Raw genomic sequence first — 57,671 nt, forward strand, 5'->3', positions numbered from 1 at the left:
CTCATGAAAAATGAAGAGAAGTTGGATGAAATGAGAAAATCCCTCCAGAAATTAACCAGAAGCATCAATGAAAACACAGAATACATACGCCAATCGGAATACACGTTAAAGCTGGAGGAGCGAAACCGAATTTCACAAGAGATTCACGATAAAATCGGCCATTCGATGACAGGATCATTATTCCAAATGGAAGCCGCTAAACGACTGATGGAAACAGATCCGTCGAAAGCAACCAAGCTTTTACAAAATGCAATTAACATCTCAAAGGCGGGAATTGAAAACATTCGAATAACACTTAAAAATTTGAAGCCACCCATAGAACAAATAGGAATTCAGCGCATGAAGCTGCTGCTGGATCATTTTAATTCCCAGCAACAGCAGATGAAAGCTGTCTTGACTTATGATGGGAACAGTGAAATTATTTCTCCTATTCAGTGGAAAGTCATTCATGAAAATGTAGTTGAGGCTTTAACGAATGCAATGAAGTATTCAGATGCAACACTCATTTCAATCGATTTAAAGGTATTAAATAAATTGATAAGGGTCGAGGTTAAGGATAACGGCAAGGGAACAGAAAAGATTAAGAAGGGCTTAGGAATCATTGGAATGGAAGAGCGGGCAGCATCTGTAAACGGAAAAATGATTGTTGACGGCAGTAGTGGATTTTCAGTTACAACACTTCTTCCGATTCCAACATGATTTTTTCACACTCACAATATGAATTTTCTCATATGAAAGAATGAACGATTGCACTTATGCGCGTTCGTTCTTTTTTTTATACTTTATTTATACTAACTTACTAAAGGGTGATCCAATGAACATTTTAGAAATAAAGAACTTAACAAAAAAATTTGGTGATTTTATTGCTGTCGATAATATGAGCTTGTCTGTTGCGGAAGGAGAAATTTTCGGTTTTCTAGGCGCGAATGGTGCCGGAAAAAGTACAACAATAAATATGATTGCCGGGCTGCTCCGCAGCAATGAAGGAATCATTAACATTCTTGGAAAAAATAGTGCCCATCATGCTCGCTTTGCCAAAATGAATATTGGCATGGTTCCACAGGACTTAGCCATCTATGAAAATATGACAGCCTATGAAAATGTGAAATTCTTCGCAGGATTATACGGTTTACGTGGTGCCGAGCTGAAAGATTGTGTTGAAGAAGCACTCGAATTTGTTGGTCTTCAAGATAAACACAAAAGCTTTCCAAAAAGCTTTTCAGGCGGGATGAAACGACGGTTAAATATTGCATGTGCCATTGCTCATCGTCCAAAGCTGATTATCATGGACGAACCAACCGTTGGAATTGATCCGCAATCCCGCAATTATATCCTTGCCTCTGTAAAAAAATTAAATGTTATGGGCTGTACCATCATTTACACGAGCCACTATATGGAGGAAGTGGAGGAAATCTGTACAAAGATTGCGATTATTGATCATGGGAAAATTATTGCAGAAGGAACCCAGGAGCAGCTGAAATCGATTATTACCAATACGAAGGACGTATGGATTGAAGTGAAATCTACAGAAAACGTGAATTTTGAACCAATCAAAGAAATTAATGGCGTTGAAGCGGTTTCCCTGGAGGGAAATTTCATAAAAATCAACTCGGATACCGGAGTGAATAACTTAAACAAAATCATTGAGCATTTTATCGCAAGTCAGATTGAAATCCGTTCATTAGAAGAAAAAGCCCCGAATTTAGAGACCGTGTTTTTAACCTTAACAGGAAGAACGCTACGTGATCAATAAGAAAAGGAAGAGGGGATTTTTTAGTGAACATCTTAAATATTGCCTGGAAGGGCATCAAAGCGGATTTTCGGGATATTCGTACGTTAGTTTTTATGTTAGCTTTTCCAATTGTTTTAATGCTCATCCTCGGAACGGCTTTATCCAATACATTTACGACTAGTCTTCCAATAGATGACATTCAGGTGTTATATAAGGATACAACGAAAGGTCAATATTTTTCGCAGTTTATTACAGAGATGGAGAAGTCCGGGATACACTTTGAAAAAGCCGGTGAAAATATGGATGCTGAAAAGAAAGTGAAACAAAGTAAGTATCATGGCTACGTGGAAGCATCAGAAGAAGGAATTAAGCTCTTTGTAAACAGCAGAACGAGTATTGAAGGCAGTATTCTTCAAGGAATGCTTTCTTCATATGTGGATCGGTACAATATATCTTCAGAAATCATAAAGGCAGCTCCCGAGAAGCTGGAAAGTGCCTTCACTCGCGAAAAGCAAGATGATTTTATGAAGGAAACGACACTTCTTCCAGATAAAGAACCGGGAGCAATGGATTATTATGCGATTGTGATTACGACGATGATGGTTCTTTACGGAGCGATGTCAGCAAGCGGAGAAATTGTGAGTGAAAGAGTGAGAAAGACAGGCGATCGCCTGATTGCTTCTCCAGTCAGAAAAAGAGAAATTTTTATAGGGAAAGTACTGGGAAGTCTTGTGAGTAATAGCTTATGTATCGCGCTCCTCCTTCTATGCAGCAAAGTGTTTTTCAATGCATATTGGGGAGAGAATATTGGACTCGTATTCCTTGTGCTGCTAACCGAAGTTGTGTTTGCAGTAAGTCTAGGAATCGGTGTTACCTTTTTAACGAAAACAAATTCGGGTCATGCCCTCATCATTATGCTGTTTGTCCAACTGGCATCATTTTTTGGAGGAGCCTATTATAAAATTGAAAACCCAGAGGGAATCTTTAAGTTCATTACGGAACTATCACCTCTCACTTGGATGAACACAGCGATGACGAAAATCATTTACACGAATGACTTTTCTGCAGCCATTCCGGCCCTTTCGATTAATATTGCCGGTTCACTCTTATTTTTACTCTTCGCCATGATCTCAATCCAAAGAAGGGGGGCACTATAATGAAGGACATTTTTTGGTTAATTCAGAACACGCTAAGTGTGACTTTCCGAAAAAAACAGAACATTATTTTATATCTTTGCTTGCCGTTATTGGCCATAGTGGTCTCACTCCTTGTCTACAGCGGGGACCAAACAAATATCCTCCATGTTGGAATTGTAAACAATGATAAAAATGAAATCACTTCTGATACGATTACGTTTTTAAAGGAATTAGAAAACGTTGAGATTTCGATGATTGCTGAGGAGGAGGTTCAAGATACCATTACATCTGGAGAATTGGATAGTGTCATTACCTTTGATGAGGGATTTTCAGAAAGCGTGCTAAAAGGGAATCCTGATCATATCCAGCTTACATCAATTAAAGGTGCTGCGATTACAGGGTATGTTAAATCTTATTTGCATCAATATATCGATAATATTGCGACGATCAGCTTTGTAGCAGACGGAAATCAAGAGGTCTTTGAAGAGATGTATAACAATTTTCAGCAAACAGACTTCAAACTGTCCACACATTCCATAGAAGATACATCGAAGAGCAGAAATATGACGAATCAAGCAATTGGCTTTTTAATTATGATTATGTTGATGTCTGCAGCGAATTTAGCTGAAATCATTCTTTTAGATAAGCAAAACCGGACTTATTTTCGCTTGTTATCAACTCCAATTAATGCTAGAAAATATTTATTCTCAAATGTCATGGTGAACATGATTGTGATGACTATCCAAGTATTCATCACGTTAACGATCATGAAAAGCATCCTTCATGCTGGCACGAATATGTCATTTTGGGAAGCTACCATTGTTATGTTGCTTTTCTCATTGGTTTCTGTTGGGCTATCACTTGTGATTATCTCGTTTTCGAACAGCCGCGGATCAGCAAGTGCCTTGCAAAATTTAATTATCACTCCAACCGTCATGCTTTCAGGCTGCTTTTGGCCAATTGAAGTCATGCCCAAAACATTGCAAAAAATAGCTAATTTCTTTCCGCAGCGCTGGACACTCGATACATTATCGAAGCTTCAGGAGGGAAGTTCATTAGGTGATTTATCTTTAAATCTTATTATTCTATTCACCTTTGCTGCTGCGTTTTTCTTAATTGCTGTTTATCGCTTTAGCAGGAATAATACGACGCAGAATTTTGTTTAGTATTCATCAATGGAATGGAATGAAGGACAATTCCCATTGTAGCTGAAAAAACCTGTTTCTCATCAAATCGCCGGGTGCCTGAGAAAAGTGATATATTTAGCATATAAACCAGCCCATATACATGTTGATTGTTATTGTTCTTCATCATATTAGAGAACGTGGGAAAATTTATTATCAAGATAATTTTAAAGGCATAAAAATATCGTATTCCTGATTGTGTTACTTAACATAATCACAATTTTAAGAAGTAAGCAAAAAGACCAGATCCTTGTGTATAAAGGATTTGGCCTTTGTTCATTTTTTTATACATCGTTGATTTATCAACGTTATTGGCTTCTGAAGAAGCATGACAGATAAAATCGAAGTTAATTAAACTTTGACCTTTGGAACTTAATGAGCTTTTCTCCAACTAGATCTCTAAGTGGGAGGAACAAGATAATTGATAATATATATCCTAGCATAAATCCTGTAATATTAAGGATAAGGTCATCGATGTCGGCCCCTCTTGTATAAGGATATTCAGAATAAAATGCATGGGTAAAAGAAACAATAACTTGTACAATTTCTATAAATAATGTAGTGACAAACCCTATAAGCAGAGCTAATCTAATTTTCTTATATTCAGAATTAATTAATGGTAAATATATTCCTAAAGGGAATAGTAAAAAAAGATTTCCAATCGTTTGAAACAAAGTTACGTTTCCAGTAATTGTTTTGAAAGGTATTAGATTAATATAAATTACAATTTCTTCTAAATTTCTAATTACTTTTAAATTAAAATAATCAAAAAATGGGATATCAAATATCGTGTATTTAAACAAATAATAAATATATATAAAGAATGTTGAACTGATTAAAGTGTTTAATAATGTGCTTGGATTATTTTTTTTTAATAACACAAAGAACAATACTACAAAAGGTAAACAATTTAATAACCCATTGTATATACTTAAAGTATCCCCCATATTCTCAACAATTGAGTTTTTTATCATTAGGAAGATAACAGGGCCTAATACAATAATCCACTTTAGAAGAAGTTTCATTTTCTATCCTCCAATTTCCTTTCAAAGTTTTGATTAAAATCTGTTTTGATTTTTTCCACACCACTTTTTACAGTTAATTTATTCTCAATCATATCAGGAAAATATTTCCTAGCTATTAAACATACTTTTCTTCAGTAAATTCTTCTGGTTTAGTGGGGCCCTCTGTTCCAGAATAAAAATTATCAGGGTCTATTCCTATATACTTATTTAGAATATATTTCTATTATTTCATCATCTATGTAAGAAGTAAATTTACCGGAAAACGAATTACGCTCACTGTTAGCCATGAAGATAGCATAATCTTTACTCAAAGCATATTCAATAGTTTTCCAAGCAAGTTCTTTTTTAGTTGAATTTTTTGATATTGCCAAGTTCTGTAAATCAATATATGTGATTTCTTTATTATCATCAAAAACCGGGGCAGGAAGGACTGTAAAATTAAAATCTGCTAGCTTTCATTTAAATTCCCTTCCCTTCCCATTTAATGTGTAATATATGAATTACAGGGATATATTACCTTAAAAAATACCAAATACTGTTTTTCCACTTCATCATAATACGGGTTTAATAAAGGTAAACTAGGATTATAATACTCTTTCTTTTTTTGATTTATTAACTCAACAAAAAGAAGCACTGTCCTAAAGACCGTGTCTTTGTCTAAACCTTTGATGGAATTTTTCATTTATACCTCTCCCTTATTTTCAATTTTATCAAGTCTTTTATGGGCTTGTTTTGAACTTTCTTCTACTCGAACAACCCGATCTGATAAATCCCTTACTCGTTGTTCATTCGCCCTTATATCAATACGTATCGATTCTACACCTTGACTTATGTTATCAAACTTTGTTCGAATCACGGCCGATTCAGTTGCATCATTTTTCACATCTTTATCTCGATTACGGCTAAATGTAAAAATGCCAATTAAGAAACCTCCTATTGCTATTAATACTGCGATTTCAACTGTCATCTGATTACCTCCTTAATGCCAAAATAAAAAGCCATCTAATGATGACTCAAAAATAATACATTGCTATATTCATAAGTATTCATTACTGACCTGTTGCCATCCAATCTGATCCATCACAAATTAAAGTGATAGCCTGTTCATTACTCAACACCTTATTTGCAGCATCATAAAGGGAATGGAGTTATAAGTAGAGCCCGTTCTGATTGTAATAGTATTCGCTCCAGAACCACTATTACGAATTATAAGTAACTGACCACGTTTATATCCATCAGGCAATGCCCCCATTGTCCAACTTCCTGGTGTTGATCTAAGTCTTAAATAAATAATATCATTTGCATTATTAGCAATATTAGGTATCTGATTATCTGCTGTTACATTTTGATAAATGGTCATGTTCGGGATTGTTTCATCTTTAGATCTAAAGAAAAAATCTGTGATATCTTTTGAGATTGTGACGTTCTTATCTGCTTTAAAATTTGTAATTCTTGCAACATTTGCAGCTGTATCAAATCCTTCTACGATTACATTTCCTGTTGTTGTGCCACAAACAGCGCGAACATCATCGGCAATTATAGTTGTAGCATTAGATAAACCAAAAACCCTTCCAGCATAATCCTTTATATCAATCCTAAAATCCGTTTTCATGATATTAGGCACACACATGCAACTTTAATGTTAGAAGTTGGAGCAAGTTTAAAAAAAGTGCAAGAACGTTTAGGTCATTCTAGTATAAAAGTAACTGGTGACATCTACGCTCATGTTACACCAAAATTACAAGAAAAAACCGCACGAATGTTTGGGGATTTCATGAGAAAAAACGGTTAAGTGGTCAAAATGTGGTCAATTCCCACTTAACAGCATTACAAATCCCTTTATATAAGGGTTAATTTAGCAACACACTCCACATGCGCCGTATGCGGAAACATATCCACCGGCTGAATATACTCAACCTTATACTCCTTCGACAAATAATCAATATCCTTCGCAAGCGTCGAAGGATTACACGAAACATAGACAAACTTCTTCGGCTTTACCTTTTTTATCGCATCTAATAGCTTTCGGTCACAGCCAGTCCTTGGCGGATCAACAACAATCACATCTGGGCGCCAGCCTTCATTCACCCATTTTGGGAGCCAGTGTTCTGCCGTTCCTGTGACATAGGTGGCATTTTCAATGCAATGTCTCTTTGCATTTTCCTGGGCATCAACTACCGCTGCCTCAATGGTGTCCATTCCGCGAACCTCGCTTGCCCCGCTTGCAAGCCATAATCCGATTGTTCCAACACCGCAATAGGCATCAGCAATTTTTTCTTTGCCAGTAAGGCCCGCTGCTTTTTTCACCTCATCGTACAGCTTCACGGTTTGAACAGGGTTAAGCTGAAAAAAAGCCCGTGCTGAAAGTTCGAAGCTGAGGTCCCCTAGTGTTTCCTGAATTACCTCTTCGCCGCTTAGATGAAGTGTTTTTTCGCCAAATATCAACGAGGTTTTGTTACCATTGATGTTTTGGACAATCGATTTGACCTCTGGCAGTCGTTTTTGGATTTCAGCGATAATCATTTTTTTACGCGGCACTTCTTTTTGTGTTGTGATTAGCACGACTTGAACTTCACCAGAATGAAAGCCTGCTCGGGTCACAATCGTTCGAACAATTCCTTTTCGTTTACGTTCATCATAGATCGGTACCTGAAAGTCTTCAAGAATCTGTTTTACCTCTTCAGACACTTTATTTGTTAATGGATGCTGGACCATGCAGTTTTGGATCGGGATCAGCCGGTGTGAATCCATGCCATATAAACCGGCAATGATCTTGCCGTTTTTTAGCTGTCCGACCTGGAATTGGCTTTTATTCCGGTAGTTCCACGGATCCTCCATGCCGATCGTTGGACGAATATCCAGCTTGTCTAGGTTTAGCTTTGTATGACGCTCGAGCGATTGTATCACAATATCTCGTTTTTCCTTCAGCTGTTGACCATAAGCCAAATGTTGAAGCTGGCATCCTCCGCATTCTTCATAAATGGGACATGGCGGTTTTACTCGGAAAGGTGAGGCTTTGCGGATTTTTTTCACTTTTCCTTCTGCAAATTTCGGCTGTATCTTTGTTGCTTCAACTAAAACTTCCTCACCAGGAAGCGCCCCAGGAACAAAGACAACCTGCCTTTTGAAGTACCCGACTCCTTCCCCGTTAATACCTAAGCGTTTAATTGTTAACGGAAAAGTTTGTCCTTTAGATATCTTGATTGAATTACCTTGCTTTTTATCGTTCATTAAAAACGCTCCGTTTCTACTCAATGCTTCTCCATAAATATAAGGTTGCGTAACTTAGATAGGGCTCCCATCGCTTGCTGTATTGGTCCATTTCCTCAGCTGTCGGCTTTTTTTCAAGCTTGAAATGCTTTTTAATTGCATTTTGTATGCCAATATCAGCCTTTGGAAAAAGATTAGGACGGCCAAGTCCGGATAAAAGCAGGCTTTGGACTGTCCATGGACCTAACCCGCGGATTTTTATCAATTTTTTCATAATCTCTTCATCTGACAGCATATCCAGTTCTGCTATATTTAATTTGCCCTCTGCAATTAGCCTTGATGTATCAATGACATATTCCGCTTTTCGTCCGCTGAATTGCAGCGCCTTTAAATCGTCATACTGTAAAGCAGCCACTGTTTTCGGTCTTGGATAAAACCACACATCATCAACCTGATAGCCAAAGGTTTTAACAAACCGTTCGGTTAGCTTGTGAGCAAAAGCTAAATTTAACTGCTGATGAATAATACATTTCATTAAACAGCTATAAGGATCAAATTCTAACACAAGGGGTGTACCTGCGTGTTGCTGAAAAATTTCGGCTATATTTGTTTCTTGAAAATGCATGACTAGTGTATGTAATAGAAAATTAAATTGAAAGATTTTCGTTATTCTCTTTAATGCTTGTTCTTTTACCCTTTCATCAATTCCACTAATTTCAAAACACGGATTAGTAATCGATCCGACTGCTTGGACATTGATAACATAAGGCTTATCTTCTATTACCAATGGAACTTTAACGAATTTCTCATCTATATTAAGGGTGATTACAGGGTCTAAAGATAAACGACTTAAAACTCGTGCAAAATCATACGGGCCTTCGGTTACAATCGTTTCTCTCCACATATTTTTGCATCCTTTTCTTTTTTAAGCTTATTATAGCATTTTACATAACCTATCTGGGACATTACCATCATGGGCAAAAGAGGTTTGTCCAGTAGAGCCTTATCGGACAGTTCCTTCATGCACAAAAGCATTTTTGTCCAATTGAGCCTTTCTATCGGACAGTTTCTTCCTATGCAAAATGAAGTTTTTCCAATAGACCCTTTCTATCAGACTGTTCCTTCATGAAGAAGGGCCGTTCAAGGGCAATGAAAAAACCCTTATCAAAGGGAAATAAGATAAGGGTGATCGATCGCTTTATTGATCATTAAATCGTCTAAGCTTTTAAAAATATAGCCTTGCTTCTCTAAATCCGTTATGGCCTGATCAAGCGCCTCCGCATTATCTTTAGAAACAGTATGAAGCAAAAGGATCGCACCAGGATGGATTTGTCTTAAAATATTATCATAAGCATATTTCCAGCCCCTTTGCGCATCAACCTTCCAATCAATAAATGCCAAGGACCAAAAGACAGTTGTATATCCAAGTTCTTTTGATTCAGCAAGAACGCGGTCACTGAAAATCCCTCTCGGCGGTCTTAAATAGCTCATCCCTTTTTGCGTGGTAAGCTCCTCCACCTTAAGCCGTACTGACTCAAGCTCTTCTTTCAGCTCTTCATCACTCTGTGTTGTTAAATCAGGATGATGCCAAGAGTGGTTGCCGACAATATGCCCTTCCTTGACCATTCTTTTCACTATTTCAGGCTCTGTATTTAAATAATGGCCGGTAATAAAAAAGGTTGCTGGGACATTGTGCTTTTTTAATACATCAAGAACCTTGGCCGTATACCCATTTTCATAACCATTATCAAAGGTTAAATAGATTTCCTTTTTGGTCGGATCCCCCGAATAAAAGGCACCATGTTTTGCAAGAAGCTTATCTAATTTCTCCCCAGCCGAAGCAGGTTCATGATTTTGACTCCTCTTAAATCCCCAATGAATTGGATTATTAGGATATGCCGAGACTGTGCTCATCGACAGAAAAATAACACAAAATAAAATTACAGAAATGGACCATTTTTTCATCTTGCTTCTCTCCTCAATTCATATCATCTTATCTATAGTGTTTATTGAGGGCGGTTTTCCATACGGAGTAAAAAATTCCAAGTTTTAAGCAAACAAAAAGAAGACCCAGGTCCCCCCAGGTCTTCGATCAATTTTTAAACAAATGTTTATTTAAACACCGGTTCTTTAAATTGTGCCAGCTTCTCTAATGAAGATTTATCTACATCTGCATGTAAGCTGTTGCCATGAGAATCCATTGTAACAACGGCTGTGAAGCCTTCTACCTTTAGATGCCACATTGCTTCTGGAATACCAAATTGCATTAAGTCGACACCTTCTACAGATTTGATGCAATCTGCATAATATTGAGCAGCACCGCCAATAGCGTTTAAGTAAACTCCGCCGTGCTCTTTTAATGCTTGCAATGTTTTTGGTCCCATTCCGCCTTTACCGATTACAGCGCGAATACCGAAGCGTTTCATAATATCTCCTTGGTATGGCTCCTCACGAATGCTTGTTGTCGGACCAGCCGCTTTTACATGGTACTTGCCTTCCTCATCTTTCATCATAACAGGTCCGCAGTGATAAATAATTTGCCCATTTAAATCAACAGGTGAATCATTTTCAGATAAATATTTATGGATCGCGTCACGGCCTGTATACATCATGCCGTTGATTCGAACAACGTCGCCAACCTTTAATTCTCTTATTTGCTCTTCTGTAATTGGTGCTTGAAGAACAACTTCTCGAGGTGCTTCAACTTGTTCATTAGTAGCTGCTACTTCATTTTCAGCAAATACTACCTCTTCACCATCTTGATAAAGCCATTCATTAATTGAACCAGTTTCTGGGTCAATGTACACACCAAGTCGGCGATATGCCCAACAGTTGTAAGCAACAGAAACGAAGAAGCTTGCTGGGATACGATTGATGACACCGATTTTACAGCCAAGTAAGGTTGTTTCCCCTCCGAAGCCCATTGTACCGATCCCCAGCTCGTTTGCATGTTCAATCACATAGTCTTCTAACTGGCGTAAATCTTCACGTTCATTTACGTCATCTACTCTTCTAAAGAGCTGCTCCTTTGCAAGCTCATAACCGCTTGTCCGGTCTCCGCCAATTCCTACGCCAATAAAGCCGGCGCTGCAGCCTTGTCCTTGTGCCTGGTAAACTGAATGCATAATACATTTACGAATACCATCAAGATCTCGTCCAGCTTTACCTAACCCTTCAAGCTCACATGGAAGGCTATATTGAATATTTTTATTTTCACAGCCGCCGCCTTTTAAAATAAGACGTGCATCAATATAATCCTTTTCCCATTGTTCAAATTTAATAACAGGTGTTCCTTCTCCAAGGTTGTCCCCGCTGTTCGCGCCTGAAATCGAATCAACAGAGTTTGGGCGTAATTTTCCATCCTTTGTTGCTTGTTCAATGGCACGCTTGATTTCTTTTTTCATTTCCATTTGATTCGCGCCGACAGGAACCTTCAATTTAAAAGTTGGCAGACCTGTATCCTGACAAATTGGTGAAATATTATCATCAGCCATTTTAATATTATTCGTAATCGTTTCAAGTGACATTGCCGAGCGTGTACCAGCACTTTCTTTTAGTTTTGCAGCTGCAATGGCTCTTCTAACGTCTTTTGGCAGGTTGGTTGATGTTTCAACTACCAATTGATACATGCTTTCATAGAAATTCTTCATTTTGGTTCTCCCCTTTAAGCATTTGCATACATTCAACCCTCAAAATGTAAGCTTAGCCCCTCTATAATTTTATCTTACGGTCAATTTCTCTCAATTTTTATTATACTCCTTCCGATATTTATTGAAAAGATCTATTAAGAGCGCTTTCAGTTAGAAAAGCGAAAGGCGCCTTGCTCAGTGATGTATAAACTGGAACACTCCGAATGAAATAAAGGAAACACAAAGAGCGTTAGCGATTCGATGTTGACTTAGCGTATAAGGAGGGTGAATTTCATACGTCGCTAGGCGCTGAAAGCTAGACACAAAAACTAAGTAAAAAGGTTCAATAAAAAAGAGCCGACACTAATCAGTGTCAGCCCTCCTCCTCTTTATCCCAATCCTTTTTAAACTGCTCATACTTAAATTCAAGGTCATCCAGCATTTGCAATAAACGGTCAATATCATCTACATCTGTAGATTCTGGATCCATAGAATCAAGTACCTGCATAAACATATTTAAACGATTTTTTAAATAAGATAATTGTGAATCCTTATCTTGAACTGCGTTTCCCATTAAACCTCTCCTCTCAACTTTACTATCGTAGCTTATAAGCTCTTTGCTGACAACTATACCCTTTTATTTTGAATGTCCTCAATTAGTGATATCATTATATGATCATGATAAAATGGTTGTTATGCTATTAAGAAAAGCGCAAAGCGCTAAGCATTCGGCGACAAGCATAAGGCGAATAGGAATAGAAGGTGTTCTTTACCTTCAATTCCTATTTGACTAGACCCTAGAGGCAGTCAAAAACGCGACGTCCTGTTGGCATTGACTGCACTTGCACGTCCTGTGCTTCGCCAATGGCGCCTGGAGCTAGACACCAAAACTAAGTACAAATAATTTATTTGTTTGAACAAAAGTGTACGTCCTGTACTTTGTAGCTGGATGTCGAAGCACTCTATATGAATTTTATAGTTTTAAGCAAAAACAAAGGAGTATCCTCATGAATGCAATAAAGTCATTGAAACCAATTACAACCTCATATGATCCATGGGAAGCTTACTTAGATGTTGAGCAATATGGAAATATGGTGTTAACAAATATTGAATTTACCACTACTACATTATGCAATATGCGTTGTGAGCACTGTGCGGTTGGTTATACCTTACAGCCGAAGGATCCGCAGGCTCTGCCGATTGATTTGCTTTTAAAACGATTAGAAGAAGTGCCTACTCTTCGTTCGCTGAGCATTACCGGCGGCGAACCAATGCTTTCGTTAAAATCAGTTGAAGGGTATGTTGTCCCTCTTTTAAAGTATGCCCATGAACGCGGTATCCGTACACAAATAAATTCGAACCTGACGCTTGATTTAAAACGCTATGAAAAAATCATCCCTTACTTAGATGTCTTACATATTTCACATAACTGGGGAACAATTGATGAGTTTGTCGAGGTGGGCTTTGCGGTGATGGATCGTAAGCCTACATACCAGCAAAGAGCAGCGTTATTTGAAAGAATGATTGAAAATAGCCGCGCACTTGTTCAAGCAGGGGTTATTGTTTCTGCAGAAACAATGCTAAATAAACGTACACTTCCTTATATCGAAAAAATTCATCATCAGATCGTTGAAGAAATGCTTTGCCAGCGCCATGAAATTCATCCGATGTATCCAAGTGATTTTGCAAGCAGCTTAGAAACTCTCTCATTAGCAGAATTACGGAAAGCGATTCATCATTTATTAGATATTCGTGATGAAAATGTCTGGATGCTTTTTGGCACATTGCCTTTTTATGCGTGCAGTGATAATCAAGAAGATTTGACACTTATTAAACGGCTAAGAGGAAGCAAAAATGTAACGGTCCGAAATGATCCTGATGGCCGATCCCGTTTAAATGTTAATATCTTTGATGGCAATATTATTGTCACTGATTTTGGTGATGCCCCTCCGTTAGGGAATATTCAGGATAATACCTTGCAGTCAGCTTATGAAAAATGGATGGATTCTTCGTTAGCAAAGTCGCTTAATTGCCATTGTCCGTCAGTAAAATGTCTAGGACCTAATATCCTTGTAAAGAATAGTTATTATAAGGAAGTTGATTTTACGGAACGTAAATCCAAAATATAAGGTGACAAATACGACATGGAACAGTTTAACAAATTCAAGGAATTAGCCATATTTGATGTTATCGTGGTTGCAGTTGGTCTATGGCTCAGCGTCATTCTCATAAATATCATCATTCGGAAGTTCTTTCAAAAAACAAACTTTATCGAAGAACGGAAGGAAAAAACCATTGAGAGCATGATGCAATCTCTCACAAAGTATACAGCGACGATTTGTTTTCTCCTGTATGTTGTTTCTCAATTTGTGGATAATTTCGGTTCCATTTTGGCTGGTGCTGGTGTTGCTGGGATTATACTTGGCTTTGGCGCTCAAAGCCTGATAAAGGATATTCTTGCCGGATTGTTTTTAATTTATGAAAAGCAGATCCACCAAGGAGACTTCATTACGATTAATAATACATTTAATGGGACAGTGGAAGAAATTGGTCTTCGTTCCCTAAAAGTTCGAGAATGGAGCGGCAAGCTCTTAACAATTAGTAACGGAGAAATTAAACAAATTCAAAATTACAATATTGATCGCATGCGAGTGATTGAGCGCGTCGTTGTAAGATTTCGTGAAAATCCCGAAAAAGTTTGGGCTGCACTTGAAAAAGCATGTGAAAAACTCAATGAACAATATGACCATTGTTTAAAGCGTGATCTTGAAGGCAACATTATCGAGTCCTTTCAACTATTCGGGATGACCTCATTAAATGCTGGATTTCGCGGGTATGAATATACAGTAATCGGGCTTGTTGATGATCAGTATTATTGGAGTACGGCAAAAGAAGCAAGAAAAATCATTGCTCAAGCTTTATATGATGAAAAAATTGGTCTTGCTGAAGAACAAGTCTTGTTATACCAGCAAAAAGAAGATGAGATGTTGCAAGAACTGAATCGAGGATGATTCAGTTCTTTTGATGTTTAAAAGGGAGACCTCATACCCCACTTAGCTTCTTATCTTCACTTGAATCTTGATAAGGAGGTTTTACTGCCAGTTAAGGGTAAATTTCTATCACGTCTACATTTTCCAGCCATTTTTTCGCATGATCACCATTTGGTTCTGAAATCCAAACATCCCGGTTTTGGTCAATAAGTGAACGGCCTCTAAACCAAATGAGCTTTTTGGCAGAATGGATACTTTGAGGATGATAATCACCAAAACCTTTTGGGGGAGAGGTTACTCGGCTTTGTTTATTGCTTTCAATATTAATGAGATAAAGGGACGGCAATGGATGATCCTTAAAGTCATTTGACCACTCAGTTTCTTTCACCCGCGATGTGACAATTTCTTTATCATCGATCCAAGTAAAATCAAGCTCTGTATAATTTTGCGGAGTTAATGAACTACTAACTGGCATTTCTTTCAGTTTCAGCTTTTTATCTTTAAAGCCATAGACGATTCGCCCGCCGCCGGCAATGTAAGCTATGATATCCTTTGATGGCGCCCACTTCGGCTTACCCACTTCAAAAATAACCTCTCCTAACACCTCAAAATCCTTTCCATCTTCTGATATAACACATAACATATTGCTGTCCATTGCCCAGGAAGCTGTAGGTGAAACAATAAATGAAATCCATTTATTACTTGGTGAGTATGCAAAATCATCAGCAGAAACTGCAATAATTTTGTTATTGTTTACGCCAATTTCATTTGGAAGGGTAAAGAAGAGGTTAACACCGCCAAATAAAATAATGTCATTGTAAGGAGGCTTAACTTTTTTCGTAAACAGGATTGCACTTGTCCAACCATCCGGACGAAGAACCCCAGAGGATGAAAGCAGAAACCCGCTTCCATCAGGAAACCATGTATAACTGTTCACGCCTGTTGCGATGTTATAAAACTGCCTTAGATCAGAAATATTTAAAATTCCGCTGCTATTAAAGGCAATGACGTTTTTCTGTGGTGACCATGTGGCAGAATACCCATTATAAAAGATTTTTTTCCTTTCGCCTGTATCAATATGGTAAGCCCAAATAGATTCTTGCTGTTGGGAAGAATCTTCTTGTTGATATAGCAGCCACTTCCCATCGTAGGACCATTTAGGTGCCGAAACACTGCCGCTATTCGTAATTTGTTTTTCTTCCCCCTTTATAAAGATCCATAGATTTCCATCGCGAATAAATGCTGCCTCGAATGGCTGGGAGGGAATTCCCTCAGCAAACATCCAACTGGGGAATAAAATAAAGATGATCATTGCAAACAGTAAAATTCTAAACAAAATGAAAACCTCCTCCAACCTACTATTTGTTTAGGAGAAGATTGTCATACTTCTATCCAATAAAAAAGATCAACACGCACATGCGCATTGATCTTTAAAGCCATCATCTAGGTCGATCTGATGTAACAAATCCAAATGAGGCATGGTCCTGGAGCGGTATCCAAGCACCGATTCCCTGTGAGGTAACATTTTTAACAACAATGCTTTTCTTGTTGCCTCTTAAAACTAAGTAAACTTCTCCGTAAGTAACCTTTCCTTTTTCATTCACAGCAGGTGCATAAGCATATAAATACCCCAATTTTTTGGGAGGGATATTATATACTTGATCTTTCTTTGTTCCAGCACCAATAATTGTCTCAAAAGCAAGCGGTAAATTTGTTTTTTTCATCGCCTTAAGCAGCATCATTTTTTTCACATGCTCTGCTTCCGGCACCTTTGCCGTTAACCCGCCTTTGACAGATTTTTGTGCCTCCTGCTTATAATGAACCTGAACCGGTCCTAACCCGCCTCGGTTATCTTGGAAATTTGTATTGATCTTTTGATATTCCCAATTAGTCGCTGTTTCAGTTGATTCATAATTTAGCGCCCATTCTCCTAAAAAAATCGTTGCCCGATAACCAAATGCTAACGGTGCATCAGCAATCGTGGTTTCATTTAGGATTCTAATTAAATCTGGGTTTTCAATTGGTACATCTGATCCTTCAATCAAGCTTCTAGAAAACTCACTTGGTTGAAGATATGGCAAATCCTGAGTAGGATTTGGATAGGTATTTTCCTTCGATATCTCCATAACCGAGCCTGGCATTTTAGGCTTTTGTTGTTTTCCTTCTGCTAGCGCAGCACTTGAAAAACTAAATGATAAAAGCAATACTACAGAAACGAGCAACCACTTTTTCATACTTTCTACTCCTTTCATCATGCTTATCCATAGTGTTTTCAAGTGTTAATTTGTTTATCCAAGATTTTTATCTTTTGATTAACATTTCATATTTTCTTGCAATAGGGATGTTGATTAATTGAATAAAAGGTCCAATTAAAAAGGTAATTAAAATGGTTCCCGCTCCTATCGGTCCTTGCATAAGAAAGGCAAGAATCAGCGCGCATACCTCTCCAATCGTCTTCCCAACCATGAAATTTAAGTGAAACCGCTCATGCAATGAGATCATTAATTGATCGATCGGGTTTGCTGGAAAATCTGTTTGCAAATACATTGAAACTCCGATCGCTATAAAAACGATCCCTCCCAACAGGGAAAGTACCTGATGGAGAAGAAAATCAAATTCAATATTTCTCATCATGACCATTAGCCAAAAATCAACTGAAAAACCTATAAGTAAGATCGTGATAAGTGCAAGTAATTTAGGTTTTCCCTTTACAATAAATGCATTTAAAAACATCAAGAGAATTCCAATAATAATGACCCAGCTGCCTACCGTTAATCCTATGGCATTGGAAAGGCCGACATTTAAAGCATCCCATGCACCAGCTCCTAGTTCAGCCTTAATCGTGAGGGTAACGCCAAGCCCCATTAAAAAAAGCCCAATCACATAAAATAAGATCCTAATTTTCATTGTTACGTTCCTTTCTGCAAATACTATACAATATGCGGACAATTCATACTTTAAGACAAGTCTTATAAGAAAAGCGAAAGCGCCTCACTCAGCCACTAAAAAAAAGAACACTTCAATCTAGTTGCAGATCCTAGCCGCTCAGGGAAGTAAGATAAAAATGTACCTTCTCTAACCTGGTCGTCTTATTTAAGACTCATGTTATAATGCATGAGATAAAGCGAGACTTCGTACCTTTACTGAAAGCTCCCCATTAACGTGAAATAAAAAATAAGAAGATTTGGGAGATGCCCCGGACGTTGCGAATCATAAACGCGACATCCTATGACTTCACTTCCTTTTCTTCGTAGCTAGACACCAAAGGTTAAGCACAAAAATTATAATTTTCTTTAAATTAAAACGTTTACAAACAAACAAAGATATTGTATCATAAATACATACGATAGAGTGTCCCTAGAATTTTGATAATGCATTTTGCAAGCGTTACCAATTTCTCTAGTTATCTGTTTCGTCCTACACAATTTGATGGCTCTGTGCATTTGCACAGAGTTCTTTTTTTCTGAAATGAAAATGGCCCCGCACTGCGGAGCCAGACATGTTTTATTCATTAAAGCAAATAGAATCCAATCCCCATTATAATATACGCAGCTAATAAGGTTGCCCCTTCAAACCAGTTTGTGTCTCCATCATTTGTAATAGAGATTGTTAATAAAACCGCCGTGGCCATTGAGATTAACTCAGGCATTGTAAAGACAAGCGGCATCTTTTGAGTAAAAAGCAGCGATATGAGCACAAGTAATGGTGCAACAAACATCGCGATTTGTAAGGTTGAACCAACGGCGATCTCGACAGCAATATTCATTTTATTTTTATAGGCCATAATGATCGCAGAGGCATGCTCAGCAGCATTCCCAACAATTGCTACGATTATAACCCCAATGAATAGCTCTGACCAGCCGAAGCTCTCACCAACAGATTCGAAGGTATGTACGAGATTTTCTGAAACATAGGCTACAGCAACTGTTGAAAGTAATAAGATGATCAAAGCCTTTCTCTTAGTCCATTCTGGCTCCTCATGCTCTTCCACGACATCTGTTTTATGTTGGTAGACCCCGCGATGAGTGACAAGCTTAAACAGTAATGCCGCTAAATATAAAATGATTAAGATAACAGATATCCCGATACTTAATGATAGAGTTTGAGTATCATTCATTTCCATTGAAAAGACCTCAGGAATGACAAATGCTACAATAACAGCAAACATTAAAAGCCCTGAATTATGCCGCGCATCATAAATACTAAACTCCTGGCGCTTAAACTTTAAGCCCCCAACAAAAAAGCTTAATCCTGCAACTAACAGGAGGTTCCCCAGTACTGATCCCGTCAAAGAGGCTAATACAACCCCTATTAAACCTTCTTTTAATGCAAAAATAGAGATAATCAGCTCAACCGCATTCCCAAATGTTGCATTCAATAATCCGCCAATTCGAGGACCGGCTACAATGGCCAAGCTTTCCGTTGCCCTGCCCATGAAACCTGCTAATGCAATAATCGTTAAACAATAGACGCCAAACATGATCACTGATGGCCAGTGGAAAATACTCCCGATAATCGAAAGCGGTAAACCAATTAATACGATAAGAGTAAAAATTCGATTTGCCAATTGCTCTCACCTTTCCTTATATAGAATGATTTCCTCTCTACCTAAGAAATACCTCTTTTCCACAAATTAAAAACCTATACTCTAAATCGTATTACAAATAATCCTTTTTAGATTCCATAATGTGGATAAAAATGAGCATACAGGTAGTTTATGTCATAAGAAGTGAGTTTATCCATTCATTTTATTTTTGAAAGGTGTTGACGAACTTAGCCCTCTAGCACAAATGTCTCTTCAATCTCAATGCTGCCCTTTACTGATTGTGCCATCGGGCAATTTTTACTCGCTAACTCAACTGATTTTTGTATTTTCTCAGAATCTAAGTTCTCTCCTTTAATCCGGTAATGAATCTGGATTTTTTCTATTCGGTTTGCTTTCGCTTCATTGCGTTCAACTTTTGTCAAAATAGTTAAATCTTTAATCTCCATTCTTTTTTTCATTAAAATTTTCCTTAATACGCTGCCGCTGCATACAGCGATTGAAGCGGCCATAAGCTGATAAGGGCGGTGGCCATAAGCCTCTTCCCCAGCTACATGCAGCTCACCATATTCTGTTGTTGTATAAAAGCCAGTTTCCTTCATTTTAAATTCCATTTTTATTTCCTCCGTTTTTAGTTAAATTGTATAGGAAAAACAACTTTATAAAAAGATAGCAGGGTATTTTGATTCTTGAATTATTCCTTATTTCATAATAATATTCAAAGGTAACCTACATTTAGAATTAGAGGTATTATATATGACTAAGCAGTCTGTTCGATTTTGGATTCTCGTTTCAATTGTCGGTATATCGGGATTTAGCCAGGGTATGCTTCTTCCTTTAATTGCCGTTATTTTTGAAAATAACGGAGTCTCTTCAGCATTAAATGGTTTAAATGCAACGGCATTATATATTGGTATATTATTAATTTCACCGTTCATGGAATATCCGCTTAGAAAATTTGGTTTTAAGCCAATCATTATTTTTGGCGGTGCGATCGTTGCTGTGTCACTTGGATTATTTCCTCTTTGGGAGTCATTTTGGTTTTGGTTTGTTTTACGGCTATTGATTGGGATTGGCGATCATTCCTTACATTTTGGAACACAAACATGGATTACCACATTCTCACCAGAAAATAAACGAGGCAAAAACATCTCCCTATACGGGTTATTCTTTGGTGTGGGATTTTCTGTTGGTCCATTAATGACCCCGTTAATTGCCATTCATGAAGCATTGCCTTTTATTATCTCTTCTGTGCTTTGCTTTATTGGCTGGTTCTTTCTCTTTCTTTTAAAGAATGATTATCCTGAACAAACTATTGAAGTAAACACAGTGAAGGAATCATTAAAACGGTTTCGGCATGCTTTTAAATTTGGCTGGGTCGCTTTTCTGCCTCCGCTTGGTTATGGTTTTTTGGAATCATCATTGAACGGCAGCTTCCCCGTATATGGCTTGCGAATCGGTCTTGAAGTCTCAAGCATATCTGTTTTATTGTTTTCCTTTGCGATCGGTGCTATTGTCTTTCAGCTGCCCCTAGGTATGCTAAGCGATAAATTTGGCAGGAAACCAGTTCTAATAACCATATTATTCGTCGGAGTCATCAGCTTTACAGCAGCAAGTTATTTAGAGGAGTCTGTTAGCGCCTTATCTGTTTGCCTCTTTATTGCAGGGATGGCCGTAGGCTCAACCTTTTCATTAGGAATCAGTTATATGACAGACCTAATGCCCAAAGATCTGCTCCCTGCAGGTAATCTGCTTTGCGGAGTTGCCTTTAGTGTAGGAAGCCTGGTCGGTCCATATTTAGGCGGAATGTTTATCGAGTTTACCGAAAACATTAGCTATTTTCTCATTATCAGCAGTATGCTGCTTCTCATCTTGTTTGCCATTACCTCGTATAGACCTAAGAGTCTGCAATCTGAATACAAGGAGGAAAAAGTAACTTCTTTTCACTAAGAATTTGAGCTGGCAAATGTCAGCTCTTTTTTAATATGCGCAGGTATTGGTTTCTGCCAGGTAATTGGGATATGTTTTGGACCCCGCCGATATATATCGGGATTACTCGCGCAATTTTCAACCGACAGCCTCTTTTTAGCTGTCTTTTTGGCTTACTTTCTTTTTATGCGAATGACCTTTTTCAGCGATGCCGTCCATTTTTCAGCGCATGAGACTGTCTTTTCGACGCTCCAGCCCAGCTTTTCAGCGGATTAGCTCATTTTATCAGCGAGTTCGGTCATTTTTTCAGCGGCCTCTTCTTTTTTCAGCGAAACAGCTCCATTATCTGCGCTCTCTCCTATTGGCTCACTGCTGTTTTTGGCGATCTTGCCTTTTTATTAGCTCATCAGCGATATATCATGGATTCCAGATAACTACAAAAAACTATTCAAATAATTCAAAAAAATGGTTAACATCTCGAACATTCTGTTATATAATACAATTATAAATAATAAACTGTATCATAACAATAAAGGGGAGATGGTTGAGATGATGAACAGGCAAGAGCGGAAGAATATGATTGAATTCATTAAAACAATGAAGGAGATTGACAAGGAGACACTTCTTTATATGACTGATGAGGATATTGAGCATATTTATAGTACGGTATATAACAGGTTAATGGAGTTTTCGGAATAAAAAACAAGGCTGTCTCAAAGATGAGACAGCCTCATTTTATATTAATGGTAGCCGTTTTGTCCGTTTGCGCTACCGCTTGTTTTATTCTTTGATTTTTGTTTAGAATTTTGCTTTGTATGGCTTCCGCCTTTTTTTGTATGTTTTGTCATTGTAAGTTCCCCCACTTTTCATTGGAAGTAAAGACTTGATGTCTTCACTCATTACTATTCCTCACTAGGGAAGGAGGTATGAGTATAAATAACTGGAATTTAATTAGGCTTCATGCTTCCTTTTATATAACAGTGCGTTGAGCTCTCCGCCTAATATAATGATCATTCCAGATAAATATAGCCAAATCATCAGCACAATGACACCGCCAATGCTGCCATAAGTGGCACTATAGTTTGCAAAATTCGCAACATAATACGAAAAGGCTAAAGATACCGCAATCCAGCCAATTGTTGCAGCTAAAGAACCTGGCAAGCCATCTTTAATATGTAAATGCTTATTTGGTGCTGCATAATAAAGAACGGAAAAGACAAGAAACAATATGATTCCGCTGACCAGCCATCGTAAGGTATTCCATATTGTTAAAAATTCTTGAGAAAACCCAAAGTTCGAAAAGATAAATAATCCGATTTCCCGACCAAACACTGGTAATAATAAGGCTACAACGATGACAAACACCATTGCCACTGTAAGTAAGATGGCCGTACCGCGCGCTACAATAAATGACCTTGTTTCTTCTACATCATAGGCTTTATTAAAAGCCCTAACAATTGCATTGATTCCATTAGAGGCTGACCAAAGTGTTGCAAGAATCCCGAAAGACAGCAGTCCGCCATTTCTTTGATTGATTATTTGGTTTAGTGTTTGCTCAATAACCTCCAATGACTCACCTGGCGCAACATGCTTAATCGTCCCTAACACTTCATCTTGTGAAATCGGTAAGTAGCCGATTAATGTAATTAAGAAAATAAGGAATGGAAACATGGATAGAAGAAAAAAATAAGATAGCTGTGCAGAAAGCCCTGGTACCTCATCACTCGTAAATCTTTGGATTAATTCTTTTAGAAATGAGTTTTCTTTTTGCAATTTACATCACCTCACGCCTATTCTCGTTTTGAAATGAATCGATCCCTCGTCTCTTGAATCATATTTACAACTTGCGGAGTTGTTTCTTTAAGTTCTTTTACCTTTTCATTCACAAAAGAAAGATCCTCTGATACTTCCTGAACTATGTCTTTTGCTTCATCTATTTTCTTCTTTACATCTGTAGTAAGCATTGTTGGCTGTTCAATATATCCTTTAATTTTAGAAGAGACCTTCTTGCCAGATTGAATGACATCTCCGCGAGTACGTTTGTCCAAAAGTGATACAGCTGCACCAATTACAGCGCCTAAAAGCATCCCTGTTAACAGTTTATTTCCGTTTGCCATTTGTTTGTCCCCCCTAATTTAAAAGTTGTGTATCTTTTTGATTTCTTTTAATAAATTTTCACAGCCCTTTTGAACCATTTCATACACTTCATCAAAATTATCCGTGTAGTAAGGGTCTGGAACATCAGCAATCGGATGGTCATCAACATAGTCCATAAGACGCGCGATTTGGCCTGTTTGTTTAAAACCCGCTAATCGTCTAATATTTCCGATGTTTTCACTATCCATGCCAATAATATAATCGAAGCTTGTTAAGTCCTCTTCCATGAGCTTTCTGGCCTTTTGCCCTTCATAAGATATACGATACCTGTCTAGAATCGAACGCGTTCCTTCATGGGGCGGCTTGCCAATATGCCAACTGCCGGTTCCTGCTGAATCAACCGTTACTTTTCCTTCTAAGCCCTCATTTTGAATTAAATGCCTCATAATTGCTTCTGCCATTGGAGAACGGCAGATGTTTCCTAAGCAAACAAATAAAATTTTTACCATCTTATCCTCCTATCAAACTTTACCCATAATTTTATAATTAAAACCGTGATGTGATGCTCCTTATAATCATAATCCTTTTCAGCTTAGTTTTCCTTAATTCAATCTGAAAATGTTGACATGTCCATTCCTTTTATAGAATATTCTTATTTAATAGTTGGATTAATTATTCTATTCATGATGAATTTCATCCTTGTCTCAGCGGCAATGCGGCTCATTCCTACGAAGGCTCTCACAGGACAGCTGGTTGCTGTTGATTTTTCGATGGGCTCGGTTGATCTGTGATCTGAAGGTGAGTAGTTAGCAGAAATGACCACTTGATACAAGTATAAAGGAAGAAATAATAGCACCGGAGAGGAACCGCTTAACCTTAAGATAATTGACAAGTTTTTGCATGCATGTCCTTCATTCATGTTACAATATACATAATTATTGAGAAATGGATTACGATAGGAGTGAATAATGTGAATCTTACAGAAAAGTCGGTTGAAAACGTTGAATACATGATTGAGCAAATTAAAGAAAAGCTAAGAGTTCTTAACCTGGGTGCGATCAAGCCTTCACATTTTGACGAAGAAATGTATGAAGAGCTTAAGGATATTTACGAGCATGTGATGAAAAGAAATTCCTTTAGCCCAAACGAAATGCAAGCCATTGCTGAAGAGCTGGGAAATCTGCGTAAAAGCTAACATTCTCTATTCTGACCTCCCCTAACCTGTCATATGTATGTAAAAAGGGGGAGGTTGTGATGTTAGATTGGTGGTTAGCTACTATAAGTTTAGTCGGATTGCTTCTCATTTCAATTGGCCTTTTTCTTTATACCTTGAAAAATGCAGTCAACGCCGATGACGCCTACCGAATTGACCCTTCACCAAATGAAAATCGTGATGATAAAAAATGAAGTAACAAAAGCGCAAGCTCCTGGAACAGCCAAGAAATAAGCCGATTTAGAATAGTGAGGTGCTGCCTTCTATTCTAAATCGGCTCCTTCTGGCAAAAAGCGCGGCAACAATCGCCATGACTGCACTTGCACGTCCTGTGCTTCAGGGCTGGATGTCGAAGAGCTTATCTAAAGTATAAGAATCTTATCATACAAAAGAGGCTGCGAAACAGCCTCTTTTCTTTTGCCACTGAATCCGCACTCAACCTATCTAAGTAAGATTAGCACGATCCCGATTAAAAACTTCCTCAATATCCTTAATAAATTCAATTACTTTGTTTTCATAGCCTTTCGGGTCTGTATTATATGCTTCTGCATGACCGGCTCGAGGCACTAAGTATAATTTTTTGTTGCCTATTTTTCTTTTAAACATATCTAATGTCATTTGTAATGGAATAAACGAATCTTCCTTCCCATGTATGAAAAGAATGGGTGTTTTCGTTTTCTCCAGCCCTTTAATTGGAGAGATATCTGGGAAGCTCCAGCCATGACGAAGCTTTATGAGAAAGCTAATAATATTGATGAGCGGGTATAGTTTAAGCTTTGTATTCATTTTTAGCTTAAATCTTAAAAGTGATTGAAAGTCACTGAAGGAACAATCCGCAATGCAAAAACGAACACGACGATCACGCTTGCTAATTTCTAATGCAGATGCCGCTCCAAGCGACTCTCCGAGCAAACCAATAAAAGCATTATCTCCCATTCGTTTTGCTAAATAGTCAATCCATGCTTTTAGGTCATCCTTTTCAAAGTAACCATAAGATGTATAATTACCGCCGCTCAACCCATGGTACCTATGGTCGCATAATAGAACATGGAAGCCTCTCTTTTGAAACATCTTTACATATTTAAAGCTGCCAAACAATGACCAAGTAATCCCATGAGCAATGATAATCACCTTTTTGCCTTTTGTAACAGGAAAGAACATTCCATGGAGTTTATATCCATGATATGAATCAATAAACAATTCTTCTTTCACTGTGGAATGAAAGAGTTGATCATCAAACTCGCCCTTCTCGATGCCAAGCTTATAGGTTGTTTCATAAGGAAACCGTTTTGGTAAAAGAAGCAGGCGGCAAAGCAAACCGGCTGTCAGCAAACTGACGAACGTTACTATCAGAAGCGATAGAAAAAGCCATTGCCACATTAACTTCTCCTCCCTTCTAGGCTTTTTTATATCTTATTAAAAAAGCCTGAAGGGTGTGAAACATTTTCAATTTTTCTTATTAGATCGTCCATTGATCATGGACGATCCCAACAATCACCCATTCCCCATCTTTATCCTGTTCAAATACTAAGTTTAATGCCTTCCAATCCATATTCCCGTTCTCTTCCGTACCCTTTATATAATATTCAACAGTATGTGAGCCAGGGAATACCTCAGCCAAATTTCTCTTCATATTACCTCTTGGTACCTTCGGATCAAACACAACTTCGTCAGCTTGATCGAACTGGTCGTTATAAATATATTTTTCATAATAATCACTCGGTTTTAACTCTATCGGTTCCCCGCTGCCATCCTGAATTCCCCAAGTATAGGTTTGTGTATCTTGGAAAAACCCTTTCATTTTTTCGCTATCAAATGTAATCGCTTTATCTTCTACAAAAATATACGGTGAAAATAATACACCTTTCTCTTTATGGATATAACTTGCAAGTTTATCCCTATTTTTCTCCTTTAACGCCTGTAACACCTCCTCTGACTTTTCCAAGATAGTTTCCTGTGGATCAGCTTCAGATTGATCCTCCTGGTTGCCTTCTTCCCTTTCTGCTTGCTCTGTTTCTGAACCTTCATCTTGACCTTTGTTTTCCTCCACTTGTTTATTGTCCTCATTGATCCGCTCATTATCTTGTTCAGCTGCATACCCACAAGCAGAAATTGTCATAAACACGGCAAAAAGCATACATGTAAAAAATGAATTTTTCATTGTGGCCCTCCTCCTTGTTTATTTAAATAGAATTAATCATTCATACCAATACGTTTACCTTTGTACAAGATGTATGTGGAAAAGCATTACTTCATCACAATTAAATTACCCTTGCCTTTGCAGAAGGAATCCTGAAAATTGGCGTATCATTGGGATGCGCGCTTCTTTCTATGCCATTTTCCTTATCTATTATTAAGTGAAATGTCACTAAGCCTTATTTTCACAAGTAGTTAATCCATGTTCTCCTCCTAGGTACTTTTCCTTTGGACTCGGATTCGTTCATTAACAATGTACTTTAACAAAGCAAATAAAAAAGAAAAGCAGATGGACATATTTCGATTCATCCTCTGCTTCTTTCGCTGCTTGGCTAACTTCTTTACTTATTTTTACACCAAATAAAATAATAGACTTAACCAAGAAGGCAATATTTAATCAAAGCGCTGATTCCCATTTTCTTAAAAAGACGACAATAAAATAACTCATTTTGTTTTTCAATCCTATCGCACTTTTTCGTTAAAAGTACGAGGAAGGATATCACGTTTTCCAATTGCGAATTCCTTTTAAAAAAACGATGTCCTTTTACTTTTTAAAACGATCTAATATCTTTTCTTTATAAAAAGCCGATGCAGGTGAATCAAGGGCTTTCCTCTTGTTTAAGATGGCTTCCAATTTCAGTTGCTTTTCATGTTTTTTGTTAGAAAGAATCTGTTTATAATCACTATTGTCACAGGCAGCAAGCAAATCTTCAATTCTCATTAATTCTTCCTTTAAGCGGTCAACATCATTCAACATCTTGGAATTTTTCAATACCTTATAGGCGACGCGAAGATCTTCAGGAATATGTGATAAGTCTTCCAGCTTCAGCGGTTTTCCTTGTCCTGGCAAATGATCAAACTCTCCCTCTTCTATTGCTTTGCGGATTTTATCTTCAGCAATAATGGAAAAAACGTCCATATGATCACCCTCCTTATTTTAAGTATAGCTCTTTTAAATCATTTTAGCATTCAGCTAATCAGGTTTAACTCCCATTCTATGGTAAAATGAATCTATTGTATTTCGGGACCCGAAAGAGTATGATGAGAACGAATCTAACAAAAAATTGAGGTACTAACATGAGACTAAAGGATTGGGATTATAACCTTAAAGTTCGATTATTTGGGGAAGCCTTGATGAACATCACCTACTGGATGTTTTTCCCTTTTCTCACCATTTTTTTCGCTGATGCTTTTGGGAAAGAGAAGGCTGGACTGCTGCTTATTTTTTCGCAATTATTCTCTGTTCTTGCCAATTTAATGGGGGGCTATTGTGCTGATCGCTTTGGTCGTAAAACAATGATGGTGTTCTCATCTTTTGCTCAAGGCGTGGCCTTTCTGCTCTTTGCTTTTTCAAATTCACCTTGGTTTGATTTACCCATTCTCGGTTTTATTTGCTTCACTTTAGCCGGTATATGCGGAGCTTTTTATTGGCCTGCTTCACAGGCAATGGTCGCAGATGTTGTAGAGGAAAAAGATCGCAGCAGTGTATTCGCGATCTTTTATACATCGATTAATATTGCTGTTGTGATAGGACCGATTTTAGGAGCGATCTTCTATGTTCAACACCCGTTTGAGGTCTTGTTTGTCGCTGGAACTGTTTGTATCTTTCTTTCTGGCTTACTTGCAAAACTCACTCGCGAAACTGCACCTGTTTTTCAAGTCGCTGGGAAAACAACCTCCGGAAAATGGTATGACACCATCATACAGCAGCTTAAAGACTATCGAATCATTTTTAAGGACAGTACATTTTCACTCTTTATCATAGCAGGGGCTCTAGTTGCTCTCACTTTCATGCAGCTTGATGTAATGATCCCCGTCTATATTACAGATGTTGTCCAGCAGCAGAACGTCTTATCCTTCGGAGATTGGTCCTTAACCTTGAATGGTGAGCAAGCATTTGGTGTCGTCCTTTCGGAAAACGGTCTGCTGGTGGCTATCTTTACAATTGTTATCACAAAATGGATGAGCAAGTATCAGGAACAAAATGTTTTTATTGTTTCTTCTCTTGTGTATGGATTGGCTATTGCTGCATTCGGAATTTCAGAGTCAATATGGATCTTTATCCTCGCAATGGGCTTATTTACTTTTGCAGAGCTTATGACAGCAGGAATTCAGCAGACATTTGTGTCAAAAATTGCACCTGAACATATGCGGGGACAATATTTTGCCGCATCAAGCCTAAGGTACACAATTGGCAGAACAATCGCACCGATTGCCATTCCAATGTCACTTTGGTTTGGCTACACCATGACATTTTCGGTTCTTGGCGTTTTGGCATGTGTTAGTGCAGTTCTTTATTATATGATGTTTCAAAAACTGGCTAGAAAAACGAGTGGTCACATTGATCTAGCATTAAAGTGAGACTTCCATCAGTAGGCGGTCTTCCTACTGATGATTAGCGAAACTTATCGGATCTTTACGGGCAGTTTACCACTGCTTTCTAAACTGACCAGGCAATAGTTCATTTAAGAATTACTGCCCGTTAAGATGGGGTAAAGTGAGACTTCCCGTTAAGAGTGGGATAAAAAGAAGGAAGGCCTTAAAAATTGGCCTTCCTTCTTAATCCCCCTGTTCAATCTCTTCAACAAGCAAGGATAATTCTTCCCAGCGTTCCATTGCTTCTTCTAATTTTGCTTCGGTTTGTTCTTGTTCCTTATACAATTCCTGTACTTTGCCTAGATCACTTCCAGCAGCAGCAATTTCCTGCTCAAGCTGCTCCTTTCTTTCTTCTAAACCGGCAATTTTATCTTCGATTTGCTCCCATTCCTGCTGTTCTTTGTAAGAAAGACGTTTTTTCTTCTCTTTTTTATAAGCCACTTTTTCAGTAGTCGCATCATGTTCCTGTTGTATGTCTTGCAGTTTACTTACCTCTAAATAGTCGGAATAACTGCCTTGGAAACGGCTTATTTGTCCATTTTTTTCAAAAACAAGCAAGTGATCAATAACACGATCAAGGAAATAACGATCATGTGATACCGTCAAAACAACCCCCGGAAATTGATCTAGGTAATCCTCTAATACACTGAGTGTTTGTGTATCAAGGTCATTTGTAGGCTCATCAAGGAAAAGTACATTTGGCTCTTCCATTAAAGTCTTTAATAAATAAAGGCGGCGTTTTTCTCCGCCAGACAATTTACGAATATACGTCCACTGTGCTGCACGCGAGAATAAAAAGCGCTCAAGCATCTGTTCAGCTGTAATGACCTGTCCATCAATTGTATGAACAATCTCTGCTGTTTCTTTAATGTACTCAACTACACGAAGATTGCCGTCCATTTCTTCATGCTCCTGTGTATAAAAGCCAATTTTCACAGTTGTTCCTACATCAATGGATCCTTTATCAGCTGGTATTCGACCTGCCATGATATTGAGGAGCGTTGATTTCCCGCTGCCATTTGGTCCAATAATTCCCAGTCTTTCTCCTGGTGTCACTAAATAGCCAAAATCATCGATCAGTTTTTTGTCATCATACACTTTCGAAATATGCTCCAGCTCTAATACCTTTTTCCCTAAGCGTACCGATCCAATCGCAAAGTCAAGATCCTTGCTTGCAGCCGGTCCCTTTTGCTCTTGCAGCTCCTCCACTCTTCCAATCCGCGCCTTTTGCTTGGTTGACCTTGCTTTAGCGCCGCGGCGCAACCATGCGAGTTCACGTCTTAATAAATTCTGTCTCTTTTCTTCAGCCTGCTCAGCATTGATTTCTCTTTCCGCTTTCTTTTCAAGAAACACTTCATAATTTCCTGAATATGTGTATAGCTTTCCTTGATCAAGTTCAAAAATTTGATTGGTTACTCGATTTAAAAAGTAGCGATCATGGGTGATTAGCAAGATTGAACCTTTATACTGAGCTAAAAATCCTTCCAGCCATTCAATCGTTTCATTATCAAGGTGGTTTGTAGGCTCATCCAAAATTAATAAATCTGCAGGTTGAATAAGAGCTTTGGCAATCGCAACACGTTTCTTTTGACCACCGGAAAGATAAGTGGTTTGCTTCGTAAAATCTGTGATTCCAAGCTTCGTTAAGACGGTTTTCGCAACCGTATTTGCTTCCCAGGCATCATGCTGGTCCATTTTTTGCTGCATAGCCATTAATAGCTTCAGCTTGGCATCATTTTCTGGATCCTTCTCAAGATCACTTAACGCAAGCTCATACTCTCTCATGACCTGCATGATCGGGGCATCCCCGTAATAGATTTGTTCTAATACCGTCAATCCTTCCGTCAGTTCAGGATCCTGTGGTAAATATTCAATCCGGATTGAATTGGAATGTGTCAGTTCACCAGAATCTGCTGATTCTATTCCAGCGATCACTTTTAATAAAGTAGATTTCCCTGTTCCATTTACACCAATTAGACCAATTCTCTGTCTTGGAGCGATCGAAAAGGAAATATGATCAAATAAAACCTTTTCGCCGTATGTTTTATATAAATTTTCAACTTGTAAAATACTCATTGTTTATCCTATCCTTCTAAAAAGTATGGTTCTATTGTATAGCAAAACATGTATTCTATGCTAAAGAAAATGCCTAAAGGATGTTTTTCCTCTCTTAAAATGTGGTATTACCAACTATAAAAGTAAAGGCGGGTGATAGGTATGAAAGAAACAGATAAACCACAGAGAAAAGAAACGGACCATCCTGAGCAATATAAAACGGAGAATAAAACTTTATTTGAACGCTATAAAAGTGAACAAACGGTAGACCCGATTCCAATGGAAGACCTAAAAAAGGAAAGACGCGAGGAAAAACAAAAACATAAAACGAAACAAGACTCAGCTAGTGAAGAAAATTACAAGTAAATGCAACTGTCTTATGACCATGGGCCAGACCCCTCTAACGCATTATATCAGATCTAAAGCAGCCTAAATTTCCTATATCTGATATATACGGGCGGGGTCAGATTCTTTTTGAGACAGTCTTTTTCCCTTATTAAAAAACCTCTTTAGGCAATCTCCTGATCGATTTCCTCATAATATGGCTTTAAGGAGTGAAATATCACTGTTTCTACTATATTAGTTTCAATACCACTTAAAATAGATCTGGCATACCGCCAAGCATTTTCTTCAATTCTAAGAGAAATTTTATCTCTTTCAACTTGGGTCGGACATTCATCAAGCTGATCACATAATTCCTCCAGCTCCTGATCCTCCGCATGACCTAATTCATGGGCTGTAACAATCGTAAGATAATCTAAAAAATATTGATCTGTTGCAAACAGCTGCTCACACTGCTTTTTTATTTCATTAAGATATAACGTAATTGTATGAGTACCTAGATGATACTTCCCCCCTACAAGGCGGCCATCAGGAAACGCTGATTCAACTATCACATCTGCTGAAGAACCAGATCGTAGCAAAAGCTGATTGATGACCGAATCAATAACTCTTTGCTGCAATGTATTCCTACCTTCCTTTCAACTTAAATATCTCTATCTCTCTTCTTCCATCATCTCATATTTATGCCCAATATTATATCGTTATTTATCTTTTTACGATATTGATTTTTCCTTTTTTAACCTGTAAAATCAAACTGTATTAATTATATTAATACAGTTAATACGAAGGGGGTTACTCATGTTTCAATTAGATGTAAGAAGCAGGAAGCCCATTTACGAACAATTAGTAGATAAGATTAAGGAACTCATTATTAATCGAATATTAAAGCCTGATGAACAGCTTCCGTCTGTTAGGATGTTATCAAGTCAATTAACCGTTAATCCAAATACGATTCAACGGGCATATCGCGAACTTGAAAATCAAGGCTATCTTTATTCAATTAAAGGAAAAGGCAATTTTGTTGCAGCAATTGAACAAATGCCCAATGTAGAAAAGCTGGAAGAATTAAAAACAGATATTAAAAGGTTAATCGCTGAAGCCATCTACCTTGGATTAACAAAGGAAGATTTATATGTACTTTTTCACGAAGCCAATCAACAAACAAAGGGGGTAAACAGTGATGATCGAGGTTCATTCCGTTAGTAAAAAATACAATAAAAATGATGCTGTAAAGGACCTTACGTTAACAGTTAATAAAGGTTCTATCTATGGACTGCTCGGCTCAAATGGTGCTGGGAAAACGTCACTTTTAAAAATGATCGCTGGAATTAACCGTCAGGATAGTGGAACCATCAAAATTGATGGTGTTTCAGCCTACGAAAACACAGCGATTAAGGAACGTGTTGTCTTTATTCCGGATCTCTTATATTTTTTTCCGCAAATAACGGTTGCCCAAATGGCTGCACAATATAAAGAATATTATCCGAGTTGGAACCAGCAACGGTTTGAACAGCTAAAACCGGCATTTAATATCGAATTGGAAAGAAAAGTCCACCGCTTGTCTAAAGGAATGAAACGTCAGGTTGCTTTTTGGCTTGCCTTGTCAGCAATGCCGGATGTATTAATTTTAGATGAACCGATCGACGGACTTGATCCTGTCATGAGGCAAAAAATTAAAAATCTGCTCTTTCAGGATGTTGCTGAACGTGAGATGACTGTTTTGATTTCCTCCCATAATCTTCGTGAAATTGAGGACCTTTGCGATCACGTTGGAATTATGCATAAAGGCCAAATCATTATTGAAAAGGAAATCGATGATCTGAAATCGGACACTCATAAAGTCCAGCTGGCACTTTCTGATCCTACACATGAAGACCATCTTTTGACTAAGCTGAACATCCTTCATCAAGAAAAAAGAGGCAGCGTACTGCTTCTAATTGTTAAAGGAAAGGAAGAAGAGATTAATAAAGTGATTCATTCAACAGAGATCATTTTATATGATTTACTGCCTTTAACATTAGAAGAGATATTTATTTATGAAATGGAGGATGTGGGCTATGAGATCGAAAAAATCCTTCTTTAAGATTGGCATCATAAAACAGGATATGCGTCAGCATGGCTGGATCAGCTTGATCTATTTTCTATTATTATTATTCACCGTCCCTCTTGAGCTTATGCAATTAGCGTCCAGAGAAAATGTCCTTTTCGAAGACTATAAAAATTATTTTTTTATTAATACAGAGCTGCAGGTGCTAATCTTGCATTCTATCCCTGTTGCGGCAGGTTTAATTCTCTTCCGATACCTTCAAAATGAGGCATCTGTTGATATGGTTCACAGCCTGCCAATTCGAAGAGAGACAATATATGTCAGTCATATTCTAAGCGGATTACTGTTACTGTTAGTCCCAATTGTCCTTACATCAATTGTCCTATTTTTTGTAACGAATTCTATTGTAGAATTCCATTCGATTTTAACATTTCAAAAGCTTCTGTTCTGGACAGGACTTATGATCTTAATTACCAGCATGGTGTTTATCTTTACCGCAGCCGTTGGAATGATCACAGGTATGTCAAGTGCCCAAGCTGTATTGACCTATATTTTTCTGTTTTTGCCGTTTGGACTGGTGACTCTAGTAAGCTATAATCTTTCTTTTTTTCTGTTTGGCTATTCTTCTTATTATACTGAGCAAAAATTAACTTATTTGTCTCCATTTATGCGATTTTTTGAATTATGGACTACTCCGAAGCCATTTTCTATCATTGAGGTAGTCATTTACACCATTTTAACGATTGGCTTCTTCTTAATTGGCATGGGTCTTTACAAAGCAAGGCATTTGGAAAAAGCAACAGAAGTGATCGCCTTTCCGATTCTCAAGCCTGTGTTTAAATATGGGGTAACATTTTGCAGCATGGTCTTTGGCGGTTCTTATTTCTCTGCTGCAGGATCACTTCATTGGAATTGGATCTTATTTGGTTATTGCATTGGAGCATTGCTAGGTTATGTAATCGCTGAAATGATTCTTCAAAAATCATGGAGAATTTTCCATTTCCGATTGTTCACTGGATTTATTTGCTACAGCATCATTTTTATTGTGCTATTCGTTGGTATTGAAACGGATATTATTAACTATGAAAAGAAGCTGCCGCAAATGGAACAAATTAATGGAGTATATTTCGGCAATAAATACGAAGTGCAAGAACAGATGTCAAAAAATTCAGATGTTTACTCAAATTCTAAGCCATATATACAGGATGTTCGAAATTTGCATGAGTACATTATCAGTCAGCAGGAATTTCTTGAAAATGACCTAACAAATCAAATGGATAGCCAGGAGATGATGATTAGCTATAGATTAAATAATGGAAAGCTATTTACACGAGAATACAAACTACCAGCAAATCTTGTGACGGATCAAGTAAAGCCTGTAATGGAAGCCGAGGATTACAAATTAAACCTCCGAGAGTATACACAATTACGTGAGGATATTACAGCCATTCGCGTTATCCCAAATGGACCTGCTGGATCATTCGTCACGATTACAAATCGAGAGGAAATCACTGAACTTACAAGCATACTCAAAAAGGAAATCCTCTCGCAAACCTTTGAGGAACTAACAAGCCCGATAAGTCCATGGGGATATTTTGAGCTTTCAACCAAATCGGTTAAAGACAGACACCAATTTGAAGGATATTCAATTAGCTGGAAAAAATCATATGATGCCATCTCAGCCTGGCTTGATCTACATGGCTATTTAGATGATGCTCGAATAACTAGTAATGAAATCGCAAATGCCGAAATCACGAAAATAAACAATATTGAAGCACAGGAATACTACAGTGCAGATGAACTTTTTAGATTAGGTGAACAAGCAATCTCGGTTAAAGATCAAAATATGATTTCTTCACTACTTGAAAAATTCACTGATCAGCCTGAAAACCAAACATATTTTATTAAATTTACCTTAAAAGACGGAAATGAATGGTATGGAGCTATTCCTGAAAACGTTGTTCCAGAAGAGGTAAAAAATAAATTGAAGTAAGTTTAGATGTTTTTTCCTATAATTGTATTTGAAAAGGCTGACCTTTCATAAAGGTCAGCCTTTTACTTACTTTTTATTCACTTGTTTTCCGCTCTTCTTCTGACTTTGATGATTGCTGTTTCCTATTTGCATATCATTGCCTAGCTCAATATCATTTCTTGCACTTTGTTTTGCTAATTGTTTACTGGTCTGGTCTGTATTTTGTTTTCCTTGTTTGGACATGATGTAACCTCCTTTTTATATCTTTTTTAATATGTACGTTTGAAGGGAAATTCTTTCAAACTTTTAGAGAAATCAAAAAGGGCTGACTTTTAAAGTCAACCCTTTTTGATTAAGAAGCTTGATCCTGGTCTGTTTGCTTTTTATATTCCTTTTCCCAAAAATCTGCATTTTTGATCCCCAATGCTTTAGGGTTAAATACAGGATCTAATCCTTGCTTTCTTTGCTGTTCATAATCCTTTAATGCCACCAAGGCCGGTTTTGCCAACAATACAATCGCAATAACATTAAGCCAAACCATTAGCCCTAATCCAGCATCTCCTAATGCCCAAGCCAATGTAGCAGTTTTTACAGAACCATAGAACGATGCTGCGATAATGATCAATTTTAGGATAAACGCAGCTACTTTCATATTTTTGCCACGAGCAAGGTAGGCAATATTTGTTTCGGCGATATAGTAATAGGCCATAATCGTGGTAAAAGCAAAGAAGAATAGCGCTACTGCAACAAATCCGGCTCCAAATCCAGGAAATACGGAATCGATTGCTGCTTGTGTAAAGCCTGGTCCCTCTACTTCTTTCCCTAAATTATTAACAATAAATGATCCATCTTCTGCTTGTGTATTATACATTCCCGTAATTAGGATCATAAATGCAGTTGCTGAACATACAAGCAATGTATCAATATAGATTGAGGCGGCCTGTACTAATCCTTGTTTTGCCGGATGAGAAACCTCAGCTGCCGCAGCTGAATGAGGTCCAGTACCTTGACCTGCTTCATTAGAGTATAATCCGCGCTTTACTCCCCATGAAATCGCCATCCCTATGATCCCGCCAAAGGCAGAATCTAAAGCAAATGCACTTCTAAAAATAAGTGATAAAACTGCAGGTAATTCTGAAATATTTATAAGTACAATAGCAATAGATAATAAAATGTAACCTAACGCCATAAATGGTACAATAATTTGAGCAGCATTTGCAATCCGCTTAACACCGCCAAAAATAATGAAAGCTAATAAAAGCACGATAACCAAACCTGTTATAGCAGGAGAGATACCAAACGCATTCTCCACACTTAATGCAATTGAATTTGATTGAACACCAGGCATTAATATTGCCATTGCGATAATCGCAGCAAAGGCAAAAAGAACCGCAAACCATTTGATTCCTAGCCCTTTTTCAATAAAATAGGCAGGCCCCCCCCGATATTGCCCATCCTGTTTCACTTTATAAATTTGCCCCAATGTGGACTCAATATAAGAAGTAGACGCACCTAGAAAAGCAATTGTCCACATCCAAAATACTGCACCTGGCCCCCCAAAAGCTATGGCAGTAGCAACGCCTGCTATATTACCTGTTCCAACACGTCCAGATAACGCCATTGAAAGTGCTTGGAAAGAGGATACTCCAGCTTCTGAGCTTTTACCCTGAAACATGAGCCTTATCATTTCTTTAACATGCCTTACTTGCAAAAAGCGTGTTAAAAAAGAAAAAGTTAATCCCACGATAATTAATATGTAGATTACAGGTGTACTCCAAAGGATTTCATTTAAGCTAGTAACAAATTGCTCCATACTCTTTACCCCCTTGTCATAAATATTAGAATTTTCTATCTTTTAAAATTATAATCAATATGTTTCTATAACACAATAGTGATGTTAGGAAATCTCACATTTCATTTTATTATAAAAAAAATAATTGAGAAATTAGGTAACATACCTTCCGAAATAATGCATATACAAACTCATATGAAATTATGTTAATATATTTTTTTTATTTCTTTCCTTTTATATTAATATAATCGTTTAAAGGATTACTATATTAAAGGATCAGTTAGGCTGGCTGTTGATTTCTAATCCATATTCGCTTTTCAAGGGATCTAAAATCTTTAGTTTTCAACCTTTTACTCCAATCATCATAAATACTTAACGGTTGAATATATTGCATTTAGAGTTTAAAAGAAACCAATAATACCAAAACCAAGACATCGATAATTTATTTGGCTCTATGAATGGTTTTTATCGATCTGAATGAAATGAGGAGAGTTGATTGAAAAAATTAATTAGTATTAGCCTGGCAAGTAAGTTAATAATCTCAATTAATTCATTAGCGCTTTTGATGCATGTCCTGATCCTTTTAAAAATTATGCCATATCATTTTGTGTGGGGAGGTCAATTAAAGAGTGAGTCAGATGTAATTGTCTTTGAAAGTATATCGATTATTGTGCTAACACTATTTATTTCAATTATTGCTGTAAAAGCAGGATATGTTTTCAAAGGAAAGTTCAAAAGAACCGTGAATGTCTTTACATGGGTATTGTTTGGACTTATGGTGCTCAATACTATTGGCAATATCGTTTCAAGTTCTGGCTTAGAAACAATGGTAATGACTCCAATAACTAGTTTGCTCGCACTATTGGTATTCAGATTGGCAATCGAAAAATAAGTTTTCAAAAAACTGAAAATAAAAACAGCGTGTGTCCATTCACACGCCATTTAATAGATCATTTTTTTTTGCCCCCGAAAGAGGAACCCCTCCCTTTATGACAAATATCACTCATAACCGATGATGAAGTTCATAATAATACCCCTTTTGCTCCAATAATTCATCTTGTGTCCCGCTTTCTATTATTCCCCCATCTTTTAATACAAGGATTTTATCTGCCTTTTGAATCGTATTAAGACGATGGGCAATAACAAAGGTTGTTCTGCCCTTCATTAACCGCATTAATGCTTCTTGTATCCGTAATTCTGTAACTGTATCGATGCTGCTTGTCGCTTCATCTAAAATAAGGATTTTCGGATTAGCAAGCATAGCTCTCGCGATCGCGAGAAGCTGCTTTTGACCGTGGCTTATCCCGCTGCCATCATGTGAAATCATGGTTTGATATAGATCTGGGAGTTTACGAATAAACGAATCAGCATTTGCTGACCTTGCAGCTTCTATTACTTCCTCATCTGTGGCATCTAATCTCCCATAGCGAATATTTTCTATAATCGTTCCTTGAAAAAGGAAAGTATCTTGTAAGACAAAAGCCATTTGCTCGCGCAGCTGATCACGGCTAATCTGATTTATATCAATACCATCAATCGTGATCAGCCCATCATTTACATCATAGAAGCGGGAGATCAGATTAATCACAGTTGTTTTTCCTGCACCCGTTGGTCCGACTAAAGCGATCGTTTCACCTGGATAGGCACGGAAGCTTACCTGCTCCAAAGTTTGTTGCTCCTCCTTTTCCTCATATGAAAAAGATACATTTGAAAAGACTACCTCGCCTTTTATAGAAGGAAGCTGAACCAAGTTTGTTCCCGCATCTTTTTCTTCTGTTTCGTCAAGAATATCGAACACTCTTTCTGCACCGGCAATGGCTGATAATAGGGTATTAAACTGGTTAGCTAAATCATTTAGCGGCCTGGTAAATTGTCTGGCATATTCAGCAAAGATGACAATCACACCGATTGTTACCATGCCATTTAACGCCAAGATTCCCCCAATTCCTGCAATAATGGCAAAGCTTAGATTATTTAACATATTCATGACCTTAGGAATAAAGCCCGAAATGGTTTGTGCCCAAAATCCTGATAACTTTAAGTTATTGCTTTTTTCAACAAAGCCGGCGATCACTTTCTCCTCTTGGGAATAGGCTTTGATCATTTTCTGTCCTGAAATGACCTCTTCAATAAACCCATTCAGTTCTCCCAGATTTTGCTGCTGCTTCTTGAAGAGCTTGCCTGTACGCCTTGTAATCCACTTCATCCCTAATACCATCAACGGTATAATTAACATCGTGATCACTGTAAGAAGCGGACTCAGCATAATCATGACAGCCACTGTACCAACCAGAGTTAGGACACTTGAGAAAATTTGAATAACCGAACTGTTTAACGTTGAGCTCACATTTTCAATATCATTTGTTACCCGGCTCATCAACTCACCGTACTGCCTTTTATCAAAAAAAGAGATTGGCAGTTTATGCAGGTGATGAAAAAGGTCTGTTCTCATTTGATTAACTGTAAATTGTGATATACCGATCATCCAAAAATTTTGTAAAAACAAGGTTAGTGAATGGAAGAAAAAAACAACAACCAGACCAATTAATAAAAGGAGCAACCCCTGATTATCTGGAGTAACAATATACTCATCGATTGTCGTTCCAATTAAGTATGGTCCCAAAAGCCCTAGACCTGAGCTTGCAATTACCATTAATAACACTAAGATAAATTGTGCTCGTATTTTCGCTAAATACGCCCATAACCTCTTTATCGTTTTTATGCCGTTTTTAATGCCCGTCCTTGGCTTGTTCGTTGACATAACATCACGTTCTTTAACTACGATTCTTTCATATTTAAATGGACTAGTTAGTTGCTTTAACATTCGAAAGTTCCTCCATCATTTGAGAGTGATAGATTTTTTGATAAAGAGAAGAGTTTTTTCGTAACTCATCATGGGTGCCCTCTGCGATCAACACCCCATCCTCTAAAAGCAAAATTCGATCGGCTTCTTTGGCCGAACTAACTTTCTGGGTTATTAAAAAAGTTGTGCAACTATAGTTACGCAAAGCTGCCAAAAGCTTTCTTTCCGTTTTTACATCCAATGCGCTTGTACTATCATCTAATAAAAGCAGTTTTGGCTTGCGAACTAAAGCCCTCGCAACCGTTAATCTCTGCTTTTGTCCACCTGAAAGATTGACACCCTTTTGACCGATCCTTGTCTTATATTGTTCAGGTAATCTTTCAATCATTTCATGAATTTGTGCAGCTTTCGCAGCTTGTATGATCTCCTCTTTAGATGCATTCTCCTTCCCCCACTCAATATTATCCTTAACTGAACCGGTAAAAAGGACTGCTTCCTGCGGAACTAAACCAATCTGATCACGGAGATTTTTCATGCTTATTGTATTTATTGGAATATGATCAATGTAAATGGCACCTGAATCTACTTCATAAAGCCTTGGCAAAAGCTGAAACAGCGAAGATTTCCCTGAACCTGTTCCTCCCATTATTGCTATTGTTTCTCCCGGAAAGGCTGTAAAAGAGATATCCTTTAGAACAACCTGATCAGTCCCAGGATAGGTAAAGGAAACATGATCAAAGGTTACTCTCCCTTGCTTAAACGTAACGGTTTCTTCATCCGGTTCAGGCTTAATGTCAGTTTCTAAAACCTCTGAAATACGAAAAGCAGATGCCTGTGAGCGTGATAAAAACATGACAATAAATGAAAACATGGATAGCGCCGAAGTGATACGAAAGCCGTAGTTGACCATAGCAACCACTTCCCCTACCTGCACGTTTCCGCTTATGACCTGTGATCTGCCATTCCATAAGATAAAGAGGATGGCCATATTCATAATGAACAATAAAATAGGCATTGAGGTTTCAATCATCCGCAAAGCTGTAATCGTTGAATCGCGAAGAGAGTCTGTAACATGTGAAAAGCGATTGATTTCATGGTTTCTCCTTACATACGCTTTTATTAATCTCATACCAATTAAATTTTCTCTCAACACATCATTTACATGATCCAGCTTTGACTGAACTTTTTTAAATAAACGGCTGCCTTTTTTCATAATCCAAATAAGCATCACAATAAGGACAGGAATAACAACAGCAAAAATAATGGCTAGAAAAGGATTAACGAAGAATGACATAACGACAGACCCGATGACTAGAAGAGGAGCTCTTAACATAATTCTAAGTCCCATAAACAACGTATTTTGCAGCTGAGTAATGTCATTTGTCATTCTCGTAACCAGCGATGCCGCAGGAAAGCGACTTAAATTTTCAAAGGAAAATTCCTGAACCTTAACAAAAAGCCGTTTTCGAACGTCAAAACCAAAACTTTGACTAACATGTGCAGCATAAAACGAGTTGATCATCCCTGAAACAAAAGCAATAAGTGAAATACCTGCCATTACCCCGCCCCACACCATAACTAAAGAAAGATCCTCCTTAAGGATCCCTTCATCAATTATTTTCGCCATTAAAAGTGGATGAAGGAGTTCAACTGCTAATTCAATGAGCATCAATGTTAGCGCAATTGCTACAGAAAATCGATAAGGCTTTAGAAATGAGCTAAACTTCAACATTTGACATCCTCCAAGCAAGTGATTACTACCAAAGCATATATTAGTAAATAATTAATTAAGTTAAATAACCGCTTAAGAAAGGGTTTACATTTTAACGATTTAAATGATTACTGTTCTTTAATTAGTTTACCAATAATTGCTTCATATGCCGAGCAGAATGCCTGAATAATGCAGATTTTTTATTACACAAAAAAGCTGCAGCCATCAAAAAGAGATGGTGCAGCAAGGTACTTACATTGCGATGCTTACTTTTGTATAAAGGGCTTTTCCAGACTCGATCATTGTTAATTCGTCCGTTCTGTTCAATTCGTCTGTTTTCGCCATCCATGGTTCCACACAGACGAAGTCCTGACCTTCTTCAGACCATAGAACAATATACGGAAATTCCTTTCCATAGTTCATTGTTACACATTTTCCACTTTCGTCCAGATAAAAACGAATAGAATCTTTACCTGTTTTAAATACATATGATTCCTTTTGATCAATGGTTACAGCTTCTTCTAAGTCCTTGGTTTTCATATCATTATAATCAAGGTATTCCGTTGCATCCGTTTCAAGTTTCAGCTGTTTTGACTTTGTTTTAAAATAAGGATGGAAGCCGGCATAGATCGGCATGCTATTGGACGATTTATTTTGATAAGTCTGCTCAATGATGAGTTCATTCTCACGCAAAATATAAGTAAACACTAATTCGAAATCAAATGGATATGAGCTTAATGTCACTTCATTGCTCTCAAGCTTCAAACTTATCGAAGACTCATCTGTCTCTTTTTTTATCTCAACAACAGCCCACGGCAGATCACGTGCAAATCCGTGGTTTTTCATTGTATATGTTTTTCCTTCCCACTTATACTCACTATTTGTTAACTGGCCTGAAATCGGAAATAGAATTGGAATTCCGCCGCGAATATTTTTTTCTTTATTTTGTAATGTTTCCTCATTCATAAATAGCAATTCTTGCCCCTGTATCCCTAGGCTTGTAATAATTCCGCCTCGTTCCGGGACAACCTTTAACCAAGAATGATTGGTTTCATTTCGCAGTTCAATGACAGTCAGCTTTCCTTCTTTGTATTCCTTATGTATATACATTTCCATTATGCTCCTTTTCTTTTTATGTTTACTATACAGATGTTACCCTATGATCGCCAGTATCAAAGGTAGCAAGTCTTGTTTTCCTGGTTGAATCTCCTAGACTATCTGCTATACTAACACTGATTATTAATATTGAACTTCGATTGAGTAGAGGATAAAGTATGACGAAAGCTTTTTCTTAGTTTCATCACATTCATATCCTTCATCACGCAACGAAACACCCGATCTTTGGACAATGGATGCTCGAGGAGTTTAAGGAACACGGCAATAATATCTGCTCAGGAACTCTGTATCCATCCTCCACACAATGGAGTCAGATGGCCCTTTAGTGAGAGAAGATAAAAATGTTACCTGGAAAATTCGTAAATATTATACCACCACAGCAAAAGGGGATACACTTGGAGGAATGGCGGAAAAAAGCAATTGAACTCTTCAAGGAAATAAAGTGAATTCTTCATGCAAGTGTTCTCTCTAAATGAGATTTAAGAATAAAAGGAGGTTATCATGAACAAAAATACGATACGCTTCAAGTCACTTTTAGAAATCCTCGTCGTTTCCACTAAGCTTGGTTTGACTTCATTTGGAGGTCCTATCGCACACTTAGGCTATTTTCATGAGGAATATATCCGCAGAAGGAAATGGATGGACGAGAAAAGTTATGCAGATTTAGTCGCATTGTGTCAATTTCTTCCCGGTCCTGCCAGCAGCCAGGTTGGGATTGGAATTGGTGTTATGCGTGCAGGTGTATTAGGAGGAATTACATCATTTATTGGATTTACCCTCCCTTCTGTTGCAGCACTTATCATTTTTGCCCTCATCCTTCAAAACTTAAAGATCGGTGATGTCGGTTGGGTCCATGGTTTAAAAATCGTTGCCGTTGCTGTCGTTGCCCATGCCATTTTAGGGATGGCACAAAAATTAACCCCAGACCTTAAACGAAAAGCAATTGCTTTATTTGCACTTGCAGGTACCCTTCTATGGCAAACAGCTTACACACAAATTGCTGTTATTTTACTAGCCGGCTTCATAGGTTTTCTTCTTTATAAGCAGCAGAAGGATGATGATTCTACTCCGTTAAACTTCCCAGTTTCTCGCCGGTTTGCGATTATTTGTTTAGGGCTATTTTTTGGATTATTATTTCTTTTGCCAATTTTGAGTAAGGTCACATCACTAAGCTGGATTGCCATGTTTGATAGCTTCTATCGCTCTGGTTCATTAGTATTTGGCGGGGGACATGTTGTTCTTCCTTTACTTGAAAGAGAATTTGTTCCAACCGGCTGGCTGAGCGAAGAGGCCTTCCTTGCTGGATATGGAGCAGCCCAAGCAGTTCCTGGTCCATTATTTACGTTTGCTGCTTATATTGGCGCAGTGATTAGCGGCTGGCAAGGGGGATTATTGGCTGCATTTGCGATTTTCCTACCGGCATTTCTGCTGATTTTGGGTACGCTCCCTTTTTGGAACGCCTTGCGAAGCAACCCTGTGATAAAAGGAGCGTTAATAGGTGTGAACGCAGCGGTTGTCGGGATTTTAACTGCTGCTTTTTATCAGCCAATCTGGACCAGCTCAATTATGGAGCCGATTGATTTTGCCTTTGCCGCAATTTTATTCAGCATGCTTGCTTTTTGGAAGCTTCCACCTTGGATCATTGTTGTGACAGGCGCAATCGGCGGCCATCTCCTATCTTTTCTATAAATTGTTTATTTAGGGTCTGACCAAAGCAAAAGCTCTATATGGATTTATCCTATATTGAGTTTGTGGAGTTTGACCCTTTTTTTTAGAAAACCTCTAATTTCTTGCTTTTCTGAATGCCAATTCCCCTCCTGAACGCTGATTTCTTTCTCCTGAACGCCGAATTCCCCTCCCGTACGCTGATTTCCTTCTCCCAACGCCGAATTCTCCTCCTGAACGGTTTTCCTTCGCCTGAACACCTAATCTTTCATCCTCTTAAACCCTTCATTTACAGAGATTTTACAAAATAACTACTTATCATTAAACCTGCCTTAATAAAGGATCAATAGACTAGTATTTAATAGATTTTATTTAAGTATTCCCATCATTTTTTTATACATAGGAGGATAGAAATTATGCAAACGATCAAAAAAACGTTGGGCTTTCTGATGATGCTCGTACTTTTATCAGCTTGTGGTGCACAATCAGAAACAACAGGTACATCATCTGATGAAAATAAAGGTAACGAGCAAACAGGCATTGAAGGAGATCTTTCCTTCTACACTTCACAACCTGATGAAGATGCACAAAAGCTTGTAGATGCTTTTATAGAAAAATACCCAGACGTAAATGTCGAGATTTTCCGTTCAGGAACTGAAGAGGTTATAAGCAAAATTCAAGCTGAACATCAAGCTGGCGATGTACAAGCTGATGTTTTATTAGTAGCTGATTCGGTAACGTTTGAGAGTTTAAAGAGTCAGGATCTTCTATTATCCTATCAATCGAAAGAAGCAAGTGAGATCCCTGAAAACTTTATCGATAAAGATGGTATGTATTCAGGTACAAAGGTAATGGCAACGATCTTAGCAGTTAACACAGAAAAGGTTAAAGATTTACCGGACTCATGGAGTGCATTAACTTCTAAAGAAGCAAGCGGTCAGAGCATTATGCCAAGTCCTTTATATTCAGGTGCTGCAGCCTATAATTTAGGTGTATTTACTAGAAACAATGGATTCAATTGGGAGTTTTATGAGCAGTTAAAGGAAAATAATGTCATGATCACTGAAGGAAACGGTGCTGTCCAACAGGCCGTCGCTGCTGGAGAAAAATCCTATGGCATGGTGGTTGATTTCATCATCGCCCGTGCAAAAGCGGAGGGGTCGCCAATCGATCTTATTTATCCAAAAGAAGGTGTGCCTGTGATTACCGAACCAATTGCCATAATGAAAAATACTGACAATGAAGCTGCAGCAACAGCTTTTGTAGACTTCGTTCTTTCTGAAGAAGGACAGCAGCTTGCAGCAGAGATTGGCTACACTCCAATCCGAAAAGGGATAGAGGCACCAGAAGGTCTTAAAACAATTGACGAGATGAAGGTGTTAGATGCTGAACTATCTGAGTTATATCAAGCTCGTGAGAAAGACAAAGAAGAATTCAGCAGCTTGTTTGGAGATCAATAAGCAGAAATGAGGCGTCAATAAATGGTTTCATCCGTAACAAATTCAGGGAACTCGCTTCTTAAGCAGCGTTCCCTTTCTTTCTTTTACATACTTGGATTTATCTTTATTATCTTATTCTTTTTCATCCCGGTTGTTAAATTATTATATTTAAGCTTTTCCTCTGAAAATGGCTTAAGCTTTAACCACTATATCGAGGTTTTACAAAACCCTGTTACATGGAAAACAATCTATCATACCCTTCTTATCGTAACCGGCTCTACCATTATTGCCGTTATTCTCGGTGTATTCACAGCATGGCTGGTTGCTTATACCAATATTCGGCATAAACATCTGCTTCAGGTTTTGATCTTTTTACCCTTTGTGATTCCATCCTATATTACAACATTGGCTTGGACTCAATTTTTGGGTGTTAACGGTCCAGTAGCCTACATATTGAACAAACTTCCAGGCGGCCTCGAACCTATTAATCTATATAGCCTAACAGGAATTATTATTGTCATGGGATTTTCTCATTATCCTTTAGTTTATTTGTTAACAGTAGGTGTTCTCAGAAAAATCCCTAGAGAGCTTGAGATGGCTGCTAAGGTCTCTGGTGGTTCTTCATTCACTGCCTTTTTAAAGGTCACAATGCCATTGGCACTGCCAGGGATCGCAAGCGGTGGATTGCTGGCCTTTCTTGCCAGCCTTGATAACTTTGGAATTCCAGCATTTTTAGGCATTTCAGCAAATATTCGAGTCTTAAGCACCTATATTTATGAACAAATTATTGGGTTTGGTCCTTCTGCCTTTGCAAAAGGAGCCACACTTTCGGTTATTTTGGGAATGATCGCGATTATCGGGACGTCGATTCAATGGATGCTGCTAAAACGTACAAAGCAATTTGAAACAGCAAGAGAGGACAAAGACCCTCGAATCTTTTTAGCCAAAAAAGCACGGTTACTGGTTGAAATGGCTTTGTGGATGTTCTTAATTGTAACAAGCCTAATTCCACTTCTCTCTATGGCATCGACCTCTCTAGTCAAGGCCTATGGCTTAGATTTTACTTTACAAAATCTGAGTTTAAAACATTATGAATTTATTCTATTCTCAAGTTCAAAAACACAAGAAGCGATTCTAAACAGCCTAAAACTTGCATTCATTACAACAGTATTCGGCTTAGTTATTGGTACATTCATTGCCTACTTACGGGTGAGAAAACCTTCCTTTTTCAATAAAACCATGGAAGTTATCGTCGGCATCCCCTTTGCTCTCCCAGGAACGGTGATGGCGCTGGCCATGATCTTCACATGGTTAGAGCCCCTCCCAGGCTGGAATCCAGGGATTTATGGATCAATCTGGATCTTATATATCGCCTATTTTACCCGATTTCTTATCTTGCAAATTCGGGGAAGTGCAACCTCTCTCATGCAAGTAGATGTTTCCATGGAGGATGCAGCAAGGACAAGCGGCGCCTCTGCCTATAAAAAATGGCGGAAGATTTTAATACCACTAATCTTGCCAGGACTAATAAGCGGCGCCTTTTTAGTCTTTTTAACCGCTTTAACTGAATTGACTGTATCATCCCTTTTATGGTCAAGCGGTACAGAAACAATCGGTCTCGTAATTTTTAATTTCGAACAGGCTGGCTATACAACCCACTCTACTGCTTTTTCGACGATTATTGTTTTATTAATTTTTATCGGGTTTATGGGTATTTTCCTTATGCAAAAGATTTGGGAAAGAAGGGTGTTTCTAAATGGCAACAGAAATTACAAAAGTTAGTAAAAATTTCGGGAAAACAGAAGCCTTGAGTTCAATCGATTTATCCATTAAAGATGGTGAATTCATTGCGATCCTCGGACCTTCCGGCTGTGGAAAAACAACATTGCTTAAGTTATTGGCAGGCTTTGATTCACCTTCATCGGGACAGATTTGTATCGGCGGAGAATGTGTAGGTAAAAAAAATGAATCAATCCCGCCAGAAAGACGCAATATTGGGATGGTATTTCAATCTTTTGCCTTGTGGCCGCACATGAATGTGGCAGAGCATATCCGGTTCCCGCTCCTTCATCATCGTTTTTTAGCTGATGATCTAAAAGCAAATATGGAAAAAAGAGTCGAAGAGGTTTTACATATTGTTGAGCTCCATGCCTTTTCAAAAAGAATGCCGTATGAATTATCTGGGGGTCAAAAGCAGCGGGTGGCTTTAGCAAGAGCGATTGCCGCTAAGCCGGCGCTGTTGTTAATGGATGAGCCCTTAAGCAGCTTAGATGCAGAATTAAGAATGGAGATGCGCAGGGAAATACAAAGCCTCCATCGAATGACAGGCGCCACAATTATTTATGTCACTCATGATCAAGATGAAGCCCTTGCGATGGCAGACCGAATTGTTGTCATGAATAACGGCAAAATTCAGCAAACAGGAAGTCCAAGAGACATTTATTATAAGCCTGAAACCGAATTTGTCGCCAAATTTGTCGGGAAGGCAAATCTCATTCATGGCCAATGGATCGATGAACAGACATTTAATCCAAATTCTAATTCCATCCAAACGTATTGGACTGGTGTAGAGGCCTCACCTGGTTTAAGAGCAAAAAATCTTTGCCCGATTAGACCAGAACAATTCGGCTTATCACAACAAAAAGATGGAATTTCAGGAACCATTGCCAATATCCAATTTCAAGGGAAGGAAATTCATTATTTGGTTGATACGGGTTCAGATCTGATAGCTATTCACGAGGATTCCCAAAAGGAGCCTTATTATACTGGTGATCAGGTCTATATTCATTTAAAACAAACCATTCATTCACAGCCATTACTACCGATTTAATGAAAAGCTTGTATGCCCGCCAGACTTATTTAGCGTGGTTTACAAGCTTTTTAACCTACAGTGACTAAAAATTCTTCTTGAATTTTTCCCAGTTCATGACAATAATATGACTATTAGAATATTTCGATTTTCGAAACAATTATCTGATAAGAGGGAGAAGAATACACGATGTCAACTGCTTCACTTCCAAAACAACCTGCATCCCTGCCTACCGATACAGGAACTGTTTACAACATTTTATTTATCATTGGTCTTTGCCATCTGCTAAATGACAGTATTCAATCTGTCATTCCTGCCATGTTTCCGATTTTAGAAAACTCAATGGGACTAACATTTACACAGCTCGGCTTTATTGGATTTGCGCTTAATATGGTTTCATCTGTTCTTCAGCCGGTGGTTGGCCTTTTTACAGATAAGCGCCCGATGCCATTTGTTCTTCCGATTGGTTTAACGTGCAGCATGCTTGGAGTATTTGGATTGGCATTTGCACCATCATTTTTCACTATCCTTCTATCCGTCATTTTAATTGGGCTAGGCTCAGCTGTTTTTCATCCTGAAGGCTCGCGGGTTGCCTATTTGGCAGCTGGAGAACGCCGAGGCTTAGCACAATCCATCTATCAGGTTGGCGGTAATAGCGGGCAGGCGCTTGCCCCGATCATTACTGCATTAATCCTTGTTCCACTCGGTCAATTCGGAGCTATCTGGTTTACGGTTGTTGCTGCTCTTGCCATCGTCTTTTTAATATATATTGCAAATTGGTATTCTGGCAGATTAGCAGATATAAAGCCTGTTAAGGTATTACCTAAAGCCACTCAAACCAATTCGTCCGTAACGAAAGCAGTCCGTAACGCCATTTTCATCATTATATTCCTTATTTTTGCCCGTTCTTGGTATGTGAGTGCCATTTCAAATTTTTATACTTTTTATGCCATTGAAAAATACCATTTAACGATAGCAGGATCACAAGTATACATTTTTATCTTTTTAGTAATGGGGGCAATTGGAACATTTTTCGGCGGACCATTAGCTGATAAGTTCGGCAAACGAAATGTCATTATCGTTTCATTATTAGCTACAGCCCCGCTTACTTTAGCATTGCCTTTTGTCGGAGCAACTCTTTCATTAATAGTCTTGGCACTGATTGGTCTCATTTTAATGTCTAGTTTTTCTGTAACGGTAGTTTATGCACAGGAACTCGTTCCTGGTAAAATTGGCACCATGTCAGGTTTAACTGTTGGGCTTGCGTTCGGAATGGGGGCAATTGGCTCGATTGCATTAGGTGCAATGATTGACCATGTTGGATTAACCCCAACGATGATAAGTGTCGCCGCACTTCCATTACTTGGAATTCTAGCATACCTTCTACCTACGGATCAAATGCTAAAAGAATGGCAAAAGGCCAAATGATAGAATTATAGGAAGAAATTACCGGAATTTTTAATCTAATTGTAACCTACGAGACCCCCTTTCTATGTTATAACTATAAAGACAGAAAGGGGTTGCATTATGCGAGCTATAAAGCGAACACTTGCCACACTTGGTATCCTTCTATTATCATTACCTATTTCCTATGTGGCAAACGCAGAATCTACTAAAGACACTTTACATAGTGCTGAAGAACAGCTGAAGCAGAGTCAACAAACCATTCTTCAAAAGGAAAAAGAACAGCAAGCGGTTCAAGAAGAAATCAGCGGCCTTCAAGAGAATGTACAAGCCTTAGAGAGTGAAATCACTCAAAATCAACAAGGCTTAGCAGAGGTAGAAGGCAAAATTGAAGAAATCCAACAGATCATTCAGCAAAAAAAGGAAGAGATTGTACTTTTACAGGACAAGGTATATGCGCGTGAAGGAATTATGGAAAAACGGTTAGTTGCCCTTCAACACAGCGATCATACAACAATTGTAATTGAAACACTCGTAAACTCAGAAAATCTTGGAAATTTCTTTGAACGGATTGGCGCTGTTGCAACACTATTAGGTGCAGATCAAAAAATACTAGATCAACAAGAAGCTGATTTAAAGCAAATAGAGGTAGATAAAAAGGAAATCGACAAACAAGAACAGCTCCTCATTAGTCAGCAGGCTGAACTAGAAGCAAAAAGAGCAACGCTTGAAGAAAATCGCGCAAAACGAAATCAAGCCTTAATTGCCATGCAAGGTAAATTCACAAAGCTGGCATCTGAAATAAGCGTTGCCGAACAAGAGAAAAATAATATCCAATTACAAATAAATTCGATCCAAACAAAAATTAAAGAAGAAGAGGCTGCGGCAAAAGCCAGAGCCGTTGAGCTTGCTAAAGCAAAAGAAAAAGAAAAGGAAAAAGCTGTTGCTCAACCTGCTGTTGCACCACCTCGTCCTTCAAAAACAGCTTCAAAAACAGTTACAAAAAAAGAAGAACCGTCTAATTCTAGAAAAGAAATGTATGTAACAGCAACTGCATATAGTCATGAGGATACAGCAAGTGATCTTACCTATTTGGGATATAATATTAAAAAGAATCCAAATATGAAGCTCATTGCAGTTGATCCTGGTGTTATCCCGCTCGGTTCAAAAGTGTGGGTTGAAGGCTATGGGGTTGCGGTTGCCGGTGATACTGGCGGCGCCATAATTGGCCATAAGATTGATGTACTAATGCCTTCAAGCGCGCATGCAAGGCAATGGGGAAGAAAAACGGTAAAAATTATTATTTTAGATTAAGTTAAAAGGATAGATTAATCCAGGTGATTTCTGTTTTGATCTATCCTTTTATTTATGAAATGCTATAGGGTGATTCTTCATGTAAAGGAACAGGTTCGTTATTCCTTTAGAAATGAGTACGATAACAATATATCCAAAAAATAAATGAACATAATTTGCACCTTTGCCCAGCAGAAAAAGATTGTGTGCAACAGACAAGGGTCTAAAGAGGAATGCAAGAAAACAAATTAAAAACAAAGTATAGAGATAGAAATTTTTTTTCTTTTCTAACGTCCATTGATAAATTAAGATAAACAGTACTGGTGCAAATGAGGTATCGATACTCACATTAAAAGGCAAAAAAGGGATAGCCTTGTAAGGATATCCTATATAATTATACCTGGTTACTAATGCATCCAAATACGCTCCCCAAACATGAATATTAAATCCATAAAAACCCAGGAGAAAGATTCTTTTTCGATCAATCGTGAAATAAAGGATAATCAAAGGCAGAACAATCATTGCCGCATTAAACCAAAATTGCCATGTATCAAATGAAGAATATTCTCTCCAATAATCAATCCATTGTTCAGCAAGCTTTTTTTGAGTTTGCTTTAATTCTTCAAATTGTTCCATTTGTTCTGGTGGAATGGTGGACTTCATTTACTCACCCCGTACTATTTTTTTTACTTTTACCTTTTATCAAGAATCCTATTCAAATAATAATTGCATGTCATTTCCATCTTTCTTTTATAAAGAATAAGAATATTCCTCGTCAAATCAGTTATCTTAAAAATAAACATAACCAATGAAATGGAGCTGATAACGTGGATAGAAGAGACCAGCATTCCCAAGTAACTCCACATCCTGACGGAGAAAAAGAGTCAATCATTAACGATCCATTAGCTTCTGCCGGGTCAAAGATCGGGATCGAAATGAATGCAGATCCTGAATTCACTCAAGAGAAGAATCCGTTTCATTATCAATTCAAACCAGATCCTTCAATGGCACAATTCGAGAGGCTAATGAGAGGAAATAAGATTGAAGAATAAGGAAGGTGACCACAATGTCTGATTGGAATGAACAAGCAGCACCTAATAACAACCTGCCTGCTAAAAGTATCCGCTCTTCCAAAATGCGCTTGAACAGGGAAAGTAGATATAAAAAGAAAATGAATAATCGTCCGAATGATATTTTTTAAGTCAGAGTCTTTTTTAGGAGAATGTTTTTATCAGGAAGTGGCTGATTAAATTTAGAGATCACGACATAATTAATTTTTCGCCGATATATTTGAAAAATAGCTGATTAAGTCGAAAAATCGCCAATAACCACTTCCACCCTCTTCACTTACGCTGGAACATAAAATAAAAAAATAGACTGGCACTCTCTCGTTTAAAAATTGCGCCAGTCTCCTTTCTATTTGTATTAAATCGGTAGAATAATTTCAATTTCCGTCCCTTTTCCTTTTTCACTTGTTATTTTCATTTTCCCTTTATGATTTTCAATAATATTATAGCTAATCATTAATCCTAATCCTGTTCCATTTTCCTTTGTCGAGTAAAATCGCTTACCTAATTGTTCCAATTCTTCTTTTGAAATGCCTTTTCCCTCATCAATAAAAGTAAGCTGTACGTATCCTTTTACCTTTTTTATTTTGATTACCATCTTCCCTTCCTTTTCCATTGCTTCAATCCCATTTTTTAGAAGGTTGATAAACACTTGCTTTAGTTTATTTTCCTCACAATTAATGTTTAACTCATTTACTTCGTTATCTGCTTCTATCATAATTTCAATATTAAATAAAATGGCTTGGGTACCTAAGATTGTGACAACTGTTTTAATTAAGGATAAAAGATGAATAGGGCGAAAAACCATTTCCTTTGGCTTTGATAAAAGCAGAAGCTCCCCTACGATTAAGTTAATTCGATTGATTTCAGAAAGCATAATCGAATTATACACTTCTCGATTTTTTTCACTGTTTGAAGACAATTGTAAAAAACCTTTCAAGCTTGTTAATGGATTTCTAATTTCATGGGCGATACCTGCAGCCAGTTCACCTATTACAGAGAGCTGCTCGGAATGCTGAAGTTTTTTTTCATTTTCTATCAGCCCACTTATATCCGTAATAACATAACATTTCTTCTTATCAGTTTGAGAGGTTCCTATGCTGCTGCAGAACAGCTCTACATCCAGTGTGAGCCCGTTTTCCCTTGTTAATTTCCCTCTAAAATTGAATGGAACTTGGCCATTTCCATGATATGTGATAAACTCAAAGACTGATTTTCCAATCACCTCTTGCTTATCGACTTTACCTATTACTTGAACAGCTGACATATTTAACTCTTGGATCCTCTCTCCTACAGTTATCATGACAGGAAGAGGAATTTCCTCAATCGATAGATCTTGGTTCTTTTTAGCTTGATCAGCCTTTTTACTATTTTTCAATAACAGTAACATCTGCAAAATCATGATGATGACGATAAACATGATGAAAAAGTCATGTAGCTCAATGAGAATACTGAGTATTCCTATGAGTCCAAGTAAGAAACCTGCCATAATGGTTAGCATGTCTCTACGCTGGAGTAAATTTCTAAACTTCATCCAATACCTCCCTAATACTAATTCCTTTTCTTCTGAAGCCTTTTTCATTCAATATAAAAAATGGCCTAACCTCTCATGTAAGAGAAGTTAGGCCATACGTGACTTTCATCATCTAAAAAATGATTTTCCACTGCATTTACCTATTATCTATTATGAATGCCATTAAAGATCTATCATCCTTTAAATTCCAATCAATAAAAATTTCCTTGATGTTTATGTTAAACAATTCCTCGAATTTGCCTTCATTATAAAAATACCTTTTCTCAAGCTCATCTTTTGTCATTCTGAGCTCTTGAATGAAGCCTTTCATTATGAGAGCACGTTCAATTGGGATGAGGATACCTTTCCTCTCAACAAGGAATATTTGACTTGATAACGGATAAAGTTCTATGTGTTCTGGAACTTTTTGAACGAGTGAGCTAACACGTGAAACCTCAGCTTTAATTCCGTTAGCATCCAGCTGAATCACCTCATTCATGTCAACGACTGGATTGTTTAAAGTAAACATCAGAAGTCCTGAATTCGTTGAAAGATTCCAATCATGGTAGCAGCCTTCGATTTCAGCTTCCAGGGTTACTTGAATGACACCTTTTAGCTCTTCCAGTACCGAGGAAATAATGGTTGTTCTCGTCAAGTCAATTAAATTGTTTTGCCCTTTGCTTAAAAGAACCTCTTCCATAGGAGATAGAAAACCTCTGATAACAATCACCAGATGCCATTTATTCGCTATGGACTGACAAGATTGTGGCCCTCTTCCGAACTTTTTTCTTAATAATTTACTTGTATACCCGCTAATATAATTTAATTGCTCCTGTATTGGCATCGAAACACTTCTTTCAATACGGAACCGAATAATCAATGCCTATAAAGCATCAACCAAGTATATGGTATCATAGGAACAGATTTACAGTAAAGCAATCTTACTCCTATTCTGACTAAAGTTGATTTTTCGGTCTCCTTTTTAAAATGGTTAAACATTCAATTCAAGCTTTTTTAGTATGTCTTGTTTTGGAATAGTTTATAATCATCTGAAAAAGGAGACTTATTTAAGTTTGGTCAGAGAAAAAAGCCAAGCTTCATACAGTGCATTGCTTGGACTTAAATTATTTTTATTTACATAAGAACAAGGGTACATCTGTCATGCTCAAAATCAAAAATGACAAAAATATCTTTAATGGCTGTATCGAGTCTACTTTCAATCAAACGTTTATTTTGCCCGTATGTATGCTTTATTTCCATCGTCCACTCAAATAATAGTTCATCATAGCCTTTCCTATATAAAATTTGTTCGATTTGGGACATGAACCCTGTATATTCAATGTTCACAATAGATGATGACGATTTAGTCATGCTTATTTTTTCAGGAATCTTATGGATTTCAGCGCATATTTTTTGAATTGTATGTGAAACACTGTCTTTATTGGAGGATAACCCTGTTATGGTAAAAGCATTAGCCGCTTCGAGTATAATTAAGCCGGTATTATCGTTAAAATTCCAATCATGATAAATGCGATGATAGCTAATGCCTAATACATTATGTATTTCTTCTTTTATTTCAGTAAAAATCGTTTCTAAGATTACTGACCTTGCCTTGTTTACTAAATACGTTTTTTCATTTCTTATTAATACCTCCTCTGCTGGAGTCATAAATTGTTTAATATAAATAAACATTTTATCTTCACTAATTGATGTATAACATGTTGCTGGTCCTTTGCCAAAATTTCTTTTCAAAACCTTACTAATATAGCTATTTATATACGTTAAATCTTCATGATTATCTCTCGTTTTGATCATACTTTATAACTTCCCCCCCAATCCATTCACGACAAGAACATTAGAAAAACTTGGCTTGTCGCCAAGTCTTAATGGCGAAAGCCTTAATTTGCTTATAGTATCATTCATAAATTTTTTATACTTTCTGAAAGTATAAGAAAAGCGCAGGCGCTTTGACAGCCTAGGATAAACAAAAACTATGTTAAAAATTTATCCTTTCTACCTTATTAAAAAGCTAATCCAAACTTCTAACAAAAGACAAAAATGGCCTAACCTCAAGATGAAGTTAGGCCACGGAAAGACTTATTTTTAGTAATTCTTCCATTTACCAAAGTAATAATTAATTTTAATAATTAGATGTATTGAAAGTAAGTAATTAAATAAGTGAAATACAAAAGAATAATTAATGACAGCTAGACATTAATCGACATTATTCTATCATATCCTGTTATTTAAAACAATTATCATTTATTGAAATTATTATCGGGTAATCAAATGTTCTAAAGCCTAATATTTTTTATTACCCTTTTACCCCTTTTCCTATCAAATAAAACACCTATTTATTGATCACTTGCTCCAAAATCAATTCATGAATACTTTCCTTCGTCGGTAATGCAGAAATGGCCCCTTTCCCTGTTGTTGTTAAAGCGCCGCTTGCATTTGCATAGGATAAGATATCTTGATGTTCCTCCTTCAAGATGTTGATTAATTGAGGCAAAGTAGCTTTCTTTTCTAAAAGCTTATATAAGAAGCCGCCGATAAATGCATCACCAGCACCTGTCGTATCTTGAACAGTTACTTGGTAGCCTGCTGAACAGTAGCACTCTCCGCCAACATACAGATCAGCACCCTCAGCACCTCTCGTAAAAATCACAGCTTTTACATCGCCCACAAATAAAGAGTTGATCGCTTCCTTTTCATCTGAAATTCCCGTAATAAATTCTAATTCCTCATCAGAAATTTTCACAAGATGTGCCTCAGGTAAAAATTGAAGAATGGTTTGTCGGCACTCTTGAGGGTTGGGCCATAATGGCAGACGTACATTAGGATCAAAGCTAATGATTGCACCTTTTTCCTTAGCCGAACGGATTGCTTTCACATGTGCTTGCTTCATGGGACTTTCTACAAGATCAACCGAACAAAAATGAAGAATATCCCCTTCTCCAAACCAGTTCTCATCAATCTCTGCTTCATTTAACAGCAGATCTGCAGAAGGATTTCGATAAAAAGAAAAATCTCGTTCCCCATCTTCTTTTAAAGATACAAAAGCCAATGCTGTATTTGCTTCATCTGTTCTTAATACCCGATCTGTATTCACACCTACCTCGTTTAGTGTTTCAACGAGAAAATCACCAAATGCATCTGTACCAAGCTTCGTAATCATAGATGCCCTCGCTCCTGCCTTTGCAACCGCTGCTGCAACGTTAGCAGGTGCTCCTCCTGGTGCTTTTTCAAATGAAACAACATCCTTTAACGCTTTTCCCTTTTGCTCTGGAATAAAGTCAATTAACACTTCACCAATCGAAAATAATTCTGCCATATCCATTCTCCTCTTCTTTTATATCTCCCATTTCTCCGCGATCAAGCTT

58 protein-coding genes and 1 pseudogene (2 of these 59 running past the window's edge) are annotated in these 57,671 nt (G+C 37.7%); 26 read left to right on the top strand and 33 right to left on the bottom strand.

Translation table 11 applies throughout. The annotated features are described in order from the left end of the window. The 4 genes from WQ54_RS27955 to WQ54_RS27970 form a co-directional block, all read left to right on the top strand. Nucleotides 1-699, top strand: partial view of a sensor histidine kinase gene (locus WQ54_RS27955; RefSeq protein ID WP_046589557.1) — the 3' portion only. 411 nt of this gene lie to the left of the window's left edge; only the last 699 of its 1,110 coding nucleotides appear in the window; the start codon falls outside the window, past its left edge; the stop codon is at nt 697-699. A 115-nt stretch (nt 700-814) separates the two neighbouring features. Beyond that, on the top strand, nt 815-1,753 hold the full coding sequence (locus tag WQ54_RS27960; protein WP_046589559.1) for an ABC transporter ATP-binding protein: 939 nt from the start codon (nt 815-817) through the stop codon (nt 1,751-1,753). Between the two features lie 23 nt (nt 1,754-1,776). Beyond that, entirely contained in the window at nt 1,777-2,889 is a 1,113-nt protein-coding gene (locus tag WQ54_RS27965; RefSeq protein WP_046589561.1) for an ABC transporter permease, read from the top strand. Further along, nucleotides 2,889-4,034 (top strand): ABC transporter permease, encoded by a 1,146-nt coding sequence (locus tag WQ54_RS27970; RefSeq protein WP_046589563.1) that lies wholly within the window; start codon nt 2,889-2,891, stop codon nt 4,032-4,034. The genes WQ54_RS27965 and WQ54_RS27970 overlap by 1 nt, the downstream gene beginning before the upstream one ends. Nucleotides 4,035-4,399: 365 nt before the next feature. Here the strand turns inward: WQ54_RS27970 and WQ54_RS27975 are convergent, their stop codons facing one another. From WQ54_RS27975 to WQ54_RS27990, 3 genes are all read right to left on the bottom strand, one after another. Then, the gene (locus WQ54_RS27975) at nt 4,400-5,077 is read right to left on the bottom strand and encodes a VanZ family protein (RefSeq protein ID WP_046589565.1); all 678 of its coding nucleotides are present in this window, start codon (nt 5,075-5,077) and stop codon (nt 4,400-4,402) included. Nucleotides 5,078-5,759: 682 nt separating this feature from the next. Beyond that, nucleotides 5,760-6,044: a hypothetical protein gene (locus WQ54_RS27985; protein ID WP_046589570.1), complete on the bottom strand. Its 285-nt coding sequence runs from the start codon at nt 6,042-6,044 to the stop codon at nt 5,760-5,762. 144 nt (nt 6,045-6,188) lie between these two features. Beyond that, nucleotides 6,189-6,689 (bottom strand): hypothetical protein, encoded by a 501-nt coding sequence (locus tag WQ54_RS27990; RefSeq protein WP_156178208.1) that lies wholly within the window; start codon nt 6,687-6,689, stop codon nt 6,189-6,191. A gap of 27 nt (nt 6,690-6,716) precedes the next feature. On the opposite strand from WQ54_RS27990, the gene WQ54_RS33115 reads away from it, so the two are divergent. Further along, entirely contained in the window at nt 6,717-6,869 is a 153-nt protein-coding gene (locus WQ54_RS33115; protein ID WP_331435281.1) for a hypothetical protein, read from the top strand. A gap of 47 nt (nt 6,870-6,916) precedes the next feature. On the opposite strand, the gene rlmD is transcribed toward WQ54_RS33115, so the two are convergent. The 5 genes from rlmD to WQ54_RS28015 all read right to left on the bottom strand — a co-directional run bounded on the left by rlmD (nt 6,917) and on the right by WQ54_RS28015 (nt 12,490). Then, nucleotides 6,917-8,308 (bottom strand): 23S rRNA (uracil(1939)-C(5))-methyltransferase RlmD, encoded by a 1,392-nt coding sequence (gene rlmD / locus WQ54_RS27995; RefSeq protein ID WP_046589764.1) that lies wholly within the window; start codon nt 8,306-8,308, stop codon nt 6,917-6,919. A gap of 16 nt (nt 8,309-8,324) precedes the next feature. After that, complete coding sequence (locus WQ54_RS28000; protein WP_046589576.1) at nt 8,325-9,191, bottom strand: DNA-3-methyladenine glycosylase; 867 nt, start codon at nt 9,189-9,191, stop codon at nt 8,325-8,327. A 260-nt stretch (nt 9,192-9,451) separates the two neighbouring features. Then, nucleotides 9,452-10,201 (bottom strand): delta-lactam-biosynthetic de-N-acetylase, encoded by a 750-nt coding sequence (gene pdaA, locus WQ54_RS28005; protein ID WP_231597675.1) that lies wholly within the window; start codon nt 10,199-10,201, stop codon nt 9,452-9,454. Between the two features lie 197 nt (nt 10,202-10,398). After that, nucleotides 10,399-11,937 (bottom strand): fumarate hydratase, encoded by a 1,539-nt coding sequence (locus WQ54_RS28010; RefSeq protein WP_046589579.1) that lies wholly within the window; start codon nt 11,935-11,937, stop codon nt 10,399-10,401. A 352-nt stretch (nt 11,938-12,289) separates the two neighbouring features. Next, nucleotides 12,290-12,490, bottom strand: a complete 201-nt coding sequence (locus tag WQ54_RS28015) for an SE1561 family protein (protein WP_046589580.1) — start codon at nt 12,488-12,490, stop codon at nt 12,290-12,292. A gap of 433 nt (nt 12,491-12,923) precedes the next feature. Here WQ54_RS28015 and yfkAB point away from each other — a divergent pair, with 433 nt between their 5' ends. Together yfkAB and WQ54_RS28025 are read left to right on the top strand one after the other, a co-directional pair. After that, nucleotides 12,924-14,045, top strand: a complete 1,122-nt coding sequence (gene yfkAB / locus WQ54_RS28020; protein WP_046589581.1) for a radical SAM/CxCxxxxC motif protein YfkAB — start codon at nt 12,924-12,926, stop codon at nt 14,043-14,045. Between the two features lie 15 nt (nt 14,046-14,060). Then, nucleotides 14,061-14,927 carry a mechanosensitive ion channel family protein gene (locus tag WQ54_RS28025; RefSeq protein WP_046589582.1) on the top strand — a complete coding sequence of 289 codons (867 nt, stop codon included), beginning with the start codon at nt 14,061-14,063 and terminating at the stop codon, nt 14,925-14,927. Between the two features lie 91 nt (nt 14,928-15,018). Here the strand turns inward: WQ54_RS28025 and WQ54_RS28030 are convergent, their stop codons facing one another. From WQ54_RS28030 to WQ54_RS28050, 5 genes are all read right to left on the bottom strand, one after another. After that, the gene (locus WQ54_RS28030) at nt 15,019-16,242 is read right to left on the bottom strand and encodes a hypothetical protein (protein WP_052738018.1); all 1,224 of its coding nucleotides are present in this window, start codon (nt 16,240-16,242) and stop codon (nt 15,019-15,021) included. Nucleotides 16,243-16,345: 103 nt separating this feature from the next. Continuing rightward, nucleotides 16,346-17,140 (bottom strand): YfkD famly protein, encoded by a 795-nt coding sequence (locus WQ54_RS28035; protein WP_046589584.1) that lies wholly within the window; start codon nt 17,138-17,140, stop codon nt 16,346-16,348. Between the two features lie 67 nt (nt 17,141-17,207). Beyond that, nucleotides 17,208-17,813, bottom strand: coding sequence for a YitT family protein (locus tag WQ54_RS28040; RefSeq protein ID WP_046589586.1), 606 nt, complete (start codon nt 17,811-17,813; stop codon nt 17,208-17,210). Nucleotides 17,814-18,417: 604 nt separating this feature from the next. After that, nucleotides 18,418-19,473: a calcium/proton exchanger gene (gene cax / locus WQ54_RS28045; protein ID WP_046589588.1), complete on the bottom strand. Its 1,056-nt coding sequence runs from the start codon at nt 19,471-19,473 to the stop codon at nt 18,418-18,420. Between the two features lie 206 nt (nt 19,474-19,679). Next, complete coding sequence (locus WQ54_RS28050) at nt 19,680-20,063, bottom strand: OsmC family protein (protein ID WP_046589590.1); 384 nt, start codon at nt 20,061-20,063, stop codon at nt 19,680-19,682. A 142-nt stretch (nt 20,064-20,205) separates the two neighbouring features. Here WQ54_RS28050 and WQ54_RS28055 point away from each other — a divergent pair, with 142 nt between their 5' ends. Continuing rightward, a complete protein-coding gene (locus tag WQ54_RS28055; RefSeq protein ID WP_046589592.1) occupies nt 20,206-21,399 on the top strand; it encodes an MFS transporter in 1,194 nt (397 codons plus the stop codon). A gap of 528 nt (nt 21,400-21,927) precedes the next feature. After that, nucleotides 21,928-22,077, top strand: coding sequence for a BH0509 family protein (locus tag WQ54_RS28060; protein WP_197089683.1), 150 nt, complete (start codon nt 21,928-21,930; stop codon nt 22,075-22,077). A 252-nt stretch (nt 22,078-22,329) separates the two neighbouring features. Here WQ54_RS28060 and WQ54_RS28065 read toward each other — a convergent pair whose 3' ends face one another. Genes WQ54_RS28065 through WQ54_RS28075 form a run of 3 tightly spaced genes read right to left on the bottom strand, consistent with a single transcriptional unit; the run spans nt 22,330 to nt 23,984 of the window. Further along, on the bottom strand, nt 22,330-23,151 hold the full coding sequence (locus tag WQ54_RS28065; RefSeq protein WP_046589593.1) for a YihY/virulence factor BrkB family protein: 822 nt from the start codon (nt 23,149-23,151) through the stop codon (nt 22,330-22,332). 17 nt (nt 23,152-23,168) lie between these two features. Beyond that, nucleotides 23,169-23,495, bottom strand: coding sequence for a YtxH domain-containing protein (locus tag WQ54_RS28070; RefSeq protein ID WP_046589595.1), 327 nt, complete (start codon nt 23,493-23,495; stop codon nt 23,169-23,171). A gap of 18 nt (nt 23,496-23,513) precedes the next feature. Continuing rightward, nucleotides 23,514-23,984, bottom strand: a complete 471-nt coding sequence (locus WQ54_RS28075) for a low molecular weight protein-tyrosine-phosphatase (RefSeq protein WP_046589597.1) — start codon at nt 23,982-23,984, stop codon at nt 23,514-23,516. 461 nt (nt 23,985-24,445) lie between these two features. Here WQ54_RS28075 and WQ54_RS28080 point away from each other — a divergent pair, with 461 nt between their 5' ends. Together WQ54_RS28080 and WQ54_RS34030 are read left to right on the top strand one after the other, a co-directional pair. After that, a complete protein-coding gene (locus tag WQ54_RS28080; RefSeq protein ID WP_046589599.1) occupies nt 24,446-24,670 on the top strand; it encodes a DUF1128 domain-containing protein in 225 nt (74 codons plus the stop codon). A gap of 59 nt (nt 24,671-24,729) precedes the next feature. Continuing rightward, nucleotides 24,730-24,882: a hypothetical protein gene (locus tag WQ54_RS34030; RefSeq protein ID WP_156178210.1), complete on the top strand. Its 153-nt coding sequence runs from the start codon at nt 24,730-24,732 to the stop codon at nt 24,880-24,882. 250 nt (nt 24,883-25,132) lie between these two features. On the opposite strand, the gene WQ54_RS28085 is transcribed toward WQ54_RS34030, so the two are convergent. The 3 genes from WQ54_RS28085 to WQ54_RS28095 form a co-directional block, all read right to left on the bottom strand. After that, on the bottom strand, nt 25,133-26,068 hold the full coding sequence (locus tag WQ54_RS28085; RefSeq protein WP_046589601.1) for an alpha/beta hydrolase: 936 nt from the start codon (nt 26,066-26,068) through the stop codon (nt 25,133-25,135). A 79-nt stretch (nt 26,069-26,147) separates the two neighbouring features. After that, entirely contained in the window at nt 26,148-26,849 is a 702-nt protein-coding gene (locus WQ54_RS28090; protein WP_052738019.1) for a hypothetical protein, read from the bottom strand. Between the two features lie 579 nt (nt 26,850-27,428). Beyond that, the gene (locus WQ54_RS28095) at nt 27,429-27,803 is read right to left on the bottom strand and encodes a DUF1992 domain-containing protein (RefSeq protein WP_046589604.1); all 375 of its coding nucleotides are present in this window, start codon (nt 27,801-27,803) and stop codon (nt 27,429-27,431) included. A 158-nt stretch (nt 27,804-27,961) separates the two neighbouring features. On the opposite strand from WQ54_RS28095, the gene WQ54_RS28100 reads away from it, so the two are divergent. After that, entirely contained in the window at nt 27,962-29,245 is a 1,284-nt protein-coding gene (locus WQ54_RS28100; RefSeq protein WP_046589610.1) for an MFS transporter, read from the top strand. Between the two features lie 198 nt (nt 29,246-29,443). Here the strand turns inward: WQ54_RS28100 and WQ54_RS28105 are convergent, their stop codons facing one another. Continuing rightward, nucleotides 29,444-31,336 carry an ABC-F family ATP-binding cassette domain-containing protein gene (locus tag WQ54_RS28105; protein WP_046589611.1) on the bottom strand — a complete coding sequence of 631 codons (1,893 nt, stop codon included), beginning with the start codon at nt 31,334-31,336 and terminating at the stop codon, nt 29,444-29,446. Between the two features lie 141 nt (nt 31,337-31,477). On the opposite strand from WQ54_RS28105, the gene WQ54_RS28110 reads away from it, so the two are divergent. Then, the gene (locus WQ54_RS28110; protein WP_046589612.1) at nt 31,478-31,681 is read left to right on the top strand and encodes a hypothetical protein; all 204 of its coding nucleotides are present in this window, start codon (nt 31,478-31,480) and stop codon (nt 31,679-31,681) included. 143 nt (nt 31,682-31,824) lie between these two features. Here the strand turns inward: WQ54_RS28110 and WQ54_RS28115 are convergent, their stop codons facing one another. After that, complete coding sequence (locus WQ54_RS28115) at nt 31,825-32,277, bottom strand: hypothetical protein (RefSeq protein WP_046589613.1); 453 nt, start codon at nt 32,275-32,277, stop codon at nt 31,825-31,827. A 178-nt stretch (nt 32,278-32,455) separates the two neighbouring features. Here WQ54_RS28115 and WQ54_RS28120 point away from each other — a divergent pair, with 178 nt between their 5' ends. Genes WQ54_RS28120 through WQ54_RS28130 form a run of 3 tightly spaced genes read left to right on the top strand, consistent with a single transcriptional unit; the run spans nt 32,456 to nt 35,697 of the window. Continuing rightward, nucleotides 32,456-32,860 (top strand): GntR family transcriptional regulator, encoded by a 405-nt coding sequence (locus tag WQ54_RS28120; RefSeq protein ID WP_046589614.1) that lies wholly within the window; start codon nt 32,456-32,458, stop codon nt 32,858-32,860. After that, nucleotides 32,838-33,740 carry an ABC transporter ATP-binding protein gene (locus tag WQ54_RS28125; RefSeq protein WP_046589616.1) on the top strand — a complete coding sequence of 301 codons (903 nt, stop codon included), beginning with the start codon at nt 32,838-32,840 and terminating at the stop codon, nt 33,738-33,740. The genes WQ54_RS28120 and WQ54_RS28125 overlap by 23 nt, the downstream gene beginning before the upstream one ends. Next, the gene (locus WQ54_RS28130; RefSeq protein ID WP_046589618.1) at nt 33,715-35,697 is read left to right on the top strand and encodes an ABC transporter permease; all 1,983 of its coding nucleotides are present in this window, start codon (nt 33,715-33,717) and stop codon (nt 35,695-35,697) included. The genes WQ54_RS28125 and WQ54_RS28130 overlap by 26 nt, the downstream gene beginning before the upstream one ends. A gap of 66 nt (nt 35,698-35,763) precedes the next feature. Here the strand turns inward: WQ54_RS28130 and WQ54_RS34445 are convergent, their stop codons facing one another. Beyond that, nucleotides 35,764-35,919, bottom strand: coding sequence for a hypothetical protein (locus WQ54_RS34445; RefSeq protein WP_197089684.1), 156 nt, complete (start codon nt 35,917-35,919; stop codon nt 35,764-35,766). A 109-nt stretch (nt 35,920-36,028) separates the two neighbouring features. Beyond that, on the bottom strand, nt 36,029-37,489 hold the full coding sequence (locus WQ54_RS28135; RefSeq protein WP_046589620.1) for a sodium:alanine symporter family protein: 1,461 nt from the start codon (nt 37,487-37,489) through the stop codon (nt 36,029-36,031). Between the two features lie 475 nt (nt 37,490-37,964). On the opposite strand from WQ54_RS28135, the gene WQ54_RS28140 reads away from it, so the two are divergent. Further along, nucleotides 37,965-38,360, top strand: coding sequence for a hypothetical protein (locus WQ54_RS28140; RefSeq protein WP_046589622.1), 396 nt, complete (start codon nt 37,965-37,967; stop codon nt 38,358-38,360). A 111-nt stretch (nt 38,361-38,471) separates the two neighbouring features. Here WQ54_RS28140 and WQ54_RS28145 read toward each other — a convergent pair whose 3' ends face one another. The 3 genes from WQ54_RS28145 to WQ54_RS28155 all read right to left on the bottom strand — a co-directional run bounded on the left by WQ54_RS28145 (nt 38,472) and on the right by WQ54_RS28155 (nt 43,092). Continuing rightward, a complete protein-coding gene (locus WQ54_RS28145; RefSeq protein ID WP_046589624.1) occupies nt 38,472-40,292 on the bottom strand; it encodes an ABC transporter ATP-binding protein in 1,821 nt (606 codons plus the stop codon). Beyond that, complete coding sequence (locus WQ54_RS28150; RefSeq protein ID WP_046589626.1) at nt 40,273-42,003, bottom strand: ABC transporter ATP-binding protein; 1,731 nt, start codon at nt 42,001-42,003, stop codon at nt 40,273-40,275. The genes WQ54_RS28145 and WQ54_RS28150 overlap by 20 nt, the downstream gene beginning before the upstream one ends. A 231-nt stretch (nt 42,004-42,234) precedes the next feature. Beyond that, nucleotides 42,235-43,092 carry a hypothetical protein gene (locus tag WQ54_RS28155; protein WP_052738020.1) on the bottom strand — a complete coding sequence of 286 codons (858 nt, stop codon included), beginning with the start codon at nt 43,090-43,092 and terminating at the stop codon, nt 42,235-42,237. Between the two features lie 150 nt (nt 43,093-43,242). On the opposite strand from WQ54_RS28155, the pseudogene WQ54_RS28160 reads away from it, so the two are divergent. Then, nucleotides 43,243-43,544, top strand: a pseudogene (locus WQ54_RS28160) (PadR family transcriptional regulator); the annotation flags it as partial. Between the two features lie 55 nt (nt 43,545-43,599). Continuing rightward, on the top strand, nt 43,600-44,787 hold the full coding sequence (locus tag WQ54_RS28165; protein ID WP_046589629.1) for a chromate transporter: 1,188 nt from the start codon (nt 43,600-43,602) through the stop codon (nt 44,785-44,787). Nucleotides 44,788-44,831: 44 nt separating this feature from the next. On the opposite strand, the gene WQ54_RS34035 is transcribed toward WQ54_RS28165, so the two are convergent. Beyond that, the gene (locus WQ54_RS34035; RefSeq protein WP_156178212.1) at nt 44,832-44,981 is read right to left on the bottom strand and encodes a hypothetical protein; all 150 of its coding nucleotides are present in this window, start codon (nt 44,979-44,981) and stop codon (nt 44,832-44,834) included. A 198-nt stretch (nt 44,982-45,179) separates the two neighbouring features. On the opposite strand from WQ54_RS34035, the gene WQ54_RS28170 reads away from it, so the two are divergent. The 5 genes from WQ54_RS28170 to WQ54_RS28190 all read left to right on the top strand — a co-directional run bounded on the left by WQ54_RS28170 (nt 45,180) and on the right by WQ54_RS28190 (nt 51,729). Continuing rightward, nucleotides 45,180-46,223 carry an ABC transporter substrate-binding protein gene (locus WQ54_RS28170; RefSeq protein ID WP_046589631.1) on the top strand — a complete coding sequence of 348 codons (1,044 nt, stop codon included), beginning with the start codon at nt 45,180-45,182 and terminating at the stop codon, nt 46,221-46,223. Nucleotides 46,224-46,244: 21 nt separating this feature from the next. Continuing rightward, entirely contained in the window at nt 46,245-47,984 is a 1,740-nt protein-coding gene (locus WQ54_RS28175; RefSeq protein ID WP_046589632.1) for an iron ABC transporter permease, read from the top strand. After that, on the top strand, nt 47,959-49,032 hold the full coding sequence (locus tag WQ54_RS28180; protein ID WP_046589634.1) for an ABC transporter ATP-binding protein: 1,074 nt from the start codon (nt 47,959-47,961) through the stop codon (nt 49,030-49,032). The genes WQ54_RS28175 and WQ54_RS28180 overlap by 26 nt, the downstream gene beginning before the upstream one ends. A gap of 168 nt (nt 49,033-49,200) precedes the next feature. After that, nucleotides 49,201-50,439, top strand: coding sequence for an MFS transporter (locus WQ54_RS28185; RefSeq protein WP_046589638.1), 1,239 nt, complete (start codon nt 49,201-49,203; stop codon nt 50,437-50,439). Nucleotides 50,440-50,538: 99 nt separating this feature from the next. Further along, a complete protein-coding gene (locus WQ54_RS28190; RefSeq protein WP_046589640.1) occupies nt 50,539-51,729 on the top strand; it encodes a 3D domain-containing protein in 1,191 nt (396 codons plus the stop codon). A 48-nt stretch (nt 51,730-51,777) separates the two neighbouring features. Here WQ54_RS28190 and WQ54_RS28195 read toward each other — a convergent pair whose 3' ends face one another. After that, nucleotides 51,778-52,371 (bottom strand): CBO0543 family protein, encoded by a 594-nt coding sequence (locus tag WQ54_RS28195; RefSeq protein WP_046589641.1) that lies wholly within the window; start codon nt 52,369-52,371, stop codon nt 51,778-51,780. A 164-nt stretch (nt 52,372-52,535) separates the two neighbouring features. Here WQ54_RS28195 and WQ54_RS28200 point away from each other — a divergent pair, with 164 nt between their 5' ends. Continuing rightward, the gene (locus tag WQ54_RS28200) at nt 52,536-52,760 is read left to right on the top strand and encodes a hypothetical protein (RefSeq protein ID WP_046589642.1); all 225 of its coding nucleotides are present in this window, start codon (nt 52,536-52,538) and stop codon (nt 52,758-52,760) included. 14 nt (nt 52,761-52,774) lie between these two features. Beyond that, nucleotides 52,775-52,909, top strand: coding sequence for a hypothetical protein (locus tag WQ54_RS35375; protein ID WP_269431599.1), 135 nt, complete (start codon nt 52,775-52,777; stop codon nt 52,907-52,909). A gap of 224 nt (nt 52,910-53,133) precedes the next feature. Here the strand turns inward: WQ54_RS35375 and WQ54_RS28205 are convergent, their stop codons facing one another. From WQ54_RS28205 to WQ54_RS28225, 5 genes are all read right to left on the bottom strand, one after another. After that, on the bottom strand, nt 53,134-54,309 hold the full coding sequence (locus tag WQ54_RS28205) for an ATP-binding protein (RefSeq protein ID WP_052738021.1): 1,176 nt from the start codon (nt 54,307-54,309) through the stop codon (nt 53,134-53,136). A 136-nt stretch (nt 54,310-54,445) separates the two neighbouring features. Beyond that, entirely contained in the window at nt 54,446-55,132 is a 687-nt protein-coding gene (locus WQ54_RS28210; protein WP_046589644.1) for a Na-translocating system protein MpsC family protein, read from the bottom strand. Nucleotides 55,133-55,422: 290 nt separating this feature from the next. Next, nucleotides 55,423-56,103, bottom strand: coding sequence for a Na-translocating system protein MpsC family protein (locus tag WQ54_RS28215; protein ID WP_046589646.1), 681 nt, complete (start codon nt 56,101-56,103; stop codon nt 55,423-55,425). Between the two features lie 535 nt (nt 56,104-56,638). Beyond that, nucleotides 56,639-57,622, bottom strand: coding sequence for a carbohydrate kinase (locus WQ54_RS28220; RefSeq protein ID WP_046589648.1), 984 nt, complete (start codon nt 57,620-57,622; stop codon nt 56,639-56,641). A gap of 18 nt (nt 57,623-57,640) precedes the next feature. Continuing rightward, nucleotides 57,641-57,671, bottom strand: partial view of a sucrose-6-phosphate hydrolase gene (locus tag WQ54_RS28225; protein WP_046589650.1) — the final stretch only. It continues 1,433 nt past the right edge of the window; only the last 31 of its 1,464 coding nucleotides appear in the window; its start codon lies off the right edge, out of view; its stop codon occupies nt 57,641-57,643.

Origin of the sequence: Bacillus sp. SA1-12 (genome assembly GCF_000981385.1) — a bacterium.
In the GTDB taxonomy this organism is placed as follows: Bacteria; Bacillota; Bacilli; order Bacillales; family Bacillaceae; genus Metabacillus.

Bases quoted from the DNA above. Each gene is read 5' to 3' on its own strand.
- WQ54_RS27960 (WP_046589559.1), top strand. From the start codon at position 815: ATGAACATTTTAGAAATAAAGAACTTAACAAAAAAATTTGGTGATTTT.
- WQ54_RS27970 (WP_046589563.1), top strand. From the start codon at position 2,889: ATGAAGGACATTTTTTGGTTAATTCAGAACACGCTAAGTGTGACTTTC.
- WQ54_RS27975 (WP_046589565.1), bottom strand. From the start codon at position 5,077: ATGAAACTTCTTCTAAAGTGGATTATTGTATTAGGCCCTGTTATCTTC.
- WQ54_RS27985 (WP_046589570.1), bottom strand. From the start codon at position 6,044: ATGACAGTTGAAATCGCAGTATTAATAGCAATAGGAGGTTTCTTAATT.
- WQ54_RS27990 (WP_156178208.1), bottom strand. From the start codon at position 6,689: ATGAAAACGGATTTTAGGATTGATATAAAGGATTATGCTGGAAGGGTT.
- WQ54_RS33115 (WP_331435281.1), top strand. From the start codon at position 6,717: ATGTTAGAAGTTGGAGCAAGTTTAAAAAAAGTGCAAGAACGTTTAGGT.
- rlmD (WP_046589764.1), bottom strand. From the start codon at position 8,308: ATGAACGATAAAAAGCAAGGTAATTCAATCAAGATATCTAAAGGACAA.
- WQ54_RS28000 (WP_046589576.1), bottom strand. From the start codon at position 9,191: ATGTGGAGAGAAACGATTGTAACCGAAGGCCCGTATGATTTTGCACGA.
- pdaA (WP_231597675.1), bottom strand. From the start codon at position 10,201: ATGAGCACAGTCTCGGCATATCCTAATAATCCAATTCATTGGGGATTT.
- WQ54_RS28010 (WP_046589579.1), bottom strand. From the start codon at position 11,937: ATGAAGAATTTCTATGAAAGCATGTATCAATTGGTAGTTGAAACATCA.
- WQ54_RS28015 (WP_046589580.1), bottom strand. From the start codon at position 12,490: ATGGGAAACGCAGTTCAAGATAAGGATTCACAATTATCTTATTTAAAA.
- yfkAB (WP_046589581.1), top strand. From the start codon at position 12,924: ATGAATGCAATAAAGTCATTGAAACCAATTACAACCTCATATGATCCA.
- WQ54_RS28025 (WP_046589582.1), top strand. From the start codon at position 14,061: ATGGAACAGTTTAACAAATTCAAGGAATTAGCCATATTTGATGTTATC.
- WQ54_RS28035 (WP_046589584.1), bottom strand. From the start codon at position 17,140: ATGAAAAAGTGGTTGCTCGTTTCTGTAGTATTGCTTTTATCATTTAGT.
- WQ54_RS28040 (WP_046589586.1), bottom strand. From the start codon at position 17,813: ATGAAAATTAGGATCTTATTTTATGTGATTGGGCTTTTTTTAATGGGG.
- WQ54_RS28050 (WP_046589590.1), bottom strand. From the start codon at position 20,063: ATGGAATTTAAAATGAAGGAAACTGGCTTTTATACAACAACAGAATAT.
- WQ54_RS28055 (WP_046589592.1), top strand. From the start codon at position 20,206: ATGACTAAGCAGTCTGTTCGATTTTGGATTCTCGTTTCAATTGTCGGT.
- WQ54_RS28060 (WP_197089683.1), top strand. From the start codon at position 21,928: ATGATGAACAGGCAAGAGCGGAAGAATATGATTGAATTCATTAAAACA.
- WQ54_RS28070 (WP_046589595.1), bottom strand. From the start codon at position 23,495: ATGGCAAACGGAAATAAACTGTTAACAGGGATGCTTTTAGGCGCTGTA.
- WQ54_RS28075 (WP_046589597.1), bottom strand. From the start codon at position 23,984: ATGGTAAAAATTTTATTTGTTTGCTTAGGAAACATCTGCCGTTCTCCA.
- WQ54_RS34030 (WP_156178210.1), top strand. From the start codon at position 24,730: ATGTTAGATTGGTGGTTAGCTACTATAAGTTTAGTCGGATTGCTTCTC.
- WQ54_RS28085 (WP_046589601.1), bottom strand. From the start codon at position 26,068: ATGTGGCAATGGCTTTTTCTATCGCTTCTGATAGTAACGTTCGTCAGT.
- WQ54_RS28090 (WP_052738019.1), bottom strand. From the start codon at position 26,849: ATGAAAAATTCATTTTTTACATGTATGCTTTTTGCCGTGTTTATGACA.
- WQ54_RS28095 (WP_046589604.1), bottom strand. From the start codon at position 27,803: ATGGACGTTTTTTCCATTATTGCTGAAGATAAAATCCGCAAAGCAATA.
- WQ54_RS28100 (WP_046589610.1), top strand. From the start codon at position 27,962: ATGAGACTAAAGGATTGGGATTATAACCTTAAAGTTCGATTATTTGGG.
- WQ54_RS28105 (WP_046589611.1), bottom strand. From the start codon at position 31,336: ATGAGTATTTTACAAGTTGAAAATTTATATAAAACATACGGCGAAAAG.
- WQ54_RS28110 (WP_046589612.1), top strand. From the start codon at position 31,478: ATGAAAGAAACAGATAAACCACAGAGAAAAGAAACGGACCATCCTGAG.
- WQ54_RS28120 (WP_046589614.1), top strand. From the start codon at position 32,456: ATGTTTCAATTAGATGTAAGAAGCAGGAAGCCCATTTACGAACAATTA.
- WQ54_RS28125 (WP_046589616.1), top strand. From the start codon at position 32,838: ATGATCGAGGTTCATTCCGTTAGTAAAAAATACAATAAAAATGATGCT.
- WQ54_RS28130 (WP_046589618.1), top strand. From the start codon at position 33,715: ATGAGATCGAAAAAATCCTTCTTTAAGATTGGCATCATAAAACAGGAT.
- WQ54_RS34445 (WP_197089684.1), bottom strand. From the start codon at position 35,919: ATGTCCAAACAAGGAAAACAAAATACAGACCAGACCAGTAAACAATTA.
- WQ54_RS28135 (WP_046589620.1), bottom strand. From the start codon at position 37,489: ATGGAGCAATTTGTTACTAGCTTAAATGAAATCCTTTGGAGTACACCT.
- WQ54_RS28145 (WP_046589624.1), bottom strand. From the start codon at position 40,292: ATGTTAAAGCAACTAACTAGTCCATTTAAATATGAAAGAATCGTAGTT.
- WQ54_RS28150 (WP_046589626.1), bottom strand. From the start codon at position 42,003: ATGTTGAAGTTTAGCTCATTTCTAAAGCCTTATCGATTTTCTGTAGCA.
- WQ54_RS28155 (WP_052738020.1), bottom strand. From the start codon at position 43,092: ATGTATATACATAAGGAATACAAAGAAGGAAAGCTGACTGTCATTGAA.
- WQ54_RS28165 (WP_046589629.1), top strand. From the start codon at position 43,600: ATGAACAAAAATACGATACGCTTCAAGTCACTTTTAGAAATCCTCGTC.
- WQ54_RS28170 (WP_046589631.1), top strand. From the start codon at position 45,180: ATGCAAACGATCAAAAAAACGTTGGGCTTTCTGATGATGCTCGTACTT.
- WQ54_RS28175 (WP_046589632.1), top strand. From the start codon at position 46,245: ATGGTTTCATCCGTAACAAATTCAGGGAACTCGCTTCTTAAGCAGCGT.
- WQ54_RS28180 (WP_046589634.1), top strand. From the start codon at position 47,959: ATGGCAACAGAAATTACAAAAGTTAGTAAAAATTTCGGGAAAACAGAA.
- WQ54_RS28185 (WP_046589638.1), top strand. From the start codon at position 49,201: ATGTCAACTGCTTCACTTCCAAAACAACCTGCATCCCTGCCTACCGAT.
- WQ54_RS28190 (WP_046589640.1), top strand. From the start codon at position 50,539: ATGCGAGCTATAAAGCGAACACTTGCCACACTTGGTATCCTTCTATTA.
- WQ54_RS28195 (WP_046589641.1), bottom strand. From the start codon at position 52,371: ATGAAGTCCACCATTCCACCAGAACAAATGGAACAATTTGAAGAATTA.
- WQ54_RS35375 (WP_269431599.1), top strand. From the start codon at position 52,775: ATGTCTGATTGGAATGAACAAGCAGCACCTAATAACAACCTGCCTGCT.
- WQ54_RS28205 (WP_052738021.1), bottom strand. From the start codon at position 54,309: ATGAAGTTTAGAAATTTACTCCAGCGTAGAGACATGCTAACCATTATG.
- WQ54_RS28210 (WP_046589644.1), bottom strand. From the start codon at position 55,132: ATGCCAATACAGGAGCAATTAAATTATATTAGCGGGTATACAAGTAAA.
- WQ54_RS28215 (WP_046589646.1), bottom strand. From the start codon at position 56,103: ATGATCAAAACGAGAGATAATCATGAAGATTTAACGTATATAAATAGC.
- WQ54_RS28220 (WP_046589648.1), bottom strand. From the start codon at position 57,622: ATGGCAGAATTATTTTCGATTGGTGAAGTGTTAATTGACTTTATTCCA.